Genomic DNA, 57,671 nt, shown 5'->3' with positions numbered 1-57,671 from the left:
ATTGCGAAAAGCATCAGAAGTACAGCTATAATCTATGCCTTGTTCTATTAAATCCCTCAGCCCTTTTATCATCCTGTTTAGAAATGCTGGGGCTACGTTAGATTTAATGAAATCCAAGTCATAAACAAATCGAGAGTCAGCTTTTAACTCGTTTGGATTATTGGGGTCAGGGTTATCGGTGAAAGTCTTTCTAAACTCTAAAACTGCAATTCTATCTTCAATTGCTTTTAGTACTCCTTGAATTGCTGGAGTTTCATTTAAGTTAAAGATACCTATTCCATTCGGCGTAAATTCTGTATGGTCTTTCCCCTTGCGTTCATAATGTAATTTGTCTCCAGTAATGAAAAGCTTTAAACTTTGAATTCTATCAATTCTGCAAGTTTGGGCATTTTCTGAAGCCCAATTAACACGGCTACCCATTAATGAATGTAAATTAAATTTTCGACCTTCATCGTATAGCTGGAAGTCAGTCAGGGGAACAGATGTAAAGGCTTTCTCTTCCCCATAAATAGAGGACAAACACCTACGTAAAGCATCTTTACCATTAGAACCCAGACCAACTGCTAATAATGCCCTTACCTGTCTACCCTTAAATTTTCTGACAGTTTCTAAATCAAGAGATGCGGCTACGATCCTTATAAATATCTCTTGTTGTGGCTTATCCAAACATGATAGTAATTGCTCACAATAGGTATCATCTGCGTTAGGGTTATACTCAACTAATGGCTTGTAAGTGTAGTAATCCTCTGGTGTGTGCGGCTTTATTTCAACAGTAAAATCTTCTTTATCCCAAATAATTTTTAGGACTCCATTAGTGCAGTTCGTTCCGGGAGGGTTAACTAATTCTGGGTCGATTTCTGTTCGCAATTTTGCCCATTCAAGAACCTTTTTAACCCAGTTTGGTGTTGCATAAGGATATTCCTGCTTACCATTTCCATCTTCAATTGAATAAGAATCGCAAAAGTCAGTAATGCGCTTCCGTTCTTTGGAGTCTGGAGATAATTTGTAGTAGCTTCCAGTGTGAAAATAAAGTTCGTTGTTAATGGTAATCCAGTGCTTATCTGTGTACAAAGCGTGAAAAGCTTGCTGGGTGAAGTTTGTCCCTACAGAGTCATTATTTTGGACACTGGACACACTAGCTTCTATCTTTTGCCGTTCTGCCACGGCTGCATGAATTTCTTGCTCTAGCCTACGGATAAACTCTGGTACTTCCATCTGCCCCAAAATTTCTTTAATATCTGATGACTTATATGGTAAGCCAGGGCAGATATCATGGGGGTTAATTCCGATCAATGCGATTCCCACCTCGGCTGCACAGTCCTGGCAGGTTTGGAGTTTCTTTAAGCCAGTGTCATCGGCATCGTGCAGAAAAATGATTAATCCTATGCCTGAATCTTTCAGGAGTTGGTATTCTGGGGTGATGGTTTTTTTGTCCCATGCACTGCCTTGAAACGTAATCCCAGCAAGCCCATGCTCTCGACCAACTTCTACGCATCCCTCACCTTCATGCTGGAGTAGTGCCGGGGTTCCCGTCACAGATTTAGCGGCGGCGATCGCTTCATCAATGCGGTAAGCTTTCCAGGGTTCATCCCCTTTTCTCATCTCTGGTGTGCCGTCCGGGAGCCTGTGCCATTGGCGGAAGGATTTATCTTTTCCCTTCTCTTTGATGTAATCCGCCCATTCATAGCGAATTACCCATTGGGTTTGTGAGTAAGGATAGATCGTTTGTGTTGCATTCCCTGGTATTCCCTTTGGTAGCTTACAAGTTATGTTTTGAGTTTGGGGTATGTCAGTCGCCGCTTGGGTCAACATCACCAGCGCTAATTCACCATCTGGAATTGGCGCACTTTTGGGCAAGATTCTCTTGGGCTTCGCAGCCAAACGGTTTAGGGATGGAGTGTAATTAGCCCCTGCCCTTTCTGCCACTACTTCAGCCCAAGGTTTAATCGCCTCTCTGATGTCCTTACACTCACAATTATTGAAGCATCTGTACTTCCCGGTTTCTGGGACAATAGATAAGTCATTCCCGCCACAAACTGGGCAGATGTATTTATTTTTCTCTCTGGCTGGTTCTAACTTGTCTACAAAATTGCGAATATCAAAGGAGGCGAGTGCTTGCTGATTGGAGAATTGTGCAACCATTACGCGATACCTCCTTGAACATTATTTAATTTTTGACAATTGCTTAATACATAAGTTGGCGATTGTTTCGGTTGAGCCAGTGCATAGTTAGGCTGATGAAAGCGATCGCGATCGCAGACTGTAAATTCTTCTATTGAATAGCACCAGTCTGGTTTACCGCAGTGGGGGCAAGCGTTAGCAATAGTTGTGAATAGCAGCTTGCTGGTAGTATCAGTATGAAATAGCTGTTTTTTTGACACTTTACAAATCCTCCAGTATGTGTATGTAGTGGAGGAATTGGAGCTATCCCGTGGCAGTAATTTTCTAGTACAAACGTTCAAAAATCTAATTTGCTAAAATTCTTGAAACACTCTTTACATCTGGTGAGCCAGTATTACATTGGCTTTACACCTGATCGTGTAAGATAAAATTACTATTAGGGATACTAATTAGGCTGCGAAACCCAATCCCCAATTCCAATGGAATTAATTTTGAAAGCCCCGTTGTCCACACTGGACGAAGGGGTTTTCAACTTTTAGCCTATTTGTATTGGGCTAACCAAGCCCTAACAAACTCGATTACTTCCCCCTCTTGAATCACAAACATAGTACCTTTTCTCCTAAGAGCCAGAATTCTCATACTTCCCACGGACGAATATAAATGTTCATTGAGATTTGAAGCCGCTCTAGTAGGAGGCCATAGGGCTAAAACTTTTGCTGTTGGCGTTTTTGTAGCTTCACGAGAAGACATTGCGAACAAGTCTCTGTTTTTGTTAAGCCACTTTTCGTAATCAGCCAACTCAAGTAGTGGACAAGGTTTCCAGGTTGTCAAACCATTCTTATCCTTCTTTCTGAGTTGTAAAGCTTCCCTGGCTTCGTTGTAGACTACCTCCCTATCTCCTATCGAACGAATGGAGATAAACAGGTGAGTTGTTCGTGGAAATCTAATAAACAAGTCAATAGGGTTTTTCTCTCCTCCCGGAAATGGAAAGATTTCTATCCCCTGGCTTTTAAACTCTTGTAAAAGTAGGTCGGTTAATTTTTCCAACCGTGCAAGTTTTTGAATGATCACCAACGGTTTGTAAGCCAATGCAAAAGCAGCCCAGGCAGCCGGATTAATGAAGCTGCCAGATACCAGCGCAGTACCACCAACTGCTAGAGCAACAGTGGAGTAGTAATTTTTCGTCTCCCTAATCCACTTTAATGCTGCTTCGTTATGCAGCGGGAGTTGAAAATCGGTATGTGGGTCTTTCACGGCTAACATTGGCAGCATCAAAATTAATGATGTGAAATTAATACGGACTGTATTGATACTAATGCTTGACACTGCATTTCTGAACCAATAGCCATTTGTTAGACTCTTTATCCAGTGCAGGCAGTATCAAACGTTTTATATAGTCATCGTCATACTGGTTTGTTTTGATTAGTCTGTTTGTGTTCTGCGATCGCTTTTCAGCTTCACAGCGATTTTAGCGCAATGTTGCAACATCAAGTTAGTGAGACACCTCTTTTACTCAGATACTCTTTGATTGCTTCTTCAACCGCGTCTGTAATCTGAATTTCCTGATCCGTGCAGTAGAGGCGAAACTTTTTAGCTATATCTTTTGATATTAAAGCGGTTATTTGTGAATAGTCTGGATTATTACGTCTCCCCATGCCATTACTCATAAGATTTATTGCTTCATTTTACTGTTGCAATAACAAAACATCATTTAACACGCTGTTGCAACAACACAATATTGCGTTAACATGACATTAGCAAGCCAAAAAACGACGCAGAACAGAGGTGATAGAAGCCGGAAAGCGAAGTGAGGGCTAACCGCTAACTGGATATTTGGACTTAAGGCGATTCAGTCTCTAAATTCTCCAAAGCCAGAAAAATCAAGACTTTAACAATCATCTGAACCATGACAGCTATATATTCCAATGCCAAAAACTGGCTAGTTCAAGCAGACTTGTTAGCCAAATCCGGGCTAACTGACCTCATCGCCGGAAAAGATTCAGGTGCAGGGTATGGCAAGGCAATCATCGGTGATTTTTCTATCATGATGCCAGCCGCATACTCACTTGTTCGCAACCGCAACATCATGCACCACGAAACCATCTCAAAAGATGGGGCATGGCTTCGATATGTAGAAGGAACGCGCCTTGACTTAAAAGACGTTCAATTCTTCTGGGGCAGTGCGGCTCTAGCTCAAAGTGACCACACACTGTTACACGAGGACAAAGCCAAAAAAGCAGAACTGGCATTAGAAAGCATCCTTGCAGACTTAGCAGTTCTGAATATTCCCGATGGGTTCAAGCTAGAAATTAGTTTGAGCAACCATAACCCAGAACGCTGGGGCCAAGAGATTAAACGCAGAGTAGAAGGGACTCACACTTTTGAGCATCTGCACCCACTTACCCGTTCCATTGTCAGCAAGACAGTTGAAATCGCGGTTACAGGCATTTATCCCGAAGGATTTGGAAGCATTGCCCACTGCTTATTCGGTGAAGCATCCCTGGTACTTGACCCCTCAGAATTAGCGATCGCACTCGATATCGGTTCATCCACTTGGTTGATTACCGTGTTTAACGGGAGTGGTGCAGTTATAGACCGTCACTTGATTGAAGGTGGAGCGGGTGAACTGCATTCGATGATTGCAGAGGCACTAGACAAGCGAAACGACCGAGTAAGTCTGCTGTCCAAGGATGTGAAGCACTCACCCAGTTTGGTGAACCAGGGGATTATCGAAGGCACTTTTACTTATGGAGGCAACCATCTCACGGGCAAGAAGTTTGAAACCGAGTACAGCCAATGTCTAGATCAGTGGTGGAGTAACCGGATTGAGAAATTCGCCAACTTTGTGACTGCTGGCAATTATCTAGACCGCGCTAAATACCTTGTCGCCTGGGGTGGGGGTGTTTCCTTGCCAGTGGTGGATCAAAACTTAGCCGGTTTAGGCTTTGTGGTCTTGAATAATCCCCAATTCATCAATGCCTTGGGGTTGAAGCTATTAACTCAAATTTCAATTGGAGCTTAATCAATGAATTACGAATCTCGGCGTATAACCATCTCCTACTTAGCAGTAATTGAATTGTGCAAGATTTTTGATTTACCCCAAGATGCACCGACACAAGCATTATCAGCAGGTGTAGAGAAGTTAGTTTTTCAACACGGCAATGTGCAAGCATCGCCCAAAGTTGAAACTTCACTTTCTACACAGCCCAATAAATCGGCACTTAGCGCAATGGTCACTAATTTCAAAGGGGCAGCATGAACAGAACCACATTCAGAAATACGGTTTTAGGCATTGGAGCAACAGCAGCAGCGTTAGCCCTTGGCTATTTTGGAGTCCAGCAGTTTGGCAGAAACAATATGTTCACCATTGCCGCAGCTGTCGGGGGTGGAGGTGCAATCAGCTATGTACTTCAAAAGCCGAACCAGCCACAATCCCCAAGTAATCAGCCAGAACCCCAACCCACACCGATGAAAACCCAAAGAAAAGGAAGGAAGTCATGAGCGACCAAGACACCCAAAAGACACAACCAAGCCTAACAACAACCGAAATCATGACCATCATCCTCGGTTGCGAACAGACTCTAAGGTTCGTGCAAGCATCGCCAAATTACAAGCAAATCGAAGCCTCCGAACGGTTCAGTACATCGAATGACTTAAAGATGGGTGATGCCGTTCAAGCCTTGATGGAGATTCACGAAGCGATTCTAAATATCGAGTTTTATTCGCAAGTTTGAGGGAGCAAATGTTAGAAACGACAGCCCTACAACGTAACCACTTGTATGAATTCCGTGGTCAACAATTGCGCTACAGCCACCGTTCTAATTGTCGAGTCAATGCCCCTTTCATATTCATTGACTCGAAAGGCAAACGAAAAGAATTAAGTCAAAACCAAGTGCAGAGGGAGGTTTTTGAACTTGTTGAGTTTTGTGAAAACTGATGATGAAGCGATTGCCTCCACCGACCAAAGTAAGTGCAATCGCCTCACCCGAAAGTGCATCAAGTACACATCGTTACAAGGATCTTAACAAATGACACTTGACTACAGAAATCCCCACGATTGGGGCAAATCGCCGCTAACTGACCGCGCCCTGAGATTAGTTCAATTCAAAGCCGAAAATCCTGAAGAATGGGCAGCAATGATCTCAGCAGATATTCAGGCACTCTCCACACCGTTAGAAGAAAGTGAAGATTACCCACCTTTCACCGGAACTGAATTTCTAGCAACTCATTCAACCATCGATGACCATCCATACTCTGCTGCATTTGGTCAATTCTTGGGTAATGGGATTGACCCTGACATTGCAAATACTTTGGCATTTGGTGAGAACCGATTTGATTTAATCTCTGAAGATTTTGATGATCCAATACGGCAACTAGCAACGAGAATTTATAGCCGATTTGAAGAGATGGGTTACTGGGATAAGTTGCCCCAATCATCCAGCAATATCGACTATGACTACATCCCTTATTAGGAGATAAAATGGCACGTAATTTTGGAGCAGCAAAACTCAAAAACCATATACCCACCACTGCCCCAGGTACTTTAGGAGCAATGGGGAGACTGTTTGATGTCTCAGAATCGGACTTCAACAAAGCCCTCCTTGGCGACCAAACGGTAATCACCAAAATTGCAGATATGGCGCGACTGTCTGACACAGCTAAGGCTAATCTGCCTAAAGCTTTGGAGGCATACCGCAAAATTATCGAAACAACTGGGGATGTAAACCAAGCCTACGCTGAACTGGTGCAATTGACCCAGAAGCACGGTACGCAAACCCTGAAAGCTATCAACACCAGTAAAACAGGAGAGCAGCGTTTCAAAAACGAGATGACCGAGATGCAGGCAGAACACGTCAACGCCACCACTGCCGAGGCAACCCGTCACGCGCAACGCTCATCCTTGATTCAGATATCTGGGGCTACTGCGGATTTGATGGCGATCGCAAAATATGAGGCTGATTTAATCAAAGCTTCTAACAAGCTGCCTGAGACACAAGACGCGGCGGATCGCGCTTATGAAACTGCGGTTACTAGCGCACTGTGGACTAATGGCAGTGAAGCGAAAACCGACCGCATACCAAAGCCTAATTACTCGCGCACTGCTGGCATTAGCCGAGTAGGGCAGTGGTTTCGCAATTTTATGGGCATCTAACCCATAAGTAAGTCGGAAAGCCAGTTGTTAGCAAAAACTCTGGCTTTTTCTGTTTCACCCACGCGAGGTAAACATGAATGAAATTGATTCCCTATTATCGCAGTTCCAAAATACCAGCGAACAGTCCACACCGTTAATGTGGGGTGAAACTACTTCAGAAAAACCGACCCCGGAGAGCGAAGACGGCGAACGGTTAGAGCAATCCATTCGTGATGTCTTCAGTAACAAACAACTGCTAAACAAAGCACTGGCTACATTCTTGGGAGTGTTCACTGCCAATGCTGGAGTCAGCCTACTAACGAGTTTGGGAATTGGGGCAATGGCTTCTGGCACATTGGGCAGCATTGTACTGGGGCTATTCTTCGCCAATACCCTGACCAAGCTTCACTACGACGGACAAATCCACATTGACAAAGATTTTTTGGTAGCGACCGCCCAAACCGCAAGTGTAGGAGCTTCGCTGTGGATTGCCTTTGATGAATATAGGGCAGTGTCAGAAGCAACTAATACAGGTAAGACACGGTTCTATCAGGAGGTTAAAACCTACGAAGTTAAGCCAACTCCCAAGAGTGAAATACCTTGGGGCTTGATTGGGGTAGGTGCTTTTGTGTTGTTGGTGATTGCAGCAATCGTCAGGGGAACAAACCAATGAAACGCAAACAATTTGAAGAATACTTGCGTTCAGGAACAGCCAACAATATTACTGTGGGGGTGCTGGCAACCATTGGGTTAATTTGTGGGGCAAAGTCATTTACAGGAACTCAAATTAGTTTGGTTGAATATTGCTTCATCCCCTCAACGCTCACCAAGCCGGTTAACCGTCAAAGGTACTGCACTCCCAACAAGCGTTACATAATGCCAGAGTCGGAATTTTATGCTGAAGCTTACACACCAGCTAACCCAGAGTTTCAACGTGATAACTTCCTGCCAACCAAAGCAACTAGATTAAGAATAATCCCCCCAAGTAACCCTGATAAGGCTTTGTGGGGATTAGCTTCAGTGTTTTTTCTAGGAGGAGCCTATGGGTTATCCAAAGCTAGGGAATGGCGATTAGTCCAACTAATGCCTTCAGTTAGGGAAGAAATTCGTAGCAACTGGTTAATTTCTAAACTTTGGTACGGGTTAAGGCTTCATAAGGAAGCATATAGCGCACAACTAGATTACGAATTCCACCAATGGACGGAGAATCGACGGGTCAGAGCAGCACAGTTGTCAAAAATGACACCGCAAGAGTTAGCCATCTTTCAAGAGCAGGTACGTTTGAGGGCGGAGGCAGAGGCACGGGTGCAACTGCAACAGGCGACTGGTCAACCCGCCGGGGCATTACCAGGGCAATCAATGCAGGATATCGCCAGGGGTGACGATAAAGTTACTGGGGAGGAACAGCAGGCGTTACAGCAGAATACTGCCCATAGTCTTCACCCATCAGAAGCTCTTGCCCTGAATACTTTGCAAGCTCTAGCCAGAGCAGATAGTTCCACTGCTTTAGTTGCCGCACCGGGAAGCGGTAAATCAGTAACCCTCAATTACTTAATTGGGCGGATTTTGGCTGATTCCCCAGGGGCGGACATCTGGGTAATTAGTGCTAAGAATGATAGTTTTTGCGGTTTACGAGAGAAGGAGAGAGTAATTGTCTTTGACGGGGAAAACCCAGACCTAGCCAAAGAGGTAATTGACAACTTTTACACCGACTACAAAAAGCGTAAACAGCTACCAGAATCAAAGCGCGAATCCTTACCACCACTGATTCTAATTCTGGATGACTGGTTAGTGATTGCTGATCAATTAAGTAAGCATTACTCTGACTGGAATTATGGGGGTAAATTACTTGATGTTCTGCTGATTGGTAGAGAGTTTAATACTAAGTTTATTGCTTCCCTACAGTCTTTTAATCTGGCAGCATTGGGCATTGAAAAAATGGATGCTCAAACGAGAATGTGCTTGAATTTATTGCTGTTAGGTAATAGGTATATCAAGAATGGAAGGGAGCAAGAATCTTATGGGGTGCTGGAGTTGATTTTAAATAGAGGTGACATTATCCCAGGTAAGCAAGAACGGGAGCAAATTAAATCTAAATACTTGGATATTAAAGCAGTCTCTTATAAAAACTTGCGCCCAGTTATGATTGCTTCCGTTGGGGGTTTTATTGTGGCATTAATGCCCCAATTATCTAATCAAGTCAAGCCGATTGCTTCGGAGCAGGAATATCTAGATAGAGTATTTAACCTGGAATTTAATTTAAGTCCGGCTCACCAGATACATCCCAAACCATTATCTGAAGTAGCGAAAAAGATTTATGAATACTTCCAGAATGTCAAGACTAAAACCCCAAAAACATTACGTGATTTGAAGAAGGCAGACAGGTTATCTGGTTATTCAGAGCAAGAATTAATTGATGGATTAGCTGAATTAGTTAAGACTGATCAGGTAAATTCTGACGCTCCTGATAGCTACTCCCTACCTGATTGGTGAAAGTCATGCCGTGATGCCGTGGTAACACTAACAGATGTTTTACTGGCTTTTATGGCTGTCTACGGCATACGGCAGTAATCACGGCAATCCATGCCCTGTATAGGTCGTAGCCTACGGCACTGCTACGGCAGCACGGACACCCACGGCAGAAGCATCAATAATAAGTCCGCCAATAAACAGCCATTTATTATTAGAGGATTAATAAAATCATGCTGAAAATAGTAATTGTTGAACCAGAAACATTCACACTCTTAGGCATCAAAAGCGCTATTGAAAAATCTCCAGATATAGAAGTAACTGGTGATGCCTCCAGTGGAAAGCTAGGTTTTAAATTAATTGAACAGACCAACCCTGATGTTGTGTTAGTTGATTTACTCTTACCCGACATGAGTGGTTTAGAACTGACTAGCTCAATCAAAAGGAAAACTAATAGTAAAGTGGTGATTTTTACTAATCAGACTCATTCAGACTTTATTAAGTCAGCTTTTCGTCATGGTGCTGATTCTTATATGCTCAAAAGTGCTGATATAGAATTGATTGAACTAGCCATCAAGAGAGCTTACTCTGATGAATGTCTACTCGACCCCAAGCTGGCTAAAAAACTGTTAAAAAACCTTGATAAAAATAGATATATTGACCCTAGTTTTGCTGACAAAAACTTGCTTGACTCTCCCACCGAACGACAAATACAAGTCCTGCGTTTACTGGCTCAGGGTTTAGCTTTTGAACAGATTGCCAAAGAAATGTTTCTCTCTGTTAGTACAGTCAAACGTTATGCCAGTGATTTGTACAGTAAATGGCACGTCAAGAACAGTTATGAGGCGATAAAAAGAGGGGCGATGCTCGGTTATATTGACTATAACTTGATTGTGAATGAATGATGTATTGGTGGGGAGAGCGAAAGGATTAAGTCGGGGATTGAAGCATAAAAACTGGCGTTAAGAAAAAAGAATCGCTTTAAAACGTTAAAATTCTGGAATTGTTCATAATATATCTGTATCCAAAAAGAAATTTGTATACTGTTTTTAACCATGCCCCAGGACTTCTCCGGTCAAAATCTCAGAGGGCGCTCTTTCAAAGGTCAAAACCTTGAGGGGGCAAACTTTAGTGGTGCAGATATCAAGAGTGCAGATTTTACGGGGGCTAATCTAACAGATGCAAACTTTAGCCATGCCAAAGCGGGACTGCAAAAGCGTTGGGCTATCCTTTTGACCTGTACTTCCTGGCTATTGGTGGGAATATCGGGGTTTTTCTCAGCTTTTGCTGGTAATTTAGTGCAATCCCCATCTCACAGTAATTTAGATAGCTGGATTGGAAGTTTGATTTTTAGTTCGATTGTAAGTTTGACTGCCTGGATCGTACTAATCTTTTTCTTTAAAGTCATAATTAGTAAAGGAATAAATGAAGCTTTCACCATCGCCGTCCCCTTCGCCATCACTACAGTCGTCGTCGTAGTTATCACCGGAGCCACAGCTGCAAGTCAAATGCTGTCCAGATTAAAGGCTATCCCCAAAAACGAAGTTTTAAGCACACCCTCCCTCGAATTCTTTAAGAGGATTCTATCCGTCATGAACAGTAACGCCGTCGCTGTACCCTACGGCGTTGCTATTGCCGCAGTCTTTGCTCTTGTCGCAGTCGCTCTGGCACTCCTCATCGCCATCACCGGAGCTACAGCCGTAGCCAAAGCTAAAGCCATCACTGGAACTACAGCCGTAGCCAAAGCTAAAGCCGTAGCCGTCCCTGAAGTCCTTGCTCTTGCCTTTGCCGTAGCCGGAGCCACAGTCGGAGCTTGCTTCATGGTCATTGCCGGAAGTACAGACGTAGCCGCAATTGAAGTTAAAGCCGTAGCCGCAGCCGTTATACTTTCTTTGTTTAATATCTGTATTGCTCGTCAAGCATTTGAAGGAGATAAAAATGCCATTATCCGCACCACAGCAATCACACTCGCGGCATTTGGCGGTACAAGCTTTCGCAAGGCTAACTTAACCGATGCTAATTTTATAAGAAGCTCATTTAAAAGTACAGATTTTAGAGAGGCTAATCTGACTCGCACTTGTTTCAACAAAACGGAAAAACTTGACTGTGTTCGCCCTGGTACAACTTACTTGCAAAAAAGGCAAGTGGTAAACGTGTTAATAACAGGAAAGGGACAAGAAAAAAACTTTGACCGTGAAGACTTGCGAGGAGTAAATTTTACTGGAGCTAATTTAGTAGATGCCAGTTTTATTGGTGCAGACCTCAGTCAAGCGAATTTACAAGACGCAGATTTATCCAGGGCAAAGCTAGTCCAAACACAACTTAATGGAACTGATTTAACAGGGGCTACTCTCACCGGGGCATACATTCAAGATTGGGGCATTACCACCGACACCAAATTTGATGGGGTGAGATGTGAATACGTTTATATGCGACTTCCTACAAAAGAAAACCCTGATCCACTTCGCAAACCTGATAATAACAAAGAAGTATTTGCAGATGGGGAGTTCGGAGAATTTATTCAACCAATATTTGACACCCTTGACCTCTACCACAACCAAGGTGTTGACCCCAGAGCGATCGCAATTTCCTTTAAGCAATTAGCAGAGAATCACCCTGATGCGGAGCTAGAGATTGTAGCAATGGAAAAACGGGGGGAGGATAAATTTCTGCTTCGTGCCAAAACAGCGATCGCGGCTGATAAGTCCCAACTAAGTGCAGAATATGTTGCTACTTATAATGAGATAAAAAGCTTGCCAGAGCGAGAAATTAGATTACTCTTATCAGAAAAAGATAATCAAATCCGCAGATTAGAGAATATGGTAATGACGGCGTTAGAGCGCCCTAGTTTTTATTCAAATGTAGAACAGGTAGGTTTTATGAGTAACAATCCCGGTGGCTTTTCAGTTGGTGGTTCAGTTGGCGGCAACGTCAACAACGTTCAAGGTAATAACAACCGCGCAGTGCAAGGGGACAATAATCAGGCTGTCCTTGGTGACAATAATCAAGTAACTCAACAAAATCAAGTGGGTGCAGACACCGGAGAATCACTCACTAAAGAGGATGTTATAAAGTTATTGGCTCAACTGGAAACTTTGATTAAAGGGGCAGAGCTACCAGCCGACACCAAAGAAGAATTAGTTGAAGACTTAAGTGCTGCTAAGAAAGCCACAGACAAAGAAGAACCAAATAAGCAACGAGCTTTAGAGCGTTTGGGAACTGTGGCAGAAACACTTGAAAAAACTAGCAAGAGTGTAGAGGCAGGTCAGAAAATCTGGACAACAGCCAAGCCGATTATTGTGAAAGTTGCAACTTGGTTAGGTGTTGCTGCTGGTTCTCACCTGTTGGGATTGTAGAACTGAATTATGAGTCAGCAGCTACCAGAAAACTCTGATTCGCAACAGCCTGATGTAAATTCAACGCAACAGGCTGATAATTCTACACCTCAAAATGTAGTTCAAGGAAATCAAAATCGAGTAGTTCAAGGTGATAATAACAAATCTGTTTTAGGTGACAACAATACAGTAGTTCAAGGTAACAATAACTGGCTAGGTAATACCTGGAATATTTTCTTTGGTCAGCAGACAACAGCACCAGTAGGCGACCCTGCCAGACCAAAGAACGAGCGGTTACTACTAGCAGCAGTTAAGGAAGAAATTACAGCACGGTTAAGGCAATCTCTACACAATGCCGTGCTAATTAATTTGGGGAAGGAATCACAACCCCAGCAGGTAAAACGCCCTTGGGATGCTGAGATAAAAATTGGCTTAAAGCCGGCTGAACCTCTTCCAGATACCACAACTATTTTGTCAGTTTTTGAGTCAGAAGAAATTGCAGGGAAACTGTTAATATTGGGTGCGCCAGGATCAGGAAAGACAACTACACAGTTAGAATTGGCTCAAGCTTTAGTCAGTCGTGCGGAAGAACAGCCTGAGTATCCCGTTCCTGTTTTATTCAATTTATCGTCTTGGAAAAATGACCGACAATCTATAACTGATTGGTTGGTGGCAGAACTGAAATCAAAATATGGTGTCTCAAATAAACTTGGTAAAGAGTGGGTAAACAATCACCAATTACTGCCGTTGCTTGATGGTTTGGATGAACTTGAACCACAACGTCAAGAACTTTGCGTCCAGGCAATTAATCAGTTTTTAACAGGCGAAACTAGACCGTTTTCTCTAGTCGTTTGTAGTCGAAGTGAAGAATATAGTAACTACTCAACTCAATTGCAACTTAACGGTGCTATTTACTTACAGTCTTTAACCAACAATCAAATTTGTGATTATCTAACGTCTATAAATTATATAGAACTTTGGTCAACTATCAGTAACGATTTAGATTTACTAGAGTTAGTTAAAACTCCCTTACTACTCAGCATTACTGTTTTAGCGTCTCAAGAAATATCTGTTGAACAATGGCAGCATTTGAACTCTACAGCAGACCGGATTCAGTATTTGCTAGATGCCTATGTAGGGCGGATGTTGACACGGGATACTAACAGTAGTGCCTATTTGAAGAACAAAATTCCTAATGCTAGACAAACGCGAATTTGGCTTGTTTGGTTAGCTCAACAAATGCAGCGAGAATCAAAAACGGAGTTCTTTATTGAAGAAATGCAGCCTAGTTTATTAAAGAAAAAATTTTATAAAGTTATTTACAATATCATTTTTTTTGAAGTTATACAAATCCTGATTATAGGATTATTTTCGGGAGTAATTATTGTAATTAGTATACTGTATACAGGACTAAGTTATGTTTCTTCTAATCTACTTTATTATACAGAAATAATGATTTATGGACTGATTTCTGGAATAGTTTATGGACTGATTTCTGGGCTAATTAATGGATTATTTGGTGAGAGAATAGAGTATAGGCTGGAAAGAGTTATTTTAAATAAATCTAAAAATATTTTGAACATAAAAATGATAAAATGGTTGATTTTAGAGTTATTTGCTGGACTAATTTTACTGATAAATAATGGGCTGATTAATGGGCTTGCTCATGGGCTTGCTAGTGAGATGCTTAATCAGACGGTTAATATTATTATGTCTGACAATCTGGTTTATGGGATAGTTTCTGGGATTGGTAATGGGTTAGATGATGGGCTAATTGATGGATTATCGATTAGTGGTGGAATTACTCCTTTATATCAAAGTCTATTTCTGGAAATAATCAAATGGTTGTTTTTTGGATTATTCTTCGGGTTATTCTTTGGGCTTACCGGAGATAAAATTGTGACAATAGATACCCTAAAATTTTCTTTTAAGAAGTTTTTATTTTCCATTTTTGGAGGCTTGTCTTTAGGGTTAATCTTTGGGGTATATATTGTCATCAATTGTTTATTTATTGAATCTTTTGTTTCGATGGAGATTCTAGTTTTTTTTCTGTTTTATGGTCTATTTTTAGGGTTAATTTTGGGATTTTTTGTATGGCTAATATTTGGTTTTGAAAATATAGAATTTGCCACTAAACGTATTTCTAACCAAAGCATTTGGAACTCAGCTAAGAATACACTAAACTTATTAGTGTTGACATGTCTATCGACATGTTTATTCTTCACAACATTACTCTATTTTATTCAACAAATTCAACATACTAAGAATAGTTTGAATGAAAGTTTAATTTTAAGCTTAGTGCTTGGATTATTTTTAGGATTATTAATAGGTATACCTAGAAGCGGCACAGCCGTTATTCAACACTTCACCCTACGCCTCATCCTCTACCGCAACGGCTACATCCCCTGGAACTACGCCCGTTTCCTTGACTACTGCACCGAGCGATTATTCCTCCAGCGTGTTGGTGGCCGCTACCGCTTCATCCACAAACTGCTGCAAGACCACTTCGCCCAAATGGAGTTCAAACGGGATTAGGAAGATACTACCAATTCACGCGGGGAGAGTCATAGTCAATTCCTTCTCAAAATGCGTAGAGATTTAATTACCAGTTAACTGTACACCGACATATTCCTAACGCTAGGAATTCATCGCTATCCATCAATAACGCCTAGCTTCATTCGTATTAAAGGTGAATCATGCAAGCTTCCTGAGCAATAGTAAAGGTGGGAATATCCTGCCCTGAGTTGTTCCAAGGAAAATCCTAAATAGCTTGCTACTTCTTCTTCTCTAGCAAAATATGAATTTCGTTCTTTATTTATAGATTGAATGGCTCCTGCCAAAATTAAACGTTTTCTTTGTTTTCCGTTAATAGTGTGGAGAATTAGAGTATTTTTTACATCATTACTATGCTTTGTCTCTTTTCTTTTAAGCTTCTCTTCATCCCAATAATTTTCCCAACAAGGATGTTTTCTCCACGGAGAGCCTAAGCTATCAAATAAAACTGAATCACCAAACCCATTAGTGTGGTAAATAACTTCCTCTCCACACCACCAGCATGTTGTCGGGTAAGTCTCAGCACCTTTAATTTCTTCAGCTATTTTCTTAGCTAAGACCCTATCACGTATTGGAATGTTATCTAAGGCTGTACCAGCCCCAGAAGACCCACCTGGGAAACCACAGTTACAATCTGATGAGTGATTCCATGCATTACACATAATTTTGGGATTTTGCTGTTGACAAATATTATGTTAAAAATTTTCAACATACAGTTTCAAGTCACTGCGCTTAAATTGCCATCACGAACCATCACTAGATAGATATGATTTGCTTCCATACTTTCTTCTTCTACATGAAAACCAAGACGTACATAGAAATCATAAGCATTTTTGTTTTCTTTATAAACTGCTAGGCTGTATGGTGCTTTGCATTCAGAGAATACTTTGTTAAGTAATTTTTTGCCGTAGCCTTTCCCTTGATATGCTGCTGAAACATAAAGAGAAACTATTTTCGTTTTGGTGGGATATTCACGGACGGACGTAAAACCAACTATTTTTTGGTCTTCAAAAATAACCCATGCTTTAATAGCATATTCTGTAGTTCGATCTTTGCATAATTCTTTTTTTACATTATTAATATCTTTGATAAGTTCTTTATCTGATAAAAATGTATGAGAATTGGGAATTTCTTCTTCTGAAATACATGAAACTGAATTAAAGTTTTCACGTTTGTATTTTCTGACTTGTCCAGCCATAAGTAACTTCTGCTCTCTAGCACTTTTAATAATGGGTTCATCAGGGGTACGTAGAAAAATGGAACACGTTGCAAAGCGTTGTAGCCAATGCTCAAAACCATTGACTACTTTGCACCACCGTAATCTTGTCCTTCTGTTAGTACCATTACCAATTAACATCTGATATAACTTTAAATATTGTAACCAGAGGGGGCAGATGTGATGTAGCGATTGCTTAAAAAATCAATTTAGCGAAACTTTAACGTATTAACACCATCCTGCAAATCCTCATCAGTGACCTCCAAATACCGATCCAGCGCTGCCAATGTTTTATGACCAGAGATTTTCTTAATTACTTTTGTCGGAACGTGGGACAAGTGCATTTTGGTCAAGCAAGTTCGACGAAAACTATGGGTACTTGCACCTTCAATATCAAGTTCATCAAAAGCAGCCCTTAAAATCTTGTCAGCAGAATCGGGGTGAATGTGTCCGCGGCCCCAGCGTCCAGGAAATAAAAACTCTTTGGGAGAGGAATAAGCCTCTAGTATTTCCCGAAGCTCATCACAGACAGGGATAGAGCGCGTATCAGCTTTGCCCTTGGTATTCTCTTTGCGTACCGTTATCCGTCCCCGCACACCGCCAGAGATACGGTAAGCGCCTCTGGTGTGCATTGAGCAAGCTTCAGAGATTCGCAAACCGCAGTAAAGGCACAGTCCGAATAAAGCGCGATCGCGTTGGGTTTTAAATCCGTGGGTAAATAGTTGAACGATCTCGCTTGATGATAAAATTTTAGCTTGATCGTGACGGTCGATTTTCATAGCCTGGAATAGTTACTATTACTATCTTAGGGGTACACCGACAAACTTGAATATTCCGGCGTATAAGACCAAAAGCCTGATTCTCTCGTGACGGTTTGCTGGAAAGCTTGGGAATTATGTTTTGCTTATAAATCTACATGGCGATGCAGAGATGGTTGATTACCAGAGAATCAGCGTTTGAAGCTTTAATCATAAACTGAGCTTATGACAGCGCTGATATCAGGGTTACAGTCACAGGATGTTAGCACATCATCGCCACGGTGTCAGAGGCGTGTTAGTGCTACGCAGCGTGAACACCAAAGGCAAGCGGGACACCAGGGAAATTCAAGTGCATCCGAAGCTCAAGCAGTATGGGGTAGTGTTACGGAAGCTGTCACCAGGGGCAAAGTAGTACAGCAGTATTAAACTGGAAACTTTCCCATCACCCCGTCGTATTGGCATTGAGCCGAGATCCTTGCAAAAATATGCAAGATGGCTTGAAAAGACTTGATTTTTCGTTGTAAATAACGGCTTTTTTGACTATACTGTAACAAATTCTCAAACCTAGATAGGACAAGGGTTTTCAGACCATCTTGCAGGTTTTTACACGTATCTCGGCTCAATGCCTAGATGAAACGAACTGAACATCGAGGTAGTGTCTGATATCTTCTATTTTTTTGGTTGAGAGTGCTTTCTTTCTCAAAGATGCAACAACATTATTAGCTCTAACCAACGCCAGCCAAATATCTAGGCTGTCTGCAATTTTTGTAAGAGTTTCTTCTTGAGACGTTATCTCTTCTTCGAGGTGATCTGGGTAAAATATCCCCCCAATTAATCCCCAATCTGGGCGCTCTGCTTCTAAATCTAAACTTATGTAGCAGCTATCAATTGCTGTTATGCCGGATTGACGAGCAAGCTGTCTTACCTTTTCCTTTATCCTCAAATATTCTACTGGAATCATAATCTTTCCGTAACTTCTTTCTTGTCAGCATTCTGCTTCCCTGATTCGGGCATCATCAAAAGCTAATTCATCATCAGTTAGTTTCTCCATGCTTGCAAATTCAAATATTCCTATTTTTAATCATTCTTCATCCTCTACTTCTACAGATAAATTTTCCAGTTCTGCCTCCAACTGCTCAATAGTTGGTAACTTGGTTTGTAACTCTTTTGGTAATGACTTAGTAAGTTGAGTTTGCCATTCAGCAATCCCAATTGGTTTATTGACATCACGCAGTGCATACTCAGCAATAACATTATCCTTACTTGCACATAAAATTAAACCAATTGAAGGACTATCTACAGGAGATTTGAGCAAATCATCGACTGCTGAAAGATAAAAATTTATTTTTCCTGCATATTCAGGTTTAAATTTACCAGTTTTCAGTTCAATCACTATAAAACAATGTAGTTTAACATGATAGAAAAGCAAGTCTATATAAAAATCATCATTTCCTACTTTTAAATTATATTGTTGACCAACAAAAGCAAATCCTACACCCAATTCTAAAAGAAATTGGGTAATATGTTTAACAAGTTCTTTTTCTACTTCTCGTTCTTGTGCTGCTTCTCCTAAACTTAAAAAATCAAAAACATAAGGGTCTTTTAAAGTTTCTCTGGCAATGTCTGATTGAGGAGAGGGTAATATAACATCAAAGTTATTAACAGCTTTACCCTGACGCTCAAAAAGTCTATTGTTAATTTGTAGAGTTAAAATATTTCGACTCCAACCATTTTCTCTGGTTTTTTGGATGTACCATTCACGCTCCAAATTATTTTTAACTTTATCTAAAATTACACAGTTATGAAACCAAGGAATTAGTGCAGCAGCCTGCTGCACAATTTGCTCATCTGGGTAAGCTTCAGCAAAAGCCCGCATATACTTAAGATTACGTGCTGAGAATCCCTTCATGTCTGGGAAAGCTGCTTTTAAATCTCTAGCGAGACGTTCGATAACTTTTGCACCCCATCCCTGCTGCTGCTGTCTGATGATAATTTCGCGCCCGATTTGCCAATAAAGTAACACTAACTCACTGTTAACAGACAAAGCTGCTCTTACTTGGGCGTTGCGTATGCGTTCTTTTAACTCTCGTAAAAAGTCATCATAGCCATCCATTGGTGATAAGTTATCCGCCATACCCCAACCCGTGTAAATTCTCTTTAATTATTGCCTCTTGTGCTGTACAATCCGCCATCATGACTGGAATATGACGAAACTGCAATGATTATTACTATCGCATCGTTCAAAGGGGGTGTAGGAAAATCTACCACAGCAATACATCTGGCAGCTTACCTTGCTATCAAAGGTAAAACTGTACTAGCTGATGGTGATCTTAATCGCTCTGTATTGCATTGGTCAGAGCGTGGTAAAAGTCCTTTCGATGTTTATGATCAGAGCGAAATAGACCAAGCCAAAGATTTTGAGCATCTTGTGATTGACACTCCCGCCCGTCCTGCCAGTAATGAGTTGAAAGCATTAGCAAGCTCTAGTGATTTACTGATCATTCCCACCCATCCCAGCACTTTCGCTCTAGAAGCATTGATTGAAACTGTGGGAGAACTGAATGAATTGCCGCCTGGAAGGTTTAAAGTTTTACTGACTTGTGTTCCTCCTTCCCCCAGCCGTGATGGATATAAAGCTAAAGAAAGTCTTGAAAAATTTGGCTTACCCTTGTTTAAAACTTGGATTAGAAGAATGGCTGTTTACCTGAAAGCTGAAAATTTTGGAGTTCCAGTTTATATGGTAAAAGATCCTCGTGCTTCTGATGCCTGGAGCGATTACCAGGCAGTGGGTAAGGAAATTCTCTCATGACCAATTTTGATAAAATTCTGGAGGTCGCTCAAAAACGGCAGGGGCAATCTCAACCCCTAAAGCTCCAAGATTCTACAGTTTTACTGGAGCAGATTAAAGACCGTGAGCAGGATACGCGACCTTTAAATCCAAAGCACGTTGAGTCTCTGGCAGAGTCAATTGCTATTCTGGGACTGATAGAACCACTGGTAATAGATAATAAGGGTAAATTGCTGGCTGGAGGGCATCGGTTAGCAGCAATCCGATTGCTAAAGGAGCAGCAGGCTCCTAAGTATCTTCATCAGTTCCCTGACAATCGCATTCCTATCAGGATGTTGCCTTTTGATGTAGAAGAAAATCCAGATTTGGCATTGCAAGTAGAGATAGCAGAGAACGAACAGCGTAGAGACTATACGCCAAATGAAGTGAAAGCTATCGCCGAGCGTTTACGCATTGCTGGATTTATTGACGTAAAGGGAAGACCCAAGAAAGGACAAAAGCCTTTAATGCCTGCTCTAGCAGTCGTAGTAAGCAAAAACCTCCGTACAGTACAAAGGTATCTTGAACCTAACCAAAATACTGACCCCCGAAAAAGTACGACACCTGTCGTACTTTTAAAGCAAGCGTCAACTAAGCTGAAACAGTGGCAAAAAATTGAGCCGAAAACACCGCAAGAGGAAGCTTTCGCCAAGCGGCTGCCAGAACTCCTGAATTTGATTGAGGATGTTTTGAGTGGTGAGAAATAAACAGATGTATCTGGTTTTGAGCCAAGATACTGACCAAGAAAAAAGTACGACATCTGTCGTACTTTTAAAAATATCTTTTATGATGAAAATTTTACAGATTCAGAAGATAAATTTACAAAAGTAATGCTTAAAAACTTCTAAATAGGTTTTGAAATATTATACTAAATAGTGAAATTTATACAGAAACTAAAAAAATGAAAATAGTCAAAATAAGGTTAAGTAATATAAGAGGCTATGAAAATGCAGAAGTTGAACTGTCTCCAAGAATAAATTTATTAGTAGGAGAAAATAATAGTGGTAAAACAACAATATTAAGAACATTACTTTTTTTACAAGATAGAGCTTTATTTCAGACAAATGATATAAGAAAAAATCACAATCAAGGAAGTATTCAACTAGAGTTTGAGGGGAATCTTAAAAAATACTTTGATGCCAATATCACTAACTTAATTCACGAGAATTACAACCGACTTAATATTGAATGTATCAATGAAAAATTATTTATTAACGGACAAGATATTAATACGTATAGTAACCAACATCTTATTTCAAGTGAAGAGCCGAAAAACTTCATTTATCCATTTCTTTCTAAAAGGAAAGTAATGACATTTAATGAAGATATAAGGTATCAGTTTGCAAATTCAGTTTCAGGAAATTTTTCTAATTTATTTGCAAAAGTAGATCGGATTACTACAGATGGTTTGCCTGCGAAAGATGAATACATTAAAGCTTGCAGTGAAATTTTAGGATTCCCCATAAGTTCTTTTACGTCCCATAATGGCAAGAAAGCTGTATACATTGTAGATAACTTTCAGAATATTCCATTGGAACTAATGGGAGAAGGAGTAGCAAATATTCTAGGATTAATCCTGGATCTGTGTATAGCTAAAGACAAGTTATTTTTAATAGAAGAGCCAGAGAACGATATTCATCCCAAAGCATTAAAAAAACTGTTAAATCTTATTGTTGCGAAATCAGAAACAAACCAGTTTGTCATTACTACTCATTCAAATATTGTTTTAAAGTATCTTGGCTCTGCTCAGATGAGTAAGATTTTTAAAGTAAATATGGAGTTTTTCAATAAAATTCCAACTTCTTCCATTGCTGAAGTTGATAATTCGCCCAAAGCTAGAAGAGAAATTCTCGAAGATTTAGGTTATGAGCTTTTCGATTTTGATGTTTGGGATACATGGTTAATTCTTGAAGAATCATCGGCAGAAATTATAATCAGAGATTTTCTAATCCCTAATTTTGTGCCAGAACTTAAAGAAAGACTAAGAACTTGCTCCAGCCTTGGTGTTGAGAAAGTATCAGCAAGGTTTGATGCTCTGCACAGTTTGTGTCTTTTCTTTCATTTACAACAACCCTTTAAGGATAGAATTTGGGTCTTGGTTGATGGAGGGGAGAATGAGGCACAAATCATCAACAATTTAAAGAATAAATATAAATCATGGACTCAAGAACGTTTTTGTCAATTGAAAAAACATGATTTTGAGAGATATTATCCTGAAGAGTTTCAGGTACAAGTAGATGATGTGTTAAATATAAAAGTTAAAGAAGATAAGATGAGAGCAAAAAAAGTTTTACTTGAAAAGGTGAAAAAATGGTGTATGGAAAATCCAGATTCAGCCAAAGAAGGTTTTAGGAAATCTGCTTATGAGGTGATTGATATTCTTAAGCACATTGAAAAATCATTGCAAAGCATTAGAGGATAACGTATCACTATAGCCTTTCAGTTAGTAACTGCGCTTAACATTTCTTGTTCAAAAACACATTTGTACTACAAAAGCTGTCTCACAGTTAAAAGCTCCAACTGGGCAGCATTGTGCCAAATTGTTAGCAATAAAGCCCTCAAATGGGGTTGAAAAACTTGACATCATACTAGATTGCCCCTGGTTGCACGAACCTTCTATTTACGCCTACATTCGGTCTACTACACTCCTTCAATATACAAGCGTAACTTTCTGTACGATTGCTCCTTTATCCCCGTAGTGAGCCACTAAATTTTATTGTCACTTCGCTTTTGACTTCCATCGCTTACCCCTGGCTCATCATCAATTTCATTTTTCCCGCTCCTGATTTTATCTTGGATTAGGTTGACCACAAGATGCGCGATCGCTTGGCTATTGTAATTGTTCACTTTGAAAGTGAACGTTGAGCATTCCCCTGGAAACAGAACCAAGACTCAACATTAAATCTACAAAAATTTACCCCGTTTTTGACCCCTTGTTAATAATCATTCCTAAAAGGCTAAAACGCCTATACCGTAATCCCTTCAGCCTTTGTAAATAAATCTTGTGAAAGATTACAATTGTGCTTTGATTTTGCTGTTTTGTGCATGACACCGAAAATCGCCCAAATTCCCGATTTTCACCAATTCTCACCAATTCTTACCAATTAAACTCAATATATCCCAATTCTACAGAACGCAAATTCAAATTCATCCCTGATTTTTTTACCTCTTCAACATCTTCCAGTCACCAAATTCTCATTAGCTCAATAATTCCCAATAATTCCCAAAAGTCACCCGATTTATCCCCATATTTGCCAACGAGTTTTTAAACACGCTAATTAGCGCATAAACTCTGTAATCCATCTTTTGATGACGCACAGTACGCCATCTTTGGCGGAAAGTTTCTTAGTATATTTCTTGGACAATTCAAGAAAAAAGAACTCTTGGCGAATAAGCGGCGAAGCGGAGTGGCAATGAGCGGGCTTGCGTATCTAGCTGGCCTCACCAATATGACAACTGCCCGCTTATTGCCACCGCTAATTCGAGCGAAGCGGTCAAGAGTTCGTGCGGCTACGTTTTAGCTCAACGGCGCAAACCAAGAGATCGTGGTTTGTGTTCTAATTGCTCCCGTTCAAGTGTTGCCAAAAGCTGCTGATTCCAATCAGATTCATCAGGCATAACTATTTGTGCTTGTGGCAGCAACTCCTTGACAGCACGAGCCGCTTCATTCCCCAACTCATCATTATCAAAGGTCACTCCAATTCGCTTGATTGTTCGGAGAAACTCTAACGGTAAGGACTGGGGGCTATCCACTGCCATATACATGGTTCTGTCTGGGGGTTCTCCATTGTGTATCTCCATCTCCAGTGCCGCCACTGACAGGGTATCAATGGGGGATTTACACAAAATCACCCTCTTAATTTCATCGCTTTCATCGCTCGAGGCTTGGACACCCAGCCTGAGATAAAACCAGCAATCAGCCCGTTTTGTCCCTTTGGCGTAACCCATGAAGGTGTTGTCTTGTCCTACTGTGCCGCGCACAAATGCACCCATAACTTCCCCAGTCAGAGTACGCATCCCAAACACAGCATTTTTTCGCTCGTCAGCATAAACTAATCCCGACTCATAAACTGCTGTCACCAGCGACTCAGGCAGTCCCCTTTTTTGAGTTAAGTAGTTGTATACTGCAAGCCATTGGCTAGAATCTTCTGGTGGCGGTGTAAATTGGGGTATTGGTTGTTGCTGGATAGCCTTAATTACTTCTTCTTTAGTTCGGGCTATTGCTGCCCTCATCACCCCCGACTCTCCAAAACGGTCAGAAAGCCAAGCGATCGCTTTCTTAAAATCGCAATTGTTGACGTGCATCACCAAATCAATCGCACCGCCACCGCCCTTTTGAGAACCGGGGGCAAAGTCGTAGAATTTTGTCCCATCTATATTAATGATGTTACCGTGACCCTTCCATCTATTTGCTTGGTTGCGGTCGCGGTTTAATCCTAACTGCCATGCCACATCTTCTAATGCCAACTCACGCAACAAGGTTGCCTGCTGTAACCACTGATTTTTAGAAGCCTCTAATTCAAAAATTAGCTGCTGTAACCGTTCATTCTCTTGTGCCAGAGCTTTGGCAGTGCGTTCTAGTTCGTGTTTCCTAGTTTGTGCCCTGTCCCGATCGGCAGCTTTAGCCTGCATCTGTGACTGGCTGAGTTTGCTATTTGGTTCTATACCTGCGTTGACAATGCTGTAAAAGTCTTTGATGTCCTGGTGTTGTGCTTTACTCCCCTTGATACCGCGCTCTAACCCCAGATGCTCGGTCGCCGCAGAATAGGAATCTTGAAACTGCCTCATTTTCTGCCGACCGTCGAAGAAGTGTTTGGCTCTGAGTTGTCGTTGCTCATCCAAGGGGACAAAGTAAGCATGAATGTGTGGCGTTGCTTCGTCTAAATGCAGTTCTGCCCGCACAATACGATCGCTGTAATTTTCTTCTAACCACTGCTGAGATGCAGTAAGCCATGCTTGTACTTTGTCAGCTTCGTAATACCCTGCTTGTGTTGGGCAGTCGGGGCGGAAGTATTCTGGTGAGGCAGTTAGCAAAATCTCTACAGCATACACAGCATCAGGGCGAATCTTCCGCTTCTGTTCCCCAATTTTTTGAATCACCAGATTATCTAAAGTTTCATCCGAATTTTGATTTCCAATGAACCTGATATTTTTTTTGTTGCGGTCTGCGTTGGGAGTTTCTCTAAATCTAGCGGTATGCGCTTCACTTCCCCCCAAACTTGACCGCTTTAATTTTTTTATTCGGGCTATAGCGTAGGCCATGCTATCCCCCCTTAGTTGTGTGAAACAATCACAGCGTCGCAGGCCCCACAAGCCTTTTTGTCTCGACCTTCAGGAGAGATGGCGCAAGCCACCCGCAGGGCAAAAAGGTGTAGTGGGTACACTACAATATGGTACTTCACGTTTGAGCCTTTTGTAGTAGATCCGCCCCCAACACCCTACCCGAAATCTTTCACTCAACTAGTGCCAATATGTTAGTACTTTTTTGACACTTTATGTCATTTTTTTACATGATTTTGACATGGACTGTCACAATCATGTACTTTTTTGACAGAGGCAAGGTTTCTTGAGAAATCTATTCAATAAATCTTTTTTAGCTTGTCAGAATTTACTTTTATTCTGACATGATTTGTCAAAAATCTACCTGTTTTTTGACTCTTGTTGCCATCATTTTACTAATTTCTGACACTAATCTCTTTTACCCCTGTTTTCTTTCAAAAACCGTTGGGTTGATTTTTTCTCTCAAACGTTTACCAATAAGGCTTTCAGCTATTATTGATGCTTTTGAAATATCAGCCCGTTTTTACTGATTTTCACTCCTTCTCGAAAAAGCTTATTAGGAATAGATGAGAATTCAAACTTAGAAAAAGACTACAATCCTATCGATAAACCGGACTTTATTATGAGTGACTCTGAATCGGTTGACTTTTTTTTCCGCTATCGTCCTGCTGCTGATAGTCCCGATGGTGTTTTATTAAGCTATCTGCTCAGTTATAATCCTACTCAACGCAAGCAGATGATTTTAAAAGCTCTCCGTGCTTTCTATTTGGTCGCTGCTTACGGGCAAAAAGGTCAGTTTCAACAGTTCTCTGATGTTCAAAAACTTGTCGCACTCCTCGAACAAATTTATGGTCAGGGCGCTGATGGCCCTATCGACCATTCTTTGAGTCTTAATATTGATATCGGTGTTACTTATTCTGGTCTGAATACGTTTGCAGATGAGTCAGAAGATGAATGGGGTTAAAAATCAAATTAGCGGTAATTGGGCAGCAAATTGGAATCCATACTCTATTAATAAGACTCGCAAAGGGAAGTTTATGCTTAACTCCGTCAAAAACAATGATGTACAAGCTTTATTTCATCAAGTTCAGCAAAGAAAACTGACTCCATCCCCGGAAGATTGGCGAGATCACTGGATTTACTTTCTCATGGTGGATCGTTTCAACAATCCAGCATCAGATCCAAAACATCTACCCTACAATGATAAATTTGGTGGCTTTCAGGGTGGCACAATTGAGGGAGTTAGACAAAAGCTCGACTACCTTAAAGAACTTGGAGTCGGCGCAATCTGGTTCACACCTGTTTTAAAGAATTGTCAATTTCTTAACGGCAAGCCAAATGATGGCACCTATCATGGCTACGGCATTCAGGATTTTTTACACATAGACCCACGCTTTGCCTCAGATCCAAATAATGTAGAGCGGGAATTACGCACTTTCATTGACGAAGCTCACTCAAAGGGTATTTACATAATCTTCGATATCGTCCTCAATCACACTGGGGACGTTTTTGCTTATGAGTCTCAGGGTTCAGAAGCTCCTTTTAGCGATACTCCATACAATATTAATTGGCGAGATGAAAAAGGTATTGCACAATCAGATTGGAAAATAGGAGAGAATATCCCCAACCCACCTGCCGATGCCACAGTTTTTCCTCAAGAGCTACGTCGCAATGAGTTTTTCCGAAGGCAGGGTAGTCCTAAGCCTGGGGGAGCAGAAACCATTGGTGATTTCTCTTCCCTCAAGCAACTTCTCACAAGCGACCCAGAGTTAGGAAATGTCTTAATCCGCAGCTTTCAGTACTTGATTGCTAAATATGACATCGATGGATTTCGGATCGACACCTTAAAGTATCTCGATCCGAATTTTGCTCTGACTTTCGGTAATGCTATCCGCGAGTTTAGTCTCAGCGTTGGGAAAAAAAATTTTTTCACTTACGGTGAAGTCTACGACAACGAGCAAAAAATTTCACAATTCATCGGTCGTAATGTCTCAAAGTCTGGTGACTTAGTGGGTGTGGATGCATCACTTGATTTTCCTCTTTTCTTCAAGCTACCCGATGTAGTCAAAGGAATCCTGCCTCCCAGTGAATTAGTCAAGATGTATCAGGAACGCAAAGAAGTGGAACGTGGCATCATCAGTTCACATGGTGAAGCAACCGCTTTTTTTGTTACCTTCTTGGACAATCACGACCAACACCAACGCTTCTACTTCAGTCCTGATGGAAATCCTCATCAGTTCGACGATCAAGCAACTTTGGCCATTGGCTGTCTTTTCTCATTGCCTGGTATCCCCAGCCTGTATTACGGTACGGAACAAGGTCTACACGGTAATGGGGATAGCGACCAAAATGTGCGTGAAGCCTTATGGGGCAAACCAAACGCTTTTGATTCCACCCATCCTTTCTATAAAACTATCCAAAGGCTCACTAATGTCCGTAACATCGAGCCGACACTCCGTTATGGACGATTTTACTTCCGTCCAATTTCTGGAGATGGATTTCATTTTGGGATTTCCAATTTCTCTCAGGGTGTGCTGGCCTTCTCACGCATTCTCAATGACCAAGAAGTAGTTGTGATTGGTAACACTAATACCGAATCCCAGTTTTTTGGCTCAGTTCTAATCGACTCGAATCTCAATCCGGTAAATGTGCAGTTCCAAATCCTGTTCAGCAACAAAACTGACCCCACCGTACCTAACTCAGTTAGAGTGACTAGTACGGCAGAAATTCATGAGGTGGATGGCAGAGTTTCAAGCGGTCAGATACACGTACTTCCCGTCTCATTGAAGCCAATGGAGATACAGATATTGGGAAGGCAAAGCAGTCAAGGCTAATTTTTTAATTGAAGAGAGCAAACTGTACAGTCGCTTTTGTAGCACTAACGTAGTTGTTTAGTAGTTTATTTTTGATTCAAGTGAATTTCAAATCACTTGAATCATCACTTTTTTTCAAAAAAACTTTCAGCCAAAGATGGCGTACTGTGCGTCAGAAATTAATATTATTATTCCGTGAAAGCATAATGTCACTGTGATATTTAAAAATGCGGAATTTAAATGATTTACCGTAGGTTTGCCGTAGCCCTGCCATTGGTGTGCGATTATGGGAGCTAGTTTTAACCTTAATTCTCAATAGTAATAATTAGTTGAGAATTGAGGTTTCAAAATTCCATTGAGATGCCATTAGCGTGCCATAAATCAGCAATAATGGGAGCCAATTTTTGATTTTCCATTCTTTTGCCAAAATTGAGCCATTGGGGTAAGTTTTTAGTTCATATACTAAGTTTTTTGAAGATGAACTCTTTTGTGGCAGTCAAGAAGAATGACGATAAAATCAGTCAATAAAAAATGAAATTGATAATGAGCTAGGGGTGAGCTATGTCTACCCCAAAATCGGACATACTAGAAGATTCAAACGTGCAACTCTGGAGAAGCAGGGTAGAGAATTGGTATTTACCCATGATGAACGAGGTAAGATTTTTCGAGTGGCAGTCAACCGAAACCAGTCAGGTGAGCTTGAGTATTCACCGATTTATATTGGGTCAGTAGAAAGAGAAGACCTGATGCTGTGGCAAAAAGCAAAGCGTGTATTGCAACGACTGATAGAAGAGTCAGAGCGACAAGAAAGAAGACAGAGTAAAGGGATCTCCCTCTAGGCGATGGCGCAACTCAAAACCTAGCAAGCTCAAATAGTCGGTGTCTGCCACTGCCACAAATTCACTCGTTGAAAAATGAAACCACTACAGCTATGGCATCTCTGTCGTGTAGATGCCATATTGAGAAAAATATTCAGTCACTTCTGAGATTTCAGTATGTTGGAATGGTTGGTAACGATTGGTGCAACAGAACTAGGGAAAGCGATATTTGAGCAAGTCCTAAAGTTGGGGCAAGCTGCCGCAGAAGATTATGTAAAGGATTTCTTTAAAGCCTGTCTCAAGGAAGGGATCATAGTTGCAAAACCAGAAGTGACGAAGAAAGCGGTAGCTGAGGCATTGAAATCGTTCTTGTTGCTAGTGACAGATGAGCTAGAGGATCAGAATCTTTCCAAAGCTGAAATTCGAGATCGCTACGAGCCAAACCTAGTTCAATTTGTTCAAGATACATCGGTAAAAAGTATTCTCAGTAAAGCATTTGAGAAAGATTGCGGAGCTATTGAAGTTGCAGCATTAGCATCAATCTGGCAGCAGTCTACATTTAGGGGTACAGCCGGGATACGCGCAAATTGGGACACGTTGTAAAGTTATGTTACGCAAATGTTTGCAAATGCTTGATTTTGCGTTGTTTCAACACCAGTTTGAGCGTGCCACTCCCCGCGAAAACATCCCCTAAAAAGGTCATTTATGGGCAAGTTTGAGAGACGGAATCGCCTGAAGAGTTGATTTTAGTGTGCAAAAATTAGAATGTATTATTACCATTTTTGGGCAAGTTAGTAAATTGCAAAATTGGTTTCTGCAACATTTGTTTACAACGTGTCCCAAATTGCAGGTATCCCGGCTGTACCCCTCTTACGCTACCTGGAAAAACGCAGTACCTGGATTTTTGTTTTCTATCGTTTGGCGATGGGTGTATTTTTAATAGTTGCTGTAATGGCTGGCTGGTTGCAGAATTGACTTAACTGATTAAGCTGAAAAACATCTAACTTGCATAATCGAATTAAATCAAATTATTGTGGGGTGGGCAAAATAAACGCTTATCAATACTTAACTAATTTTGATGTGCATACCGCCCCACTCTCAATGAGTGAGGATTTAATTTAATGCACCCTTACCATCCAATTAATGTTTTTGATTTAGACTCATTGCTGTCCAAAATTATTGGGGCATAAGATATAAAAATGTCTAAATCAAAACAGGCTGGTCTGACATTTGCTTTACTTGTCCTGGCCGCAGGCAGTACAGCATCCAAAGCAGGTGCGATTTTTCCAGAATTTATTAAGGTGGGACGACAACCCAACGGTTCTGTGTTGGTGAACACAGGTCAGTTCATTATCCCTGCGGGTAAGCAGATTGAATTTAATGGTCGTCCTGTGGCCGTTACCCTTAGCCCTGATGGTAAGACCGCCGCCTTTCTGAACAATGTGGGTAGTAGTCAAGGCAAGTTTATTATTTTAGTAGACCTGTCTACAGGTAAGCTGAAGCAGGAGTTTAATCCAGCAAACGGCGGTGCTTCCTTTGATGGCATTGCCTACTCCAAAGATGGTAGTAAATTGTTTGCCTCTGATGCTAGCGGTAAGTTAGTTATTGCGAATGTCGCTGCTGATGGTACGCTTTCGCTGGATGTGTCTGTAAGTTTACCAGACAAAAAATCTTACCCTGGTGGTCTTGCACTCTCTGAAGATGGGAAAATACTCTACATCGCTCTTAATGGCAAAAACAGCCTTGGTGTTTTCAACCTAGCGTCTCGTCAACTGGTAAATGAAATCCCCGTTGGAAATGCTCCCCACGCAGTACTTATTGCTGGTGAAAAAGCTTATGTGAGTAACCAAGGTGGACGTAAAGCAGTTGAGGGAGACTTCACAAATGACTCTTACGGAACGTCGATTGTTGCTGACCGTGACACCGGGGGTTCTATTACAGGTACTGTTTCTGTAGTGGATTTGCAGACTCAGACTAAAGTGCAAGATATTACAGTGGGTCTACAACCAACTGGCTTGATGCAGAACGACAAGTATCTGTTTGTAGCGAATACCCATAGTGATAGTATCTCAGTAATTAATACGAAGACAGATAAAGTAGTTCAGACAATTGAAATTCAACCGTTTGGTGGTGATGTACCTGTTGGTAGTATGCCAAATTCATTGGCGATGGTGGGGAATCGGTTGTTTGTCAGTTTGGGAACAACCAACGCGATCGCTGTTTTTAATTGGAAAGGGATAGATCAATCCGCCCAATTACGGGGACTGATTCCAACAGGATGGTATCCTGGGGCTTTAGCAGTAGATAGCGATCGCCAACAACTTGTTGTTGCTAACGTTAAAGGGGTCGGCTCTTTGGGGCCCAACTATACCACGACCATCGGCGGTGTCCGCACAATTGGTAAAAGCACTTACGCTTTTCTGGGCAGTACTTCGCTGATTCCCTATCCCAACCCACAGGATCTTCCCTACTACAGTGCCCAGGTTCGCCAAAACAATAGTTTGGTTCAAGGTAGAATTTCTAACCAACTCGGCTCACCAAATGCACCTCTACAAGCGATTCCTCGGCGAATTGGCGATCCTTCACCCATTAAGCATGTTGTCTACATTATCAAAGAAAATCGCACCTACGATCAGGTATTTGCAGACGACCCCCGTGGCAATGGAGACCCTAATCTGCTTTTGTTTGGCAAAGAGGTAACGCCCAATCTCCACGCTTTGACCAAGCAATTTCCACTACTAGATAACTTCTACGATAGTGGTGTTCTGTCTGCTGACGGACACCAGTGGAGTGTGCAAGGAATTGCTCCTGATTACATTGAGAAGGCATTTGGTAACTTCTTCCGCAGCTATCCATTTAATGGTGGCGACAGTTTAACTTACGTGCCCACGGGATTTCTGTGGGATAATGCGCTTAAGCATGGTAAAAGTGTGCGTGTTTATGGCGAGTACGCTAACCAATTCTCCCTAGCAGAGGGTGCTAAGGGTGAACTTGGTAACTGGATTGACTGGTACAGAGATGCATTGATTTTAGAAGGCAAGCAGCTAGGTAATCTTCATCTCCCCATAGGAACCTACCAAACTAAGTCTGATGTACCTTCCCTCGATCGCCTTTTGGTGCGGAACTTCCCCAACTACACTAACCAAATTCCTGACATTTACCGTGCTGATATCTTCCTTAAAGAGTTCACACAAGCCCCCAAAGGTAGTTGCGGACTGGCAAATTTGACAGTTATGGCGCTCAATACTGACCACACTTCCGGCACCTCTGCCAATTACCCCACCCCTCGCGCACAGGTGGCAGATAATGACCTAGCTGTAGGTCGCATCGTTGATGCAATCAGCCATAGCCCCTGCTGGAAGCAAAGTGCCATATTTATTGTGGAAGACGATTCCCAGAATGGTGTTGACCACGTAGACGGTCATCGCACGGAGGCATTGGTGATCAGTCCCTATGCTAAACATGGCGTAGTAGATAGCACTTATTACACACAAGTGGATATGCGACGGACGATCGAACAAATCCTGGGACTACCACCGACTAATCAGATGACGCTGATTGCTACACCGATGTACAACGCCTTTACCAACAAGCCTGACTTTACTCCCTTTAATGCAGTACCCAATCAAATTGCCCTCGATCAACTCAATCCGGGGTCTACCACTGCCATGAATAAGGTACAAAAGGCTTGGTTTGAGGCATCAACTGAAATGTTTAATAAGCAAGGTTTGGTTCCTGATGAACAAGATGAAAACTTGCTCAATCGGGCGATTTGGTATGGGACAAGAGGCTTTGATCAGCCTTATCCAGGCGATGCAAAGGTGCTGTTCCCGGAGGAAGTTACCAAAATAACAGCTACTAACAAGTAATTGCAATTGTAGAAACCTTTTATTCATCAAGTAACACAAGCAATAAGATCCATGATCAATACCAAGAACTTCACTAGCAAGCTCGCACAGGTTACAACTTTAACGGGTATTATTGCTTGTTCCTTGGGAGCAGGAATATCCAATGCTTCAGTTATTACTTTTAATTCTCTATCAGGTGGCAATTTAGATCCTTTTACCGGAACTACTGAAGGGAATTTTACAGTTACTCCGACTAAAGGTAATTGGTTTGTAGGACAAGTTTTTGGCAATCCTACACCCTCTATTCTTGCAGGGCCTATTTCTCAGCCAACAACTTCTTCAGTCAATGTTACCGAAAATACAACTAGATTATTTACTTTCGATAGCGTTGATCTCACTAGTAATGCTAAAGGAGGAAGTGAATTTTCTGTCCAAGGTTTCTTGAACAATGGCTTGGTGCTATCTACTATTGGCAAAATTGATTTGAATAATTCCTTCACAACAATTCTGAGCCCCGATTCGCGCCAAATTTTAGATTTACTGCGAATTACTATCACTCCAGCCCCAGAGGTGTCGTCTCTGAACCTAGACAATATTAACGTTACGACAGCAGTTCCAGAGCCTTCCAACTTAGATTTCTTCTTAGGTTTGGCTACTGTTGGAGCTTTAGCTTTGCTTAAAAAGAAGGTAGCAAAAACCATCAAGGTGTAGTCAAATACTAATTAAAATCACTATCACCACTATGTAGGTTTTGAATATTTGTAGCGACTGTCTTAAAAGTCAAGCGTTCGTTAACAAAAAACCGGGACTGTGAACATTGACGCAACTGGGGAACGCTGCGCTAGATTCGGTGATTGTAACGCATTGCCACCACAGCACCCATATCTTAGTGGCACGAACATGGGCGCGACCGCCATTAATCATGCGCTTACCTTTGTGTTGCCCACTATCATGATTAATTGGTGCAACACCAACTAGACGCAAGATTTGTTTGGCGGGTGAGGAGAGGGAAGGCATTAAGCCGGGGAGTGGTGGTAGTTAACTTTTCTCTATCTTCCTTCTTAAGAGCGGCTGGCTACCTACCCATGTTCATTACCCTTCTTAAAAAAAAGCCTTTGGTGATGATAGACAGAGATTCTGTCGAACATCTTTAAGTTCTGCGTTTAGCTTGCTGTATATAAGTTTGAGCGTTTTTGAAGCGAAAGTAGGATTTTGCCTGAAGATACTTGCAGTCTGAGGGTCAATAATTGCTTTTCGCCTACCACAGGGAATTATAAATACTTTGTGGTAGAAGGCTAATATTTTGGGCTATAATCCTTTGCCTGTAGGAGTTACAGACAATTTATTGCGAAAGATACTCAAAGTCCTTGCTGTAAAACCTGTAAATAAAATTAATAAATACTCCAGTTTTTGTAGCGATACATACCCAAGATTTGCGTTATCCTGCCAATTTTACTTAAAAATGGCTGAACCCTATATATAGTAGGAGTTTCCAGACCATCTTGCAGGTTTTTACTCATATCTCGGCTCAATACCTATGTGGATCTAAATCTAGTCTTAACCTATCTGCTGTATCTCTCACAAATAAACAAAACTTGGCTATTGAGACGGTTAAACTTATTATTAAACAGACTGATAATGATAGAGAATATTGATTATTAATTAAATTTAGCAGATTTTGGGCAAGATTTATTATCCGATTCTGAATAGAGTAAGCAATAGTCTTTTTGTATTTCATCGTTTAATTTGATGATTTGCTCTTGAATTGCCTTTAATTGATTACTTAGTAAGACTAAATGGGACATAATCCGTTCACATTCATTAGGCAATCGGTTATTTTTTAGGCATGATTGCCTTTCATTCTTCACTCTATCTGCCTTGGATTCAACAAGTTCAGCTTGACTTTTAAGCAAATTAAATTTCTTTATATTATTATCAAATCTTTGCTGTACTTTCTCTAATTTTTTCGTTAAAAGCTGTGCTTGCTGGCAAGAATGTATTTCCTGAAAACAGATAAACATACTCAACAGGAGTAAAAACCAAGAGTCAAGTTTAAAGCGTTGAATAAAAGAAATATAACGTTGAGCAAAAAACTTAACTTTCATGGCTAAATCAATTAATGTGAGTTCGATATATGGTTAAGTACAATAGACGCAAGTATTATTTGGGGTTTGTTTGACAGGAATTGAAATGATAAATTCTGTGCCTTTACCTAGTTGGGAATGACATTCAATTTGACCTTGATGTTTTTCCACTACAATTTGATAACTAATAGATAATCCTAAACCAGTGCCTTTGCCAACAGCTTTAGTAGTGAAGAAAGGATCAAAAAGACGCTGACTGATTTCCTCACTGATACCAGGACCATTATCTGCAATGCGAATCAAGACTTGTTCAGACTCTGTGAGTTCAGTACGAATGCGAATTGCAGGATAGCTAGTGGTCAGTTGTCCGTTGTCCGTGGCTTTACTATGAACTACTAAACACTGACCCCAGGGCAAACGCATCTAAAGTATAAGAATCCTTTAATAGCAAGGGTTTTGGCGTTTTTTAATTTAGCCTATTTTTTCATCAAGATCCTTGCCCAGCAAGGGTTTCAGAAATCCCGTGCGTTCGCCCTGACACTGACCCCTTACCACGAACTCTTCTAAAGCATCAATTGCATTGGCAATAATGTTCATAAATACCTGATTCAATTGTCCTGCGTAGCATTCTACCAGTGGTAATTGACCATATTCTTTGATGACTCGAATTTCTGGACAATCAGATTTAACTTTGAGGCGACTATGTAAAATCATCAGAGTGCTATCAATACCCGCATGAATATCTACCTCTTTAAATTCAGCTTCATCCAGGCGGGAGAAATTACGCAGAGACAAGACAATTTCCCGAATTCGATTAGCACCAATATTCATAGAAGATAACAAATTGGGTAAATCTTCCTTCAGAAAGTCGAGTTCTACCGCCTCAATTTCTGCTTTGAGTTGAGGATTTGGGTTTGGATAGTGCTGCTGGTAGCATTGTAATAAGTGCAATAAGTCTTCGGTATATTCTCTAGCAGGAGTCAGATTGCCATAGATAAAGTTCACAGGATTATTAATTTCATGAGCAACACCAGCAACAAGTTGACCTAAGCTAGACATTTTTTCGCTTTGAATCAGGTGAAGTTGAGCCTTCTGCAACTGCTTTAAAGTTTGTTCTAATTTTTCTTTTTCTTGAGTTAAAGCGACAGTACGTTGCTGTACTCGAATTTCTAAGTGCTGATTTGTTTGTTCGAGATTATGCAGTGCTTCTTGTAAAGAAATTTCTGTTTGTTTGCCTTCACTAATATCTATCAAAAAGCCAAGTAATTGTGTATTATGGTCTGGTAATTTGACAACGTTTACAATATCTTTCAACCACACCCATCTCCCATCAGCAGTCAAAAAACGATACTCAACTATATAATCATCCTGCTCCTGTGAGACAGTATGATGATTTATAACTTGAGGTAAATCTTCTGGATGAATGTGTGAATACCAGAAGTTTGGTTCATACCACTGGGCTAAATCATAACCAAATAACTCAGTAGCTTGTGGACCTACATAAGTAAATTGGCGAGTAACACCTACAGCTTCCCAAGGCACTAAATTGACATTTTCTACTAAACGTTTGAGCCGTTGTCGAGTTTGCTCTAAATCTTCTTCTGTTAGCTTACGCAAAGTAATGTCAGTAGACATAACAGCATACTGGCTAGTTATTCCTTCTGCATTGTGTATAGGCTGTCCATCTACTAAAAGCCAACACATTCTCTCATCATGTGTTTGATAAGAAAGCTCAAACTTAAAACTTTCTCCCTTTAATAGTTGTTCCCGAATGTAAGCTTGTTGAACATTTAATTGAGAGTTATAACCAAGTACAGCAAAAAATTTTTGTCCCGTTAGCGAATCAGATGGTAAACCAGTGCGTTCAGCAAAGCCTGGATTCACCCACTCAATACGTCCTAATCTATCTGTCAATGCCATCAACAAATCTTTCCGCTCTGCCAAGGCTGTAAACATAGTTAACGGCAGACTGGATGAGTCAGCTAACATACCTCTGACTCCTATTTAGAGTATTCCAGGGCATCACGTCTTCCAGCTATGTATGCCAACAATAGCTTACTTATATCATCACGAATCCGTCGAAATATTTGCAATTTTTCTGCTTCAGTTCCTGTTGCTTCTGCTGGGTCAGGAAAGCTGAAGTGATGGCGTTTAACAGCCGAAGGTAAAGAAGGACAACTTTGATCCGCATGATCGCATACAGTAATCACAGTATCAATCTTTTTGTCTAAAAACAGGTTGAGATGCTTACAAGAGTTTTGGGAAATATCTATACCGATTTCTTCCATGACTTTAACAGCCAAAGGATGAACTTTTGCGGCTGGGTTCATTCCTGCACTCTGTGCTGTTAATAAATCATCAGCTAACTCTTTGAAAAACCCTTCTGCCATTTGACTTCGGCAAGAATTACCTGTGCAAAGAATTAAAAGCAGTGGTTTTTCCATACTGAAATTTTATATACAAAAACATAATATTTCCCCAAATTCTAGCTTTGAAAAAATCAACTGGCTTCAGGGGAAACACCACAAAAAATTTTTATGTGAAAAAGGCAGTTCATTAGCGGCTTGCTCCTGGCGTACCCGCCCGTGCTTAGGGCAAAACAACAATATCCAGACTCATACAGCATTATTACTTAGTCAAATCGTCAGCGCTTACACTTTCATCTAATTTAATTTCTCTTCATTGGCCTCTCGAAATGTCAATCATCTGACAATAACTCCCCAACCCCCTTCTCCATCTGCTCAATAGTCTGGCGGAGAATTTTACTAGAATGTTGTAACTGCTGTAATTCGGTTTGATTCAACGAGAGATTCAAAACTCTCGTAACGCCCTGACGGTTAACTACCGCAGGTAAACTCAAACACACATCTTGAATACCATGAATATCATTAATGAGGCTGCTGATAGTTAAAACTCGGTTTTGATTACGTAAAATTGACTGTGTAATTTGGGCTACTCCTTTACGGGGTTGGCGAATGATAGGCGAAATAAATTTCTCCTCTAATGAGGATGTAAATAAGTTTTCAAAAAACATACAAACAATTAACCTATGTAATTGTAGCGAACTGCAAACATAAACGCTTCAAACCGCAAACAAGGCGATTTTGAAACCACATTAAGGTTCTTGGCAACTTTTGGTGATGATGAAAGGTTACGCGCTTTAAGGCAGAAGGCAGGAGGCAGGAGGCAGAAGGGTTTTAAGATTTTGTTTGTCGTCGTAGAACTTGTGACAAAGATCCAGATCCAACCTGAAGACTTTTCTTGTGATGTAGAGATTCTGTAACCCTTATACCACATGGCTTTCTGTGATTTTATTCTTTCTTGCTTCTGCCCTCTGCCTCCTGCCTTCTGCCTAAACCAGCCCACTATTGATCACCAAAAGCTGACAAGAACCAAATTATCGTTCAAATCACATTAATGAGGCGATTCTCATTAAATAATACCATAAAGGTCTAATAGTTTTAAAGTATTATTACTTTAGACTTATATCTAATTCAATACCGTAAAAATGCTTTCAAAAACCACATAGTAAGAATCTCTAGGACTTAATTTATTACTTTAGTTGCCACAAGCTAGCTATATCAATGGTTTTGGAAGCCAGTGCTGCTAACCCTTCTTGCGAGGTCGGAGCTTGAAAATTGCGATCGCATAAACTAATATCCTCTTTCCATGATCACCAAAAGTGGACAAGACCCATAATCTTGCTTTGTAAATGTCTTAATTGCAGGTCTGAGCGATTAGCATTCCAGGTCGCTAAACTTAGTAGCATCGAAGCGTCCGAGAGGTATTTGCAATTTCGCTCATAAAGAAGCCAGAAGAATGACCGATTTCAACAAGAATTCCGCTAACCCATCCGGCTAACCTGGATTTGTTGCCAGCGCGGATTATCACAGTTAGAGATGCCAAGATGAACATGACAATGAACAGGGCCACACTTTTCACTCCCGTTCAGTTTGGAGCAATGCAATTGAAGCATCGCGTCGTGATGGCTCCATTGACTCGCTCACGGTCTATTCAGCCCGATTCCATTCCCGGCGATCTCATGGCTGAGTATTACGCTCAACGGGCTTCGGAGGGTGGATTCATTATCAGCGAAGCCACCAACATCTCGGTCACGAGCCGTGGATGGCTAGGTGCCCCAGGACTCTATTCCGACCAGCAGGTTGAAGGCTGGAAGAAGGTCGTCTCCGGCATCCATGCAAAGGGCGGGCATATGTTTGCACAGCTGTGGCATACCGGGCGTTCCTCGCATGTCGATCTGACTGGTGGCGAGATGCCTGTCTCCGCTTCCGTCGATCCGGCTTACTGGCAGAACCCGTCGCATTTGGTTTCAGCATCCAGCGGTTGGGTTCAGCCGTCACCGCATCGAGCGCTTGCCATCGCAGAGATATCACTCATCGTTGAGGACTACCGTAGGGCGGCAGAACGGGCTATGGATGCCGGTTTTGAAGGCGTAGAGCTACACGCTGCCAACGGGTACCTGATGGATCAGTTCTTGCAAGACGGCAGCAATAAGCGAAACGACGAGTATGGAGGCTCCATTGAGAACAGGTCGCGATTCCTACTTGAGGTGGTCAGAGCGATGACTTCAGTGTGGGGGAGCGATCGCGTTGGAGTTCGCGTCGGTCCGAGCGGCACATGGAATGGCATGTCTGACAGCAACCCGCAGGCGCTCTTCCAGTACGTCGCAGAACAACTAAACCAGATCGGACTTGCTTACCTCCACATCATAGAACCACGCGTGAAGGGCAATGTGGTCGTTCTGGAGCACCAAGGGGCAATCGCCGCCGAGCAAATGCGGACGATCTTCCAAGGCAAGATCGTCGCTGCTGGTGGATTTGAGCCAGACACTGCCGAGGCCATCTTGGAAAACGGAACCGCAGACGCGGTGGCTTTCGGCCGCCATTTCATCTCTAATCCCGATCTGCCTCGCCGTCTCAAGGAGGGGCTGCCACTTACGGCTTACGATCGCAACACCTTTTACACGTTCGACGCGCACGGCTACACGGACTACCCGTTCTATCACGAGAACGCCTTGGTGTAGCGCATCGAACACGAGAGAGTGAACGAATAACTTGTTTTCCAAATAGAGGAAGTATGAACAAAAGTATAAATGTGATGTTGGTACATGGTGCTTGGGCTGACGGCTCGTGCTGGAGCAAGGTAATCCCTTTGCTCCAGGCGAAGGGTTTAAGTGTGACAGCGGCGCAGATTCCGCTGACTTCGCTTGAGGATGACATTGCGGTCACGCGTCGTCTTCTCTCAATGCAGACAGGACCCACGGTTCTAGTTGGGCATTCTTACGGCGGCGCCGTGATCACTGGCGCGGCCACCGAGACTCCCGACGTGGAAGCCCTCGTCTATATCACAGCTTTCGGTCTTGACCAAGGTGAGAGCCTTGATTCCCTCAGCAAACAGGGTCCACCGTCGCCTGGCTCTACGGCGATATGGTCTGACAACAACGGTTTTCTTTGGATCAACCGAGACGGCTTTCATGAGGCGTTTGCCTCGGATGCCAGCCCAACTGAAGCTGCCGTCATGGCTGCGGTGCAGAGACCGTTGAGCGTCGCCAGCTTCACCGACAAAGAAGGTGTGCCGGCCTGGAAGATGATTCCTTCTTGGTATCTGGTGTGCACGGACGACCACATGATCCCACCGCCAGCCCAGGAGTTCATGGCTAAACGGATGGGTGCCACGGTGCAGTCTGTGTCGGCGAGCCATGCTCCCTTTGTTTCCCGCCCGCAAGATGTCGCCGACATCATCGCACTCGCGGCGGCTTCTCTCGCATAGTAAGCCCCACAACTCAGCACAGGTGAATCAACCCATGAAAAATTCCTATAAAGCAGTAGAAGTGACCTCTCCGGGTGTTTTCAACCTCGTCGAGCGAAGGATTACCGATCCTGGAGCCGGACAAGTCCGCATCCGAGTGGATTCTTGCGGTGTATGTCACAGCGACTCAGTTACCGTCGAAAACTCCTTGCCAGGAATTATCTATCCGCGCGTGCCAGGTCACGAAATCGCTGGTCGGATCGAAGCCGTTGGAAAGGGCGTCGTGAATTGGGAGGTCGGCCAGCGCGTGGGTGTTGGTTGGTTCGGTGGCGAGTGCGGCTACTGTGAACCCTGCCGACGCGGTGACATAGTTAATTGTGCCAACCTAATTATATCTGGTATTACGACAGATGGTGGCTATGCGGAAGTCGTCATCGCTGAGGCGCGGGCGCTTGCCTCCATTCCGCAAGAACTTTCCTCTGTAGACGTTGCTCCGCTTCTATGCGCGGGTCTCACTACCTTCAACGCACTCCGCAACTCAAAGCTTCGCGCTGGAGATTTGGTCGCCATACAAGGTATCGGGGGTTTGGGTCATCTGGCTTTGCAATTCGCATCCAGGATGGGATTTCACACCTTGGCGATTCAGAGGGGAAAGGGAAAAGAAAAACTGGCTCGCCAGTTGGGGGCGCATGAGTACATTGACAGCACAGAGCAGAATCCCGCAGAGGCCCTCCTCAAAATGGGTGGAGCGAATGCGATTCTCGCCACTGCGGCTAGTGGAAAGTCGATGGGTCCTCTTGTCGGGGGTCTTGCCGCACGTGGCAAGCTCGTTGTAGTCGGTGCTTCCTCGGAACCTATCGAAATTAATCCTACACAACTTATCTTTGGGTCGAAGACTATTCAAGGCGAAAACGTCGGCACACCCATCGAGGAGGAAGACACATTAAAATTCAGTGCTCTTCAGGGTATCCGTCCCACGATCGAGACCATGCCCCTTGAAAAGGCTCCTGAAGCCTACGCACGCATGATGTCCGGCAAAGCACGCTTTCGCATAGTGCTGACCATGTCCCAATAGCGCAAAGGAGTTCAGTTACCGTTTCTGGCCAAGTTTCCGACTGCTGAGGTGATTGCGATCGCTTACACAAGAAGGCGCAACACCTCGGCATTCCGGTACTACGGTCTAGTGTGCAGCATAAGTGGCGTGTTCAACTCCGATCAATAAATCCGAAGGAGTCGCAATGAATGAATTACTGAATCTGGCCGTAAAGGCGCACGGGGGTCTTGAGCGTTGGAACAAAGTGAAGTCGGTGAAAGTTGCCGCATCCATCACGGGAGCGATCTGGTTTGTGAAGAGCAAGGGTGACGCTCTCAAGAATGTCGTCATGACCGTCGAGACGAAGAAAGAGCAGCTCATCATGGACTTCCCTGGACAGGACAAGCGATCTATCTTCGAGCCGAACCGTATCGTTATCGAGAAGACGGATGGCACATTGAGCGATGCGCGCAATGACCCAGAGAAATCCTTTGAGGGGCATCAGAGGGAGACGCCGTGGGATGACATCCACGTAGCCTACTTCAGTGGCGAAGCATTGTGGACGTATCTTAATACTCCATTTCTTTATACCCATGAAGGCTTCGCTACTGAGGAGATTTCTTCGATTCAAGTCGAAGGCGAAACGTGGCGGCGCTTGAAGGTGACTTTTCCCGATACCGTGAAGAGCCACACACGCGAACAAATATCCTGCTTCGGACCGGACGGTCTGCTGCGCCGACACGACTATACGGTAGACATCCTCGGCGGAGCAACAGGATTGAATTACGCCTCGAATTATCGTGACATCGACGGAATCATTGTGCCGACAACGCGCCGAATCTATGCATACGAAGGGGACTACCAGCTTGTGAAGGAGCCTCTCCTAGTCGCAATCGATATGAGTGAGATCGCTCTCGCCTAGTGCTTTTTCAACATTCGGTACATAGAGTTTGGAAGAGAATCACGTCCAATGTTGAAGAATGTCGAACAGTTCGGCCATCTTTTTGCCGGCCGTTGATCTCGTCCGCTGGATATACGCCCGCGATCGCAACGGCAGCCAATGTCCTACGAGCAGGATTACGTACACGATCGCGCACAGACAAGGCTTCAGATATCTGTGAAGCCCAGAAATTGCTCTTTTGCGTCTTTATTGATTAGCTGCTTTGCCGGAGAGTGAACTTCAGCGACCGACTTGTTCTCGCCTCCAACGTCCAGGACTGTCGCCCACAACCTGATGGAAGGTTCGGGTGAATGCAGCTTGATCGGAGAAGCCCGATTGCAGTGCGACATCGATTAAAGGAGTGCGAGTCTGGATGAGAAGTTCCTTGGAACGATCAATGCGGCGTTCGATGAGCCAACGGTGAGCCGAAACACCAAAGCTCACTTTGAACGACCGTGCGAAATGGCTCACAGACATTTGGCATTCCTGAGCAACTCTAGTGAGATGGACATTCCCATCAAGGTGTTCCAGCAAAAGTTCGGTGGCCCGACGTTTTTGCCATGGGGCAAGCCCTCGCGGCGAGACTTCTGGTAGACGAGATAACCCGCCGTACTTCTGGAGCAGATGTGCACCGAAGATCAGACTGAACTGATCGAGAGCGAGGGAACTAGGCCAATCTTGCGACCCAATGAATGGCAGAACGTTCTTGGTCATCTGTGCGATGACCAGATCATCCTCACAAATCGCAAATTTATAGCTTCCAATCGGCTGGATGTTGTGATCTCGCGCGATTTCGTCGAGACCCTCTCGAGGTACGTGGTAGTGAACATAGTCGAAACCGCAATCAACGAAGCACACAGGTTTCGATTGCAGATCGATAATGCTTGTCCGGTACGCAGGTATGTATGGGACTGCAATCTCGCGGTCGTCTATACAAAGTTCATAGCTGTGTAAGGGAACAGGCTTGATCGCAACGGATACGTGAATTGCGGGCTCTTCAGGAATAGGGTTCGAGGTGCCAGGCAGCCCAACGTCCGAGTGGAGTCGTGTAATAGCGAACGTACTTTGCTGTGACCAAGCCAGGGTCGCAGTTTCGCTATCACTCTGATGGTAATAAGACGCAAGTGTTTCTCCAAAGGCCCCTTTAGCTTCGGCTCCATTCATCGAGACTCTCCTGACGGACTCATAATTCTCCAGACAAGATAACTGAATCGTCTCGTTTATAATAGGGTGTGTGAGGACTGCTGTCTAGTGAGGGGAGCAACGCGATTTTGTCAGGTCGGGGTAAACAAGGTGCAATTCCTTCTCTACGAGAGGCTTCGCCAAAGGCGAGCGTAGCTGTAGCGACTTGCAATTAATTCCACGTTGTTAGTCTTACGTGTAATCGGCAATTGAAACTGGCTCTACCTCAGCCAATGCTTCATGGCTCTTGTAACAGGACAAAGCGCGAGCGCTTTGCTGTTACTGATTGAGAATGCAAAACTGCTCTCAAGTTTTGACAAGAGAGCAGTTTTAGTAAAGCTAGAAATTTACATGGGGCTTGATAAATTCAATGCCCCGGTTACTGTATAAGTGGTTCGGTATGTAGGGATATACAGCCTTAGTGGTGGCAAGTTCCGAAAAAGATTCATGTTCTTTACAGAGAATTCATGAATCGCACCACCCATCTGGGGTTAACTTCATACCTATTGATAAAACCATTTTGGTCATTGAAAAATTCGGATTCTCATTTCATCCCTGTTTATAGAGGTGGGACAATAAGCTTTCTAACTCTTGGCGACTGAGATTACGTAAACCATCATTCGCTTCCTTAAGCAGCGGTAGCATCGCTTGAAAGCGAGAACAATCATGGCATTTAGCAAGCTTTCCTGGAAACCAACATCTACACCCATCAACCAACTCCATTGAGAAGTTGTGTTGACATTGGCGACAAATATGGGTATCGCCATCTTTGCGCTGCATCCTCTGGTAAACTAGCTGGGATTGGCAAAAGGGACAGCTAAACGAACCAATTACCTCTGGTTCCCGAAAATTCTCTTTTTTCAGCACAATAGCATAGGCAATCTGGGTTCTAAGTTTATTTAGTTGAAATTGTTCAAGAGGACTTATCATCTTTAATACGCTCCTAGAGATGAAACTAGACAAATTATTCAGATGGGGGTTGGAAGAAGGGTTAAAAGTATTAAATTTTCCCACAAACAGAGCAGTCCACGTACTTTTGCAAGAGAGTACATGGGTTGCTGCTCTTACAATCCTGGGTAAAAGTAGACTTTCAAGATACGTCTACTCATCGATGAAAACAACCGATTTCACTTCTCCATCGTTGATAAAGATTTGAGAAACCAATCGGGGAAAAAGTCCAACTTTCTCGTCGTTAGACAGCGTATGCCAGAAAGCTAAATTGTTTCCAGTCCGCAGAATTTCACTAGCTGTACAACTACTCAGGTAATCTGAACTAGATGAATCAACTGCCGATGCAATCTGCTGACGTAGCTTCTGCTTAAATTTCTCCAAATCTGGATCTGAGTCAGAAATTTCTGATATCGTTTTTAACTTGGCTTGTAATGCGCTTACTCGGTCTGAGTTGGATGAAATATAGTCATCATCAAAGTCCGAGCCTATAGCAAACTTCTGAGACTTCTGAACTAAAGATTTAATCAAATTATCTTCAATTTTTTTTCGGATAACTGAGCGAGAATTACTACAACCTAGTTGGGAATATCTACAGGCATAGTAAGAATACTGTTTGTGCTTGCTGGAACTAGATTTAGTAGTACATTTGGAGCCGCATTCTCCACAAAAAATCATTCCCACTTGATAAGCATACTCTCGGTAATGATTGTTAGCATCAGCTTTTTGTCCCAAGGCTCCGCTACCTATCTTTTTATTGAATTCAAGCAGATATTGAATTTCTGCTGCCTCTTCATCAGTCATCAGTCTTTGGTCTGGATGAGTATCTTTAATAGTTGTCCATTCGCTAGGGTGTTTTAAGTGATTTCTTTTATTCTCTTTCAGGTAAGATGTGTGTCCAGAAAGTACAGGATTAATTAACCAAAGAGAAAAACCTCTTTGTGTCCAATAAAATACTCGGTCATGAGAGTTGATTTTGGCACTAGTTTTGCCTACTCCATATTTTTTAAATACACATCTCAAAGCTCCTCTGATGCTTTTTTCTTGGATATAGCTTTGAATAAATTCTTTTCCTAGTTGAGCTACAGTTCTTCCGGGAAGTTGTTCAAGGGGAATATCAGAGTTTTTCAACTGAAGGTAATTTTTTGGTCTATCTTCAGTAATTAGGCAAAGATAGGGACTGTTATCTAAAATATACTTGCTATCTTGAACTACATAACCCCAAGGAGCTTGCTCACAAGCTTTTACTTGATTTCTCCCATGTTGTTTTCCATGTTTGACTCTTTCGGATAGCATGTCCACTTCTAACTCAGCAAAGGAACCGAGTATATTGACCATTAATTTCCCCTGAGATGTGCTTAAATCAATACTTTGATCTAAGATGACCAGGTTGACATCCAGGGCAAACGCATCTAAATATTGACGAGCCTGAATCAGGGCGAAATACACCAAGACTCAAACTACATAAGGCTTTGAGGAAATTAAATCTCACTCGTTATAAAAATGATAATCATTACGAGGGGGGAGTTAGAGGCAGCCGACGGCTGCCTGAGCTTTCACGGTCAGTTCTCCACTCTTCTAGCGTAGGTTTTCTCACAGTCTGATTCTCAATAGTTTTAGATTAATGACTAGGAATTATGAGAAGATCAGCACAAAGAAAAGCTCAATTTATGCGATCGCCGCCGGGAAGGACGGTTACACCATCGCCCTTCCGATCAAAGTGACTTTTACAGATGCTGTGAAAGTGAGGACGGCTGGCCTTCATTGAACGTGGTATTCTCACATTTATCAGAAAGAAGAATTACGTTCTTATTCTCCTCTCTATGAAGCTGAAACCCAAAATTACGATTGCTGACCATTTTGCGGTGATACAAGATCCACGAGTAGATCGCACCAAACGACATAAATTAATCGATATCATGACCATTGCCGTATGTGCTGTGATTTGTGGTGCGGATGGTTGGGTAGCCGTAGAGACTTATGGTTGTGCAAAGTATGAATGGTTAAAAACATTTTTAGAATTACCAAATGGGATTCCGTCCCACGATACATTTGCAAGAGTATTTGCACAAATAAATCCTCAACAGTTCCAGGAATGTTTTCTGAGCTGGATGAAATCAATACAGAAGATAACTGATGGTGAAGTTGTCGCGCTTGATGGGAAAACTTTACGTGGTTCTTATGATACAAGTAGTGACCAAAGCGCAATTATAATGGTAAGTGCCTGGGCAACTACAAATAAATTAGTGCTGGGACAAGTAAAAGTAGATCAAAAATCAAATGAAATTACAGCAATTCCAGAATTATTAAAGGTATTAGAACTGTCAGGATGTATTGTGACCATTGATGCAATTGGCTGCCAGAAGGAGATTGTGAAGCTAATCACACAGCAAAATGCAGATTATGTAATTGGGTTAAAGAAGAATCAAGGAAATCTTTATGATGAAGTAGAAAAACTATTCTCTTCAGGCATAGCTACAGGATTTGAGGGGATTGCACATAGCACGTATAAAACAGAAGAAACAGGGCATGGTCGTCATGAAATCCGCAATTACGTAATGTTCTCTCAAATTGAATCTCGGCTTAACCCAGATTCAATTTGGTCAAATTTTAATAGTGTTGGCATGGTAGAATCTGTCCGTTCATTCAATGGTGAAACAACGGTTGAAACTCGGTATTTTATCAGTAGCCTTGAGTCAGATGCTAAACAGTTTGGTAATTCTATTCGCAGTCATTGGGGAATTGAAAATTCATTGCATTGGCTATTGGATGTTGCCTTAAGAGAAGATGACTGTCGAATTAGAAAAGATAATGCCCCACATAATTTTGCAATTCTCAGACATCTTGCAGTCAATCTTTTAAGTCAAGAGAAGCGTGTCAAACGTGGAATCAAAAATAAACAGTTTCTCGCGGCGATGGATAACAAATACTTACTAAGTATTTTAGCGTTAGCTTAAAATAGTACATCAAAACTTGAGTTGAATGTTTTACATAAAAGTTTTATTTATTCTCTAAGTAAATATATTCTTATGTAGCTCATAATTGAATTATTTTAGTATTGACGATTAGTCATTCAGTTGAAGATAAGCTAATTCAAATTTTGAAAAATATTTGATTTATTTTATTTATCATTTCACCGATTTTTGCAATTATCTATGTCATTTTGGAATCTCCCTTAGTTTTTATTAGTAAATAAGATGCGTTTGCCCTGGGTTGACATCAGAATTTACAAAAACATCGAGAAACTGTCGCAACTTGGGTAAAGACCTAGCAATTCTATCTATTCTGGTGACAATTACTCCATCAACTTGCTTTAGTTGCACTAAAATAATAAGTTGATTTAATTTGGCTCTATCATCTCGCCGCCCTGATTTAACTTCAACAAAGATTTCAGTCGCTCCAGCTTTTAACAGACGGGCAATTTGTTGTTCTAAAGCTTGATGGTCTTCGGCTTGCTCACGAGAAGATACTCTGGCGTAACCAATTATTCTTTTCATCTTTAAGTAGGTAGGTGGGAAAATTTACAACTATGTAACGAAAGTTTAACCAGAGCCATTAGAGCCAAATTTAATACGTTTTGTACTGTGGTTGCCTTTTTCTCCCCTAGCTTTAACGCCATCAATCACCGCGTAAGCAAGGTCTAACTCATCATCAAATATTTGCCCACATAATTCATCTTTTTTCAGGTGCTGCCACTCCAATTCAATTGGATTCATCTCGGAGCAGTATGCAGGCAAAAAGAAGATGTACAAACCCATCTGTTCCCACTTTAACCATAGTTTTTGCACTTCAAGACATCGGTGTATCGGTCCGTTATCCTGCACAATTACCCTAGTGCGCCCGGTTTTTTGAGCTTCCGTCGCTTCAATTTCCATCATTTGAATGTAAGATTTACGACTAACACCACCAATAACTAGACCGTAAATAAAGCTGATTAAAGGTTGAAGAAACCCGATAATACTTAATCTCCGACCACGACGCTTGGTTTGCTCTAAGCGTTTTTGCTCACCTCTAAAGTAATAGGTGTAACCTGGTTCACTCCACACACAGAATCCTGATTCATCTAGATACTTTAGGTCTATTTCTCCGGTAGCTGCGGATAATTCCAACATATCTAGGTCTGCTTGTTTCTTCGCTCTGACTACGGGGTCTTGTTTTCTCTTGTGGCTCTTCTTGGCTCGCTTCCAATAGACCCCCTTTTTTGAGTACCCGTCTTAATCTGTCGGGACTCAATTTTATGTGGCGCTCGCTTTCTAATTTCCGGGAGAGTTGAAAACTATTGTATGTACGTGGTTCTTCTCTGAGGCATTTTTCCAACAATACTATGTCCTCCTCCTTCCACTTCGGTTTTCCTCCTCGACCTGGTAATTCCCAAAGCCCTTCTATACCTAACTTCTGCCATTTATGTAAGACTTCTCTTACTGTTTGAACACTCCAGTCAAAGTGAGCAGCTATTTTTTCTACGTACCAACCATGCGCGTTTAATCTGATTGCCTCTGCTCGATCTTTAACTTTCTGTGGTACATCCACAGTTCTCAGGTTTAACAGGGTTTGGTCTTGCTCACGCGTGAGGAATACCCTTAAGCGAGCGCCCATAACATTTGTTACCTCTGTAAGTACATTTTCCGTATTTATTTATCTTAATATAGTTGGGTTTTTTCCCACCCACCTACTTACTTCCTGATTTAACTTCAACAAAGATTTCAATCACTCCAATAGATGATGAGTTTTCGGATTAAAGCTTAGAATTAGTCTATCATTTTGTGCATACCCCAAGCAGGCCGCTTATGCACAAAAATCGAGCCCGATTCCTCAATAAAACTACTAATATTTACCCCCAAAATTGTGGAATTTGGATAATTTAGGAACCAAATTGTTTGGCATATTTTTGATGGTAATAGAAGTGTAATAACCGAACAAGGCTCAATCGTCACTATCATGAAATTATTGAAGAAATTTCACGATAAAAACTCAAAAAGCCACCGAAATTGATTTTTCGATGGCTTCTTTTCAGAATGACCTATTAGTTTGGCTGGACTATTATCTATTATATGGAATTTGACTCAGTTGACAATACCTACATTTAGTCAACTCATATCTTGGAACTGGCAAGCGAGTTCGCAGCTTGAAATCCAATATCATAACACTAGGCTGCCCAGTACCTTTAAAGTCATTTCCTGTCACTCATCAGACTACAAAACTCTGCTGACGGGTTGGCACTTGGGCTTGCAGGAACCGCCATTGCTGGTGCTGCTGGTCTTGCTTAAAGTAGTAAAAATGAGCCGGATTTTTCAGTAAAGAAGCGGGAGGACAACTTGGAAGTTGAAACTCCGGCCTCTAATGCTACTGACCGACATTAGGTGTTGCTGCTTGACTTTGGAGGTATTTTTATGGCGACCGGGGATATGAATGAATTGAGAAGACTTTGAGGCTTGTATTACACGTATTAGCCCAAAGGTGTAGTGCTGAATAAATGTATGAGCTTAAACATAAGCTAATTAGATATTTGTTCTATTAATGGCAGAATTTAGTACAGAAACTATGTAGTAATAGTCAAATAGAATGCCGTGCTTACGAGGTAGTAAATGGAGCTATTAACTACTGGTGCGATCGCTCTTGGTACTATAGTTGCCACCAAAGTCTTAGAAAAAACAACCGAAAAGGGAACAGAAATTTTATTGAATAAAGCTGGTAAATTTTTAGTTAGCCTTAAAAAACATTCTCCCCAGACTGTAGTTGCGATTGATAAAGCACCATCTCAACCACTCGATTACGGCAAAGCTGTACTGGAAGTAGAATCTGCGGCTAAGGCTAATCCTGAAGTCGCTCAAGCTGCACAGGAATTAGTGGCAGCAGCAGAAACTAATCCACCAGCAAACTTGGCTGAAATTTTGAGGGAGATAAAAGAAGCTGTGGAGAAATCTCAAAAATCATATCCGTCAAGTTTTATCCAAAATACTGGAAAAGCTATTAATGCGGCTCAAACACAAACCATTGACCAAAGAGATAGTATTTTCAATATTTGACTACCTACGCCCGAACGGGAACGGGTAAAGTTAAATCCCCCAAATAATGTTCCCCGTAGTGGGGTTGCTAAATTTATTGGGCGTGAAGTGTATCTGGAGAGAGTACATACAACATTACAACAGGACAATCTAATTGCCATCTCTGCTGTTCAAGGAATGGGAGGCGTAGGTAAAACGGAACTAGCAATTCAGTATACTCAGCAGTATAAATCTGATTACGAGGGAGGAATTTGCTGGTTACTTGCCAGAGAATTTAATATTGGTACACAGGTGGTTGGTTTTGCCCAATCTCAACTGAATTTGAAAATCCCAGATAAGCTGGAACTTCCCGACCAAGTTGCTTTTTGCTGGCAGAACTGGCCCAAGGGAAATTTCCTGCTGGTGTTGGATGATGTGGTCAACTACAGTCGTAATGTTGAGTCGTACTTGCCTCCTCCGGCATCAAATCAGTTTAAAATCTTGATGACAACTCGGCTCAAGTTTGGGCCACCCATCAAGTCGATTCCTCTTGACGTTCTATCAGAAGAACAGTCCTTAGAACTGTTGATTGTTCTAATTGGGGAAGAACGAGTTCAGCAGGAGTTAGATATTGCGAAAACACTTTGTCAGTGGTTGGAGCATTTGCCATTAGGAATCGAGTTAGTTAGTCGCTATTTGCTCAAACGTACTGATTTATCACTATCCACATTATTATTTAGACTAGAACAGAAAGCGAAGAAACGGCTTGCAATTCAGCATGATTCTCTCCAGCTAGATGAAGCAAACCGTACATCAACAGCAAAGCGGGGAGTCGAAGCTGCGTTTGAGTTGAGTTGGGATGAGTTGAGTAAAACCGAATTGGGTCAATACAGCCAACATTTAGGTAAGTTGCTGAGTTTGTTTGCACCTGCACCTATTCCTTGGGATCTAGCCAAGTCGGTTGAGCAAAAGTACTGTGAGAACTCCGACGATGGTAGGGAATTTGATGTTGAAGAAGTGGAAAAAGCTAGAACTAAGCTACTAGACTTCCATTTACTTCAACTTTCACACGAAAAGGAACAAATTTACCGTCTACATTCGCTAATTCGAGAGTTCTTTAGAAGTAAATTGGAGGAAGAACCATAATTTGGAAGTTTTTACAAGGTAAGTTAGAGCAATTGATCGTGCAAGTCAGTGAAAACAGTCAATCAACAGAAGCAGAGAAACTAAAACGCGCTGTTGCAGATGCAATGGTGGCAGTTGCACGAAAGATTCCTACGTCACCAACCCGTAGAGATATAGATTCAGTAAAAGATGCTATACCTCATTTGGCAGAGGTAGCACAAAATCTGACTAATGCAGTCAGTAATGAATATTTAGGTGAAGTTTTTCATGGCTTAAATAGATTTTATTCTGGACAGGGATTATATGCGCTTGCTCAACCTTGGTGTGAGCAATGTGTATCAGTATTAATATCCCGTTTTGGAGAAGAGTATCTGGATGTCGCCACCAGTTACAATCATTTAGCAAGACTGTACTCAGACCAAGGTCACTACACCAAAGCCGAACCACTTTATAAAAAAGCATTGGAACTAAGGCAACGGCTATTGGGAAAAGAGCATTCGGATGTCGCCGCTAGTTATAACGACTTGGCAGGACTGTACTCAAACCAAGGTCGCTATACCGAAGCCGAAGCACTCAACAAAAAAGCATTGGAGCTAAGGCAGCGGCTGCGGATAAAAGAGTCTCCTTGTACCGCCATCGGTTACAACAACTTGGCAGCACTTTACTCAGACCAAGGTCGCTACACCGAAGCTGAAGCACTTTATAAAAAAGCATTGGAACTAACGCAACGGCTGGTGGGAGAAGAGCATCATTATGTTGCGGGCAGTTACAACAATTTGGCAGCACTCTACTCAGACCAAGGTCGCTACACCGAAGCCGAATCACTTTGTAAAAAAGCATTGGAATTATGGCGACGGTTACTGGGAGAAGAGCATCCAGATGTTGCCACCAGCTACAACAACTTGGCAGCACTTTACTCAAACCAAGGTCGCTACACCGAAGCCGAACCACTTTGTAAAAAAGCATTAGAACTAAGGCGACGGTTACTGGGAGAAGAGCATCCAGATGTTGCCACCAGCTACAACAACTTGGCAGTACTGTACTCAGACCAAGGTCGCTACACCGAAGCCGAACCACTTTATAAAAAAGCATTGGAAATTGCTGAAATTAGCTTAGGGGTAGATCATCCCAGCACAACCAATATTCGTAAAAAATTAAAATCATTGGGCGATAATTACGCTTAACGCCAGTCTAGTAAAAATTATAACAAGCTAGTGATGCAGTATTACACGAATGAGCCAAAACGTGTAATTACTGCCTATATATATTGATCTGGCGTGATCGCTTTTTTGGCATTCAGCCGCAGATTACCCAACAAGAGCGATCGCTGCTTAGGCGGAAAACATATTTATCAATTTATATAAACTAAACTGTTCAGCTTGCCCCTGGTTGCAGCTACCTTCACACTACCCTGGGTTGCCTTGCGTGTCGTTACATCCGCCACGGCCCCAACGAATCCCGCCGAATCCGCTGCCAGTGCCGTCGATCTTCTCCATAAAAGTTGTACCTGAGATCCGTAGCTTGAGCGTTCCATGTCCCCACGGTTGTCCGCGAACGTCGGCCCACTCCCCATCAATGATATTGCCGTTTCGCGTACCTTTGAACGCGTTCGTCCAGGAACGACCGTCGTCACCGCTCATTCCGACCCACCAAATGGTACTGCCGATGGCATGAAGGTGGTATGTGCCCCCATCATTCGCCTTCCAAACTCCGCTAACATACTTCGGCGAGGCACATTGCGCGTGTATAGGCGCTGCGGACGCAGCAAGCATCACAAGACCTGCCAATGCGATACTTGTTGGAACAAAGTTTTTCATACGAACCTCCCTGCTGAAATGCACATGTTACGAAGCTCCCTTCCATTGAAGAGAGCGAAAGAATCGCGTTTTAACAACAAAGTACGTTCGAGTACCGCTTATACTTGAACCATACGTCGCCATCTCTCAGAATTGCTGCTCATGTACTGCCTTTCCCCCGCCCAACTATTTATTATACAGGAAATTTCCGTATAATCACCCTTTACGGTAGGATTATATATAATTTTTCCGACATCAAAACTGCGAGTGCATTAAATTAAAGAGCCATTACGTGTAATTACTGCCTATATATATTGAGCTAACGCGAGCGCTTTTTTGGCATTGAGCCGACAACCGTGTAATTTGGGTTTCTTGAAAGAATGTACTCTACTAATAACAAACAAGCCTGCCTTGAGATCACAACAGACATTAGATAAGCTTGTAATTAATTTAGCTTTAGATTACTGAGACGCAAAGACCGTGTAAAAGTGGTCAATTGATAGCTATAAATGTATTTTTGTAATTAATTACATTTGTATTAATACTCTTTTGTGCATTTGTAAATTTGTAATTTAGGGATTAAGCTTGGTATTGTTACTTTCTGGAATTTGTCATCACCTAATGAATTACATTTTTACAAAAACACATTTATGAAAATTGCAGTTTTGAACCAGAAGGGGGGCAGTGGCAAGACCACAGTATCTATCCATTTGGCTCATGCTTTTTCTATGAGAGGGTATCGAGTATTACTTGTTGATACTGATCCTCAAGGCTCAACCCGTGACTGGGCAGCAGCACGTAATAGTGAAGCTCCATTTAGCGTTATTGGTTTGGATCGTCCTATCTTGCATAAAGAATTGCCCAAACTAGCGCAGGGGTATGATTTTGTTTTCATTGATGGTGCGCCAAGAGTTTCTGACTTAACCAGATCAGCAATCATGGCAGTGGATTTTGTGCTGATTCCTGTACAACCATCTCCTTTGGATGTGTGGGCGGTGCATGAGGTCGTAGAACTGGTACAAGAGGCCACTATATATAAGCCAGACCTAACAGCAGCATTTCTAATCAACAGAAAGATAGCGAACACTGCTCTTGGGCGAGAAGTAACTGAAGTTTTAGGAGAATACCCCTTTCCAGTGTTAAAAGCACAGATAAGTCAAAGGGTAGCATTTGCTCAGTGTTTGAACATTGGGAGTACTGTTTTGGAGGCTGCCCCGAAAAGTGCTGCCAGTGATGAAGTACGAGCAGTTGTTGAGGAGATATTAGAAGCAAGAGAGGAAACGAATCATGGCAGAAGTTAAAAAATCACAAAAACTAAGCTTGAGGCCAGGTGTTCAGAAAACGCCTGTAAAAGATGAAGCAGCAGCGTGGGTGGAAAGTCGTAATGGTGCTGAAACTCCTAGTACTACAGGGATAGAAGAAGCTAAAAATGGCAAAAGCAAGCGCGTTACTTTTGAAGTTACAGAGGCACAGCACCAGGAGATTAAAATCCGTGCTACCAAAAAAGGCATCACCATTAAGGAATATATGATTGCTCTAGTTGAGGAGGAGCTAAAAAGCTAATGTAATAAATTACATTATTACACTTGTATTTATTTACATAATTACATTATTACATCTGTTTGGAGATTTCAGACGCAGTTGGCTCTCGTTGGGGTTTGAGTTATGAGTGATTTAACGGTTAATGATGGTTCATATCAGCAGTTGTTAGATCGCATTGGTGAGTGTTTGGCGTTGGGGCGACAACGGGCTTTTGAGCAGGTTAATTCAGTTTTAGTAGAAACTTACTGGCAGATTGGGCGTTATATTGTCGAGTTTGAGCAAGCGGGCAAGGAACGGGCAGAATATGGCAGTAAGTTGTTACAGGTGCTTTCACGAGATTTGAAAGCTGCGTATGGTAAGGGGTTTAGCCGTTCTAATTTGCAGTATATGCGTCTGTTTTATTTGAACTATGAGAATTGCCAAACACTGTCTGGCAAATTGAGTTGGTCGCACTATACGGAGCTTTTAGCTATTTCCGATGATTTGGCGCGGTCATTTTATGAGCAGCAGTGCATCCAAGATCGCTGGAGTGTGCGGGAGTTGAAACGCCAGAAGGATTCGGCTTTGTTTGAGCGGGTGGCGTTGAGTAAGGATCGGGCGGAGATTTTGGCACTAGCTAAGGATGGGCAACGGATCGAGTCGGCGCGGGATGTGGTCAAAGATCCTTATGTGTTCGAGTTTTTGGATTTACCAGACCGCAATTATCGTGAGAGTGAGTTAGAAAATCGTTTAATTGCTGAGTTGGAGAAGTTTCTACTTGAGTTGGGCAAGGGGTTTGCATTTATTGGGCAGCAATACCGAATTACGTTAAACAACACGCATTTTTTTGTGGATTTGGTGTTTTATCATCGCATTCTCAAGTGTTTTGTCTTAATCGATCTCAAGACGCAAGCGGTAAGTCATCAGGATATTGGACAGATGAATATGTATCTAAATTATTTTCGCGCTGAGGAGAATATGGAGGATGACAACGAGCCGATAGGGATTGTGTTGGCGCGAGATAAGGATGAGATTTTGGTTGAGTATGCGACGGGTGGTATTTCTAATCAGCTTTTTGTGTCAAGATATCAACTTTATTTGCCAGATCCAGAGGTTTTAAAGCAGGAGTTAAGGCGGCTTTTGGAGGTAAATGATGGGTGATGTTCCCTGCCCCCTCTCAACAGATGTCGTGATACTACTATTTCCCGATATCGGGAAATAGTAGTTTGACTTTATGTAAACTTATACAAATCGTGATTTTACCCCACACAAAATCGAGTTTATTTAACTTTTCAATACATAATTCATCCTCTGCTAACATCTGGGCTATAAATATTGTCTACGTAGAACTTCAGTTGTTCTAAATTAGGATGTTCACATAAATAATAATTACTCTTTACTAGAATTGAAGCACTATAATTACCTGCTTGTTCATAAAAGAATGCCTCATAGGTTGCTTTTTTGATTGTGTCGAGATATCGCCAGGATGCCCCAGGATTGGAAGAATTAAATTGTTCGATAACAGGAGTTTTTATTTGTGTTTTGGAAGTATCAGTCAACCATTGTTGGACGTTATGAACTGTGATTGGTCGTCTAGAATCAGCAGAGTCAACTAGCTCATAATTTGTTTTACCTTTCGGATACCATAGCGATACGTACATTCCATCTTGCACAAGAGCATCAATAAGAGGCTTAAAGTCTAAATCACTTGTTAGTAAGGTTGCTTCATGCATATTTCGCCGAAAGGAGTGCGTTAGCATATCTACAGCAATCATGATGTCAACCTGCTTTTGTTCCTGTCCTCTACGCCTATCTCGGTAGCGAGCAGTTCCTTCATACACATGAAATTTCTCAACTGATCTTAAGTTATTGAATAGCTCAACTTTAGTTTGAATTCGATTATGACAAATTGTTTCATCCTCCCCTTGTTTTTTGGCAGGTAAACAATCGTAGTAGAAAACTTTATGAAAACCCGTTGCTAATCGAGCGTAGTCGATCTCAAGCTTTGTTCCTCCAAAAAGTCCATTCGACAGTGCTTCTAGAAGTGAATCTAAGCAGCCACCGTCAATAAATAAATATTTAACCTTCTCAGGGCCACTGTACGGGGAATATAGAGGCAT

The 57,671-nt window shown here is 42.0% G+C and carries 55 protein-coding genes and 2 pseudogenes (1 of these 57 running past the window's edge); 35 read left to right on the top strand and 22 right to left on the bottom strand.

Translation table 11 applies throughout. The annotated features are described in order from the left end of the window. The 4 genes from FD724_RS33810 to FD724_RS33795 form a co-directional block, all read right to left on the bottom strand. A protein-coding gene (locus FD724_RS33810; RefSeq protein WP_179076073.1) for a DUF5906 domain-containing protein crosses the window boundary here: on the bottom strand, positions 1 to 2,142 show its 5' portion. 837 nt of this gene lie to the left of the window's left edge; 2,142 of the gene's 2,979 nt are visible here — the first part of the coding sequence; the start codon lies at positions 2,140 to 2,142; the stop codon falls past the left edge of the window. Beyond that, on the bottom strand, positions 2,142 to 2,381 hold the full coding sequence (locus FD724_RS33805; protein ID WP_179076072.1) for a hypothetical protein: 240 nt from the start codon (positions 2,379 to 2,381) through the stop codon (positions 2,142 to 2,144). The genes FD724_RS33810 and FD724_RS33805 overlap by 1 nt, the downstream gene beginning before the upstream one ends. 280 nt (positions 2,382 to 2,661) lie before the next feature. Continuing rightward, complete coding sequence (locus tag FD724_RS33800; protein WP_179076085.1) at positions 2,662 to 3,384, bottom strand: hypothetical protein; 723 nt, start codon at positions 3,382 to 3,384, stop codon at positions 2,662 to 2,664. Positions 3,385 to 3,608: 224 nt separating this feature from the next. Continuing rightward, positions 3,609 to 3,788, bottom strand: a complete 180-nt coding sequence (locus tag FD724_RS33795) for a hypothetical protein (protein ID WP_179076071.1) — start codon at positions 3,786 to 3,788, stop codon at positions 3,609 to 3,611. 239 nt (positions 3,789 to 4,027) lie between these two features. Here FD724_RS33795 and FD724_RS33790 point away from each other — a divergent pair, with 239 nt between their 5' ends. From FD724_RS33790 to FD724_RS33735, 12 genes are all read left to right on the top strand, one after another. Further along, positions 4,028 to 5,143: a ParM/StbA family protein gene (locus FD724_RS33790; protein ID WP_179076070.1), complete on the top strand. Its 1,116-nt coding sequence runs from the start codon at positions 4,028 to 4,030 to the stop codon at positions 5,141 to 5,143. Positions 5,144 to 5,146: 3 nt separating this feature from the next. Next, positions 5,147 to 5,380, top strand: a complete 234-nt coding sequence (locus tag FD724_RS33785) for a hypothetical protein (protein ID WP_179076069.1) — start codon at positions 5,147 to 5,149, stop codon at positions 5,378 to 5,380. Beyond that, positions 5,377 to 5,622 carry a hypothetical protein gene (locus FD724_RS33780; protein ID WP_179076068.1) on the top strand — a complete coding sequence of 82 codons (246 nt, stop codon included), beginning with the start codon at positions 5,377 to 5,379 and terminating at the stop codon, positions 5,620 to 5,622. Before FD724_RS33785 ends, FD724_RS33780 begins: the two co-directional genes overlap by 4 nt. Continuing rightward, the gene (locus FD724_RS33775) at positions 5,619 to 5,855 is read left to right on the top strand and encodes a hypothetical protein (RefSeq protein WP_179076067.1); all 237 of its coding nucleotides are present in this window, start codon (positions 5,619 to 5,621) and stop codon (positions 5,853 to 5,855) included. Before FD724_RS33780 ends, FD724_RS33775 begins: the two co-directional genes overlap by 4 nt. An 8-nt stretch (positions 5,856 to 5,863) precedes the next feature. Then, entirely contained in the window at positions 5,864 to 6,058 is a 195-nt protein-coding gene (locus tag FD724_RS33770; protein WP_179076066.1) for a hypothetical protein, read from the top strand. Between the two features lie 91 nt (positions 6,059 to 6,149). Continuing rightward, positions 6,150 to 6,593 carry a hypothetical protein gene (locus FD724_RS33765; RefSeq protein ID WP_179076065.1) on the top strand — a complete coding sequence of 148 codons (444 nt, stop codon included), beginning with the start codon at positions 6,150 to 6,152 and terminating at the stop codon, positions 6,591 to 6,593. 8 nt (positions 6,594 to 6,601) lie between these two features. Next, on the top strand, positions 6,602 to 7,273 hold the full coding sequence (locus FD724_RS33760; RefSeq protein ID WP_179076064.1) for a hypothetical protein: 672 nt from the start codon (positions 6,602 to 6,604) through the stop codon (positions 7,271 to 7,273). Between the two features lie 73 nt (positions 7,274 to 7,346). Then, positions 7,347 to 7,925 carry a hypothetical protein gene (locus FD724_RS33755; protein WP_179076063.1) on the top strand — a complete coding sequence of 193 codons (579 nt, stop codon included), beginning with the start codon at positions 7,347 to 7,349 and terminating at the stop codon, positions 7,923 to 7,925. Further along, positions 7,922 to 9,745 carry a hypothetical protein gene (locus FD724_RS33750; RefSeq protein ID WP_179076062.1) on the top strand — a complete coding sequence of 608 codons (1,824 nt, stop codon included), beginning with the start codon at positions 7,922 to 7,924 and terminating at the stop codon, positions 9,743 to 9,745. Before FD724_RS33755 ends, FD724_RS33750 begins: the two co-directional genes overlap by 4 nt. Before the next feature lie 209 nt (positions 9,746 to 9,954). Further along, positions 9,955 to 10,626, top strand: coding sequence for a response regulator transcription factor (locus FD724_RS33745; RefSeq protein WP_179076061.1), 672 nt, complete (start codon positions 9,955 to 9,957; stop codon positions 10,624 to 10,626). 150 nt (positions 10,627 to 10,776) lie between these two features. Beyond that, the gene (locus FD724_RS33740) at positions 10,777 to 13,077 is read left to right on the top strand and encodes a pentapeptide repeat-containing protein (protein ID WP_179076060.1); all 2,301 of its coding nucleotides are present in this window, start codon (positions 10,777 to 10,779) and stop codon (positions 13,075 to 13,077) included. A 9-nt stretch (positions 13,078 to 13,086) separates the two neighbouring features. After that, a complete protein-coding gene (locus tag FD724_RS33735) occupies positions 13,087 to 15,591 on the top strand; it encodes an NACHT domain-containing protein (protein ID WP_256874670.1) in 2,505 nt (834 codons plus the stop codon). 116 nt (positions 15,592 to 15,707) lie between these two features. On the opposite strand, the gene FD724_RS33730 is transcribed toward FD724_RS33735, so the two are convergent. From FD724_RS33730 to FD724_RS33720, 3 genes are all read right to left on the bottom strand, one after another. Further along, positions 15,708 to 16,271 (bottom strand): hypothetical protein, encoded by a 564-nt coding sequence (locus FD724_RS33730; protein WP_179076059.1) that lies wholly within the window; start codon positions 16,269 to 16,271, stop codon positions 15,708 to 15,710. 56 nt (positions 16,272 to 16,327) lie between these two features. Continuing rightward, complete coding sequence (locus tag FD724_RS33725; protein ID WP_179076058.1) at positions 16,328 to 16,966, bottom strand: GNAT family N-acetyltransferase; 639 nt, start codon at positions 16,964 to 16,966, stop codon at positions 16,328 to 16,330. Between the two features lie 68 nt (positions 16,967 to 17,034). After that, positions 17,035 to 17,604 (bottom strand): site-specific integrase, encoded by a 570-nt coding sequence (locus FD724_RS33720; RefSeq protein ID WP_179076057.1) that lies wholly within the window; start codon positions 17,602 to 17,604, stop codon positions 17,035 to 17,037. Between the two features lie 238 nt (positions 17,605 to 17,842). Here FD724_RS33720 and FD724_RS41290 point away from each other — a divergent pair, with 238 nt between their 5' ends. Then, positions 17,843 to 17,995 (top strand): hypothetical protein, encoded by a 153-nt coding sequence (locus FD724_RS41290; protein WP_256874669.1) that lies wholly within the window; start codon positions 17,843 to 17,845, stop codon positions 17,993 to 17,995. A gap of 207 nt (positions 17,996 to 18,202) precedes the next feature. Here FD724_RS41290 and FD724_RS33710 read toward each other — a convergent pair whose 3' ends face one another. Both FD724_RS33710 and FD724_RS33705 read right to left on the bottom strand, forming a co-directional pair. Beyond that, complete coding sequence (locus tag FD724_RS33710) at positions 18,203 to 18,544, bottom strand: hypothetical protein (protein WP_179076056.1); 342 nt, start codon at positions 18,542 to 18,544, stop codon at positions 18,203 to 18,205. 120 nt (positions 18,545 to 18,664) lie between these two features. Then, positions 18,665 to 19,717 (bottom strand): YhcG family protein, encoded by a 1,053-nt coding sequence (locus FD724_RS33705; protein ID WP_179076055.1) that lies wholly within the window; start codon positions 19,715 to 19,717, stop codon positions 18,665 to 18,667. 84 nt (positions 19,718 to 19,801) lie between these two features. Here FD724_RS33705 and FD724_RS33700 point away from each other — a divergent pair, with 84 nt between their 5' ends. The 3 genes from FD724_RS33700 to FD724_RS33690 all read left to right on the top strand — a co-directional run bounded on the left by FD724_RS33700 (position 19,802) and on the right by FD724_RS33690 (position 22,832). Next, positions 19,802 to 20,392 (top strand): ParA family protein, encoded by a 591-nt coding sequence (locus FD724_RS33700; RefSeq protein ID WP_179076054.1) that lies wholly within the window; start codon positions 19,802 to 19,804, stop codon positions 20,390 to 20,392. Further along, entirely contained in the window at positions 20,389 to 21,117 is a 729-nt protein-coding gene (locus FD724_RS33695; protein ID WP_179076053.1) for a ParB/RepB/Spo0J family partition protein, read from the top strand. Before FD724_RS33700 ends, FD724_RS33695 begins: the two co-directional genes overlap by 4 nt. 194 nt (positions 21,118 to 21,311) lie before the next feature. Continuing rightward, complete coding sequence (locus FD724_RS33690; protein WP_179076052.1) at positions 21,312 to 22,832, top strand: ATP-dependent endonuclease; 1,521 nt, start codon at positions 21,312 to 21,314, stop codon at positions 22,830 to 22,832. Between the two features lie 284 nt (positions 22,833 to 23,116). On the opposite strand, the gene FD724_RS33685 is transcribed toward FD724_RS33690, so the two are convergent. Together FD724_RS33685 and mobV are read right to left on the bottom strand one after the other, a co-directional pair. Further along, positions 23,117 to 23,257 (bottom strand): hypothetical protein, encoded by a 141-nt coding sequence (locus tag FD724_RS33685; protein WP_179076051.1) that lies wholly within the window; start codon positions 23,255 to 23,257, stop codon positions 23,117 to 23,119. A 675-nt stretch (positions 23,258 to 23,932) separates the two neighbouring features. After that, a complete protein-coding gene (gene mobV / locus FD724_RS33680) occupies positions 23,933 to 25,672 on the bottom strand; it encodes a MobV family relaxase (protein WP_179076050.1) in 1,740 nt (579 codons plus the stop codon). A gap of 640 nt (positions 25,673 to 26,312) precedes the next feature. On the opposite strand from mobV, the gene FD724_RS33675 reads away from it, so the two are divergent. From FD724_RS33675 to FD724_RS33645, 7 genes are all read left to right on the top strand, one after another. Then, positions 26,313 to 26,654 carry a hypothetical protein gene (locus tag FD724_RS33675; protein ID WP_179076049.1) on the top strand — a complete coding sequence of 114 codons (342 nt, stop codon included), beginning with the start codon at positions 26,313 to 26,315 and terminating at the stop codon, positions 26,652 to 26,654. After that, on the top strand, positions 26,641 to 28,524 hold the full coding sequence (locus FD724_RS33670; RefSeq protein WP_256874675.1) for an alpha-amylase family glycosyl hydrolase: 1,884 nt from the start codon (positions 26,641 to 26,643) through the stop codon (positions 28,522 to 28,524). The genes FD724_RS33675 and FD724_RS33670 overlap by 14 nt, the downstream gene beginning before the upstream one ends. A gap of 533 nt (positions 28,525 to 29,057) precedes the next feature. Further along, positions 29,058 to 29,342 (top strand): hypothetical protein, encoded by a 285-nt coding sequence (locus FD724_RS33665; RefSeq protein ID WP_256874674.1) that lies wholly within the window; start codon positions 29,058 to 29,060, stop codon positions 29,340 to 29,342. 156 nt (positions 29,343 to 29,498) lie between these two features. Continuing rightward, positions 29,499 to 29,924: a hypothetical protein gene (locus tag FD724_RS33660; RefSeq protein WP_179076047.1), complete on the top strand. Its 426-nt coding sequence runs from the start codon at positions 29,499 to 29,501 to the stop codon at positions 29,922 to 29,924. 204 nt (positions 29,925 to 30,128) lie between these two features. After that, positions 30,129 to 30,296 carry a hypothetical protein gene (locus FD724_RS41770; RefSeq protein ID WP_306297112.1) on the top strand — a complete coding sequence of 56 codons (168 nt, stop codon included), beginning with the start codon at positions 30,129 to 30,131 and terminating at the stop codon, positions 30,294 to 30,296. A gap of 224 nt (positions 30,297 to 30,520) precedes the next feature. After that, positions 30,521 to 33,190: a bifunctional YncE family protein/alkaline phosphatase family protein gene (locus FD724_RS33650; protein ID WP_179076046.1), complete on the top strand. Its 2,670-nt coding sequence runs from the start codon at positions 30,521 to 30,523 to the stop codon at positions 33,188 to 33,190. A 51-nt stretch (positions 33,191 to 33,241) separates the two neighbouring features. Continuing rightward, the gene (locus FD724_RS33645) at positions 33,242 to 33,880 is read left to right on the top strand and encodes a hypothetical protein (protein ID WP_179076045.1); all 639 of its coding nucleotides are present in this window, start codon (positions 33,242 to 33,244) and stop codon (positions 33,878 to 33,880) included. 142 nt (positions 33,881 to 34,022) lie between these two features. Here the strand turns inward: FD724_RS33645 and FD724_RS40445 are convergent. The 5 genes and pseudogenes from FD724_RS40445 to FD724_RS33620 form a co-directional block, all read right to left on the bottom strand. Next, positions 34,023 to 34,162, bottom strand: a pseudogene (locus FD724_RS40445) (transposase); the annotation flags it as partial. Between the two features lie 665 nt (positions 34,163 to 34,827). Then, the gene (locus FD724_RS33640) at positions 34,828 to 35,274 is read right to left on the bottom strand and encodes a hypothetical protein (protein WP_179076044.1); all 447 of its coding nucleotides are present in this window, start codon (positions 35,272 to 35,274) and stop codon (positions 34,828 to 34,830) included. Between the two features lie 33 nt (positions 35,275 to 35,307). Beyond that, positions 35,308 to 37,242: pseudogene (locus tag FD724_RS33630) on the bottom strand (PAS domain S-box protein). An 11-nt stretch (positions 37,243 to 37,253) separates the two neighbouring features. After that, positions 37,254 to 37,697 (bottom strand): arsenate reductase ArsC, encoded by a 444-nt coding sequence (locus FD724_RS33625; RefSeq protein WP_179076043.1) that lies wholly within the window; start codon positions 37,695 to 37,697, stop codon positions 37,254 to 37,256. 254 nt (positions 37,698 to 37,951) lie between these two features. Then, on the bottom strand, positions 37,952 to 38,287 hold the full coding sequence (locus tag FD724_RS33620; RefSeq protein WP_306297111.1) for a hypothetical protein: 336 nt from the start codon (positions 38,285 to 38,287) through the stop codon (positions 37,952 to 37,954). 873 nt (positions 38,288 to 39,160) lie between these two features. On the opposite strand from FD724_RS33620, the gene FD724_RS33615 reads away from it, so the two are divergent. The 4 genes from FD724_RS33615 (at position 39,161) to FD724_RS33600 (ending at position 42,977) form a co-directional block, all read left to right on the top strand. Next, on the top strand, positions 39,161 to 40,297 hold the full coding sequence (locus FD724_RS33615) for an alkene reductase (protein ID WP_372726545.1): 1,137 nt from the start codon (positions 39,161 to 39,163) through the stop codon (positions 40,295 to 40,297). Between the two features lie 53 nt (positions 40,298 to 40,350). Continuing rightward, positions 40,351 to 41,043 carry an alpha/beta hydrolase gene (locus tag FD724_RS33610; RefSeq protein ID WP_179076042.1) on the top strand — a complete coding sequence of 231 codons (693 nt, stop codon included), beginning with the start codon at positions 40,351 to 40,353 and terminating at the stop codon, positions 41,041 to 41,043. A gap of 34 nt (positions 41,044 to 41,077) precedes the next feature. Further along, positions 41,078 to 42,097, top strand: coding sequence for an alcohol dehydrogenase (locus tag FD724_RS33605; protein ID WP_179076041.1), 1,020 nt, complete (start codon positions 41,078 to 41,080; stop codon positions 42,095 to 42,097). Positions 42,098 to 42,260: 163 nt separating this feature from the next. After that, on the top strand, positions 42,261 to 42,977 hold the full coding sequence (locus FD724_RS33600; protein WP_179076040.1) for a hypothetical protein: 717 nt from the start codon (positions 42,261 to 42,263) through the stop codon (positions 42,975 to 42,977). Positions 42,978 to 43,235: 258 nt separating this feature from the next. Here the strand turns inward: FD724_RS33600 and FD724_RS33595 are convergent, their stop codons facing one another. The 3 genes from FD724_RS33595 to FD724_RS33585 all read right to left on the bottom strand — a co-directional run bounded on the left by FD724_RS33595 (position 43,236) and on the right by FD724_RS33585 (position 46,574). Then, complete coding sequence (locus FD724_RS33595; protein WP_179076039.1) at positions 43,236 to 43,529, bottom strand: helix-turn-helix transcriptional regulator; 294 nt, start codon at positions 43,527 to 43,529, stop codon at positions 43,236 to 43,238. Positions 43,530 to 44,726: 1,197 nt separating this feature from the next. Continuing rightward, entirely contained in the window at positions 44,727 to 45,107 is a 381-nt protein-coding gene (locus FD724_RS33590; RefSeq protein WP_179076038.1) for a hypothetical protein, read from the bottom strand. Positions 45,108 to 45,278: 171 nt separating this feature from the next. Beyond that, the gene (locus tag FD724_RS33585; protein ID WP_218651551.1) at positions 45,279 to 46,574 is read right to left on the bottom strand and encodes a recombinase family protein; all 1,296 of its coding nucleotides are present in this window, start codon (positions 46,572 to 46,574) and stop codon (positions 45,279 to 45,281) included. Positions 46,575 to 46,948: 374 nt separating this feature from the next. Here FD724_RS33585 and FD724_RS33580 point away from each other — a divergent pair, with 374 nt between their 5' ends. Then, a complete protein-coding gene (locus FD724_RS33580; RefSeq protein ID WP_179072797.1) occupies positions 46,949 to 48,082 on the top strand; it encodes an ISAs1 family transposase in 1,134 nt (377 codons plus the stop codon). A gap of 228 nt (positions 48,083 to 48,310) precedes the next feature. On the opposite strand, the gene FD724_RS33575 is transcribed toward FD724_RS33580, so the two are convergent. Further along, on the bottom strand, positions 48,311 to 48,622 hold the full coding sequence (locus FD724_RS33575; RefSeq protein WP_179076036.1) for a recombinase family protein: 312 nt from the start codon (positions 48,620 to 48,622) through the stop codon (positions 48,311 to 48,313). Positions 48,623 to 48,667: 45 nt separating this feature from the next. Continuing rightward, positions 48,668 to 49,721 (bottom strand): IS630 family transposase gene (locus FD724_RS33570; protein ID WP_256874324.1). Its coding sequence is split into 2 segments (ribosomal slippage): positions 48,668 to 49,327 and positions 49,329 to 49,721, totalling 1,053 coding nucleotides; the frame shifts between segments, so codons are not numbered across the junction. Between the two features lie 471 nt (positions 49,722 to 50,192). On the opposite strand from FD724_RS33570, the gene FD724_RS33565 reads away from it, so the two are divergent. From FD724_RS33565 to FD724_RS33535, 7 genes are all read left to right on the top strand, one after another. Beyond that, on the top strand, positions 50,193 to 50,423 hold the full coding sequence (locus FD724_RS33565) for a hypothetical protein (RefSeq protein ID WP_179076035.1): 231 nt from the start codon (positions 50,193 to 50,195) through the stop codon (positions 50,421 to 50,423). A gap of 287 nt (positions 50,424 to 50,710) precedes the next feature. Beyond that, the gene (locus FD724_RS33560; RefSeq protein WP_179076034.1) at positions 50,711 to 51,151 is read left to right on the top strand and encodes a hypothetical protein; all 441 of its coding nucleotides are present in this window, start codon (positions 50,711 to 50,713) and stop codon (positions 51,149 to 51,151) included. Positions 51,152 to 51,238: 87 nt separating this feature from the next. After that, entirely contained in the window at positions 51,239 to 52,255 is a 1,017-nt protein-coding gene (locus FD724_RS33555; protein ID WP_179076033.1) for an NB-ARC domain-containing protein, read from the top strand. A gap of 38 nt (positions 52,256 to 52,293) precedes the next feature. After that, entirely contained in the window at positions 52,294 to 53,418 is a 1,125-nt protein-coding gene (locus FD724_RS33550) for a tetratricopeptide repeat protein (RefSeq protein ID WP_256874672.1), read from the top strand. Between the two features lie 1,262 nt (positions 53,419 to 54,680). Continuing rightward, the gene (parA, locus tag FD724_RS33545; protein WP_179076032.1) at positions 54,681 to 55,331 is read left to right on the top strand and encodes a ParA family partition ATPase; all 651 of its coding nucleotides are present in this window, start codon (positions 54,681 to 54,683) and stop codon (positions 55,329 to 55,331) included. After that, positions 55,318 to 55,593, top strand: coding sequence for a hypothetical protein (locus tag FD724_RS33540; protein WP_179076031.1), 276 nt, complete (start codon positions 55,318 to 55,320; stop codon positions 55,591 to 55,593). Before parA ends, FD724_RS33540 begins: the two co-directional genes overlap by 14 nt. A gap of 102 nt (positions 55,594 to 55,695) precedes the next feature. Then, positions 55,696 to 56,712: a YhcG family protein gene (locus FD724_RS33535; RefSeq protein ID WP_179076030.1), complete on the top strand. Its 1,017-nt coding sequence runs from the start codon at positions 55,696 to 55,698 to the stop codon at positions 56,710 to 56,712. A 143-nt stretch (positions 56,713 to 56,855) separates the two neighbouring features. Here FD724_RS33535 and FD724_RS33530 read toward each other — a convergent pair whose 3' ends face one another. Continuing rightward, positions 56,856 to 57,671 carry an NYN domain-containing protein gene (locus tag FD724_RS33530; RefSeq protein ID WP_218651550.1) on the bottom strand — a complete coding sequence of 272 codons (816 nt, stop codon included), beginning with the start codon at positions 57,669 to 57,671 and terminating at the stop codon, positions 56,856 to 56,858.

It is taken from the genome of Nostoc sp. C057 (assembly GCF_013393925.1).
GTDB classification, from domain to species: domain Bacteria; phylum Cyanobacteriota; class Cyanobacteriia; order Cyanobacteriales; family Nostocaceae; genus Nostoc; species Nostoc muscorum_A.
Note: the sequence above shows the minus strand (reverse complement) of the source record. Positions and strands in the feature narration are given on the sequence as shown.

Excerpts from the sequence above, each read along its gene's own strand:
- FD724_RS33800 (WP_179076085.1), bottom strand. The coding sequence starts at position 3,384 with ATGTTAGCCGTGAAAGACCCACATACCGATTTTCAACTCCCGCTGCAT.
- FD724_RS33795 (WP_179076071.1), bottom strand. The coding sequence starts at position 3,788 with ATGAGTAATGGCATGGGGAGACGTAATAATCCAGACTATTCACAAATA.
- FD724_RS33790 (WP_179076070.1), top strand. The coding sequence starts at position 4,028 with ATGACAGCTATATATTCCAATGCCAAAAACTGGCTAGTTCAAGCAGAC.
- FD724_RS33785 (WP_179076069.1), top strand. The coding sequence starts at position 5,147 with ATGAATTACGAATCTCGGCGTATAACCATCTCCTACTTAGCAGTAATT.
- FD724_RS33780 (WP_179076068.1), top strand. The coding sequence starts at position 5,377 with ATGAACAGAACCACATTCAGAAATACGGTTTTAGGCATTGGAGCAACA.
- FD724_RS33775 (WP_179076067.1), top strand. The coding sequence starts at position 5,619 with ATGAGCGACCAAGACACCCAAAAGACACAACCAAGCCTAACAACAACC.
- FD724_RS33770 (WP_179076066.1), top strand. The coding sequence starts at position 5,864 with ATGTTAGAAACGACAGCCCTACAACGTAACCACTTGTATGAATTCCGT.
- FD724_RS33765 (WP_179076065.1), top strand. The coding sequence starts at position 6,150 with ATGACACTTGACTACAGAAATCCCCACGATTGGGGCAAATCGCCGCTA.
- FD724_RS33760 (WP_179076064.1), top strand. The coding sequence starts at position 6,602 with ATGGCACGTAATTTTGGAGCAGCAAAACTCAAAAACCATATACCCACC.
- FD724_RS33755 (WP_179076063.1), top strand. The coding sequence starts at position 7,347 with ATGAATGAAATTGATTCCCTATTATCGCAGTTCCAAAATACCAGCGAA.
- FD724_RS33750 (WP_179076062.1), top strand. The coding sequence starts at position 7,922 with ATGAAACGCAAACAATTTGAAGAATACTTGCGTTCAGGAACAGCCAAC.
- FD724_RS33745 (WP_179076061.1), top strand. The coding sequence starts at position 9,955 with ATGCTGAAAATAGTAATTGTTGAACCAGAAACATTCACACTCTTAGGC.
- FD724_RS33740 (WP_179076060.1), top strand. The coding sequence starts at position 10,777 with ATGCCCCAGGACTTCTCCGGTCAAAATCTCAGAGGGCGCTCTTTCAAA.
- FD724_RS33735 (WP_256874670.1), top strand. The coding sequence starts at position 13,087 with ATGAGTCAGCAGCTACCAGAAAACTCTGATTCGCAACAGCCTGATGTA.
- FD724_RS33730 (WP_179076059.1), bottom strand. The coding sequence starts at position 16,271 with ATGTGTAATGCATGGAATCACTCATCAGATTGTAACTGTGGTTTCCCA.
- FD724_RS33725 (WP_179076058.1), bottom strand. The coding sequence starts at position 16,966 with ATGTTAATTGGTAATGGTACTAACAGAAGGACAAGATTACGGTGGTGC.
- FD724_RS33720 (WP_179076057.1), bottom strand. The coding sequence starts at position 17,604 with ATGAAAATCGACCGTCACGATCAAGCTAAAATTTTATCATCAAGCGAG.
- FD724_RS41290 (WP_256874669.1), top strand. The coding sequence starts at position 17,843 with ATGTTAGCACATCATCGCCACGGTGTCAGAGGCGTGTTAGTGCTACGC.
- FD724_RS33710 (WP_179076056.1), bottom strand. The coding sequence starts at position 18,544 with ATGATTCCAGTAGAATATTTGAGGATAAAGGAAAAGGTAAGACAGCTT.
- FD724_RS33705 (WP_179076055.1), bottom strand. The coding sequence starts at position 19,717 with ATGGCGGATAACTTATCACCAATGGATGGCTATGATGACTTTTTACGA.
- FD724_RS33700 (WP_179076054.1), top strand. The coding sequence starts at position 19,802 with ATGATTATTACTATCGCATCGTTCAAAGGGGGTGTAGGAAAATCTACC.
- FD724_RS33695 (WP_179076053.1), top strand. The coding sequence starts at position 20,389 with ATGACCAATTTTGATAAAATTCTGGAGGTCGCTCAAAAACGGCAGGGG.
- FD724_RS33690 (WP_179076052.1), top strand. The coding sequence starts at position 21,312 with ATGAAAATAGTCAAAATAAGGTTAAGTAATATAAGAGGCTATGAAAAT.
- mobV (WP_179076050.1), bottom strand. The coding sequence starts at position 25,672 with ATGGCCTACGCTATAGCCCGAATAAAAAAATTAAAGCGGTCAAGTTTG.
- FD724_RS33675 (WP_179076049.1), top strand. The coding sequence starts at position 26,313 with ATGAGTGACTCTGAATCGGTTGACTTTTTTTTCCGCTATCGTCCTGCT.
- FD724_RS33670 (WP_256874675.1), top strand. The coding sequence starts at position 26,641 with ATGAATGGGGTTAAAAATCAAATTAGCGGTAATTGGGCAGCAAATTGG.
- FD724_RS33660 (WP_179076047.1), top strand. The coding sequence starts at position 29,499 with ATGTTGGAATGGTTGGTAACGATTGGTGCAACAGAACTAGGGAAAGCG.
- FD724_RS33650 (WP_179076046.1), top strand. The coding sequence starts at position 30,521 with ATGTCTAAATCAAAACAGGCTGGTCTGACATTTGCTTTACTTGTCCTG.
- FD724_RS33645 (WP_179076045.1), top strand. The coding sequence starts at position 33,242 with ATGATCAATACCAAGAACTTCACTAGCAAGCTCGCACAGGTTACAACT.
- FD724_RS33640 (WP_179076044.1), bottom strand. The coding sequence starts at position 35,274 with ATGAAAGTTAAGTTTTTTGCTCAACGTTATATTTCTTTTATTCAACGC.
- FD724_RS33625 (WP_179076043.1), bottom strand. The coding sequence starts at position 37,697 with ATGGAAAAACCACTGCTTTTAATTCTTTGCACAGGTAATTCTTGCCGA.
- FD724_RS33620 (WP_306297111.1), bottom strand. The coding sequence starts at position 38,287 with ATGTTTTTTGAAAACTTATTTACATCCTCATTAGAGGAGAAATTTATT.
- FD724_RS33615 (WP_372726545.1), top strand. The coding sequence starts at position 39,161 with ATGAACATGACAATGAACAGGGCCACACTTTTCACTCCCGTTCAGTTT.
- FD724_RS33610 (WP_179076042.1), top strand. The coding sequence starts at position 40,351 with ATGAACAAAAGTATAAATGTGATGTTGGTACATGGTGCTTGGGCTGAC.
- FD724_RS33605 (WP_179076041.1), top strand. The coding sequence starts at position 41,078 with ATGAAAAATTCCTATAAAGCAGTAGAAGTGACCTCTCCGGGTGTTTTC.
- FD724_RS33600 (WP_179076040.1), top strand. The coding sequence starts at position 42,261 with ATGAATGAATTACTGAATCTGGCCGTAAAGGCGCACGGGGGTCTTGAG.
- FD724_RS33590 (WP_179076038.1), bottom strand. The coding sequence starts at position 45,107 with ATGATAAGTCCTCTTGAACAATTTCAACTAAATAAACTTAGAACCCAG.
- FD724_RS33580 (WP_179072797.1), top strand. The coding sequence starts at position 46,949 with ATGAAGCTGAAACCCAAAATTACGATTGCTGACCATTTTGCGGTGATA.
- FD724_RS33575 (WP_179076036.1), bottom strand. The coding sequence starts at position 48,622 with ATGAAAAGAATAATTGGTTACGCCAGAGTATCTTCTCGTGAGCAAGCC.
- FD724_RS33560 (WP_179076034.1), top strand. The coding sequence starts at position 50,711 with ATGGAGCTATTAACTACTGGTGCGATCGCTCTTGGTACTATAGTTGCC.
- parA (WP_179076032.1), top strand. The coding sequence starts at position 54,681 with ATGAAAATTGCAGTTTTGAACCAGAAGGGGGGCAGTGGCAAGACCACA.
- FD724_RS33540 (WP_179076031.1), top strand. The coding sequence starts at position 55,318 with ATGGCAGAAGTTAAAAAATCACAAAAACTAAGCTTGAGGCCAGGTGTT.
- FD724_RS33535 (WP_179076030.1), top strand. The coding sequence starts at position 55,696 with ATGAGTGATTTAACGGTTAATGATGGTTCATATCAGCAGTTGTTAGAT.
- FD724_RS33530 (WP_218651550.1), bottom strand. The coding sequence starts at position 57,671 with ATGCCTCTATATTCCCCGTACAGTGGCCCTGAGAAGGTTAAATATTTA.